Source organism: Flavobacterium sp. (assembly GCF_044339515.1).
GTDB lineage: Bacteria > Bacteroidota > Bacteroidia > Flavobacteriales > Flavobacteriaceae > Flavobacterium.
On the sequence record NZ_JBIIVK010000021.1, the window covers coordinates 1 to 51,272 of the forward strand.

Below are 51,272 nucleotides of genomic sequence, written 5' to 3' on the forward strand. Positions count from 1 at the left end.
GTTTTAGGTCGTTACTCAATAGATTTGACACAACAATAGATAGCTGGTTAGGCTTTAATTATCTAGCTTTCATAATAATTGCACTAAAAAAATTTAATAAAATAAAAGTTTAAACGACTTCATTATCTTTGTGTTATTAAACACTTCATTTTTTATGAAAAATAAATTACTACTCATTTTGAGTTTCCTTTTAATTGGTTTGTATTCCTGTTCCTCTGATGATAGTAAGTCTGATGTCAATTTTATACGTGCTAAATTCAATGGTACAGAATTGAAATTCAATATCATAAATGTTCAAATTACCCCTGAGATTACTGACCCTGATACAAATTATACTTATAAAGACATAATTGTAACCGCTACAATGAATAGCGATGCTTCAAAAACATTAATAATTTCCTCTGAATTTAATGTTACCGGTGTTGATGAAATTTGGCGTTTTAGTTATGGTAATAATGGAGCAATTTATGATTTAAATGATGAAAACTTTACTTCCGAAATTACACAAAATTCCGGGGGTAGATACACTGGAATTTTTCAAGGTAGTTTAAATGGCTCATCAGAAAATATTGTTATAACGGAAGGATCATTTGATATTATCTACCAATAAAATTTTAAAAAAATTATGAACTTAAACGTCTTACATGTAAAGACGTTTTTTTTATTTTAAAAAATTCACAACGTACTGAATTTTTACTATTGAATAACTTATTTTTGCTCCATGGGAAGAAAAAATACAGACAAAATTATTTTTAAAGAAGTTCCTGTTTTAGATGCCGGTGCAAAAGGTGTATCTGTTGCCAAAGCCGAAGACGGAAGAGTTATATTTATACCCAATGTAGTTCCGGGTGATGTAGTGGATGTGCAAACTTTCAAAAAAAGAAAATCGTATTTCGAAGGAAAAGCCATTCACTTTCATAAACTATCCGAACATCGCGTTGAACCACAGTGCAAACATTTTGGCGTTTGTGGCGGATGCAAATGGCAAAATATGAAATACAGTCAACAATTGTTTTACAAGAACAATGAGGTTTTTAATAATTTAAAACGAATTGGAAAAATAGAACTTCCTGAGTTTGAAAAAATTTTAGGCTCCGAGAAGCAGTTTTTCTACCGCAATAAAATGGAATTTTCATTTTCCGACAGTCGATGGCTTACCGAAAATGAAATTCAAAATAATGATGAAATTCAAAACAGAAATGCGTTAGGTTTTCATATCCCAAAAATGTGGGATAAGATTTTAGACATCGAAAAGTGTCATTTGCAACAAGATCCTTCTAATGCTATTCGAAACAGTATTAAAGAATTTGCTAATCAAAATGACATTCCTTTTTTCAATGCCAGAAATCACGAAGGTTTGTTGCGAACGCTGATGATTCGAACATCTTCTATTGGAGAAATTATGGTGCTGATTCAATTCTTTAAGGAAGACAAAAAACAACGTGAGCTGGTTTTGAATTTCCTTTCGGAAAAATTTCCTGAAATCACTTCTCTACTCTATGTCATTAATGGAAAGGCAAACGATACGTTATACGACCAAGATATAAAGTTATTCAAAGGCAGAGAATACATTTTGGAGGAAATGGAAGGTTTACAATTTTCAATTAACGCTAAATCGTTCTATCAAACCAATTCTGAACAAGCATACGAACTATATAAAATAACCCGAGAATTTGCCGGGTTAACAGGAAATGAGATAGTTTACGATTTATATACAGGTACCGGTACAATTGCTCAATTTGTTTCCAAAAAAGCTAAAAAAGTAATTGGTGTAGAAGCTGTGCCGGAAGCCATTGCCGATGCAAAACAAAACGCTAAGCGTAATAATATCACTAACTGCGAATTCTTTGTGGGCGATATGAAAGATGTTTTTAATGCTGATTTTATTGCGACACATGGAAAACCCGATATCATTATAACTGACCCTCCACGAGATGGTATGCATGCAGCTGTGGTAGAACAAATCATGAAAATTACACCGGAGAAAGTGGTTTATGTGAGTTGTAATTCGGCTACGCAAGCACGTGATTTAGCCTTAATGGATTCGTTGTATAAAGTAACGCGTGTTCGTCCGGTTGATATGTTCCCGCAAACGCATCACGTAGAAAATGTTGTACTTTTAGAAAAAAGATAATGAAAAATCGTTTTATAATTTTCCTTTTATTGCCTCTATCCTATTTTTTTTCAGGATGCGAAAAAGACGATATTTGTGTGGAAGGAACTCCCACCACGCCCCGACTAATCATTGAGTTTTACAGCAATGACAATTCAACGGTTCGAAAATTAGTAGCCAATTTAAAAGTACAAGGAGAAGGTGCGAATACCACGCTAGATTTTAACCAAGTAGACACAATTGAACTACCGCTTAAAACCAATGAAAATTTCACGAATTATAGTCTGAACATCAATTCCAGCTCCACAACGTCGGTGAACAATACCGATTTAATAAAATTTAATTATACTGTAAATGACATTTATGTATCAAGAGCCTGTGGTTTCAAAAGTAATTTTGTTTTAAACTTGGCCAATGGTGTAGAAAGAACAAATCCTGTTGGAGATGCTGAATTTTGGATAAAAAACGTTGAAATTGTAAAAAGTAATGTTGAAACTGAAGAAGATGTCCATATCAAAATGTATTTTTAGTTTTTTGCTGTTTGTGTTTTCTCAAACTCTTTTGTCTCAGGAAACAAAAAAAGACAGTATTGTTGCTCCTGTAAAAACGGAACGATATGGTTTACGTATTGGAATTGATGCTTTTAAATTAGCCAGAAGCTTCTATGAAGAAGATTATAGAGGTCTTGAAATTGTAGGCGATTATCGTTTAACAAAAAAATATTATTTGGCAGGAGAAATCGGTAACGAAAAAAGAACAATAGACGAAGACCGTGTTAATTTCACCACTTCGGGAACTTACTTTAAAGTAGGATTTGATTACAACACTTACGAGAATTGGTTAGATATGGAAAACCTAATCTATGTTGGTTTACGTTTTGGAGCGAGTTCGTTTAGTCAAGAATTGAATACATATCGCGTTTACAATCCAAACCCTTACTTTGGAGAATCGCCTACAGTTATTTCCGGCAGAAAATTTGAAGGTCGATCAGCACAATGGGGAGAATTTGTTGCAGGCGTTAAAGCGGAATTATTTTCAAATTTTTATGCAGGATTCAATTTTAGGATAAATTATCTTATAGGAAATAAAGAATCATCTGATTTTGAAAACTTGTACATACCCGGTTTTAATAAAAAATATGAAGGTAAATTTGGCGTAGGTTTCAATTATACTATTTCCTATTTCATTCCGATTTATAAAAAGAAAATTCAACCTACACTGAAAGAGGTAAAAAAGTAATTAGATTGAACGCACTCCTTTTAAAAAAATCCATTTCATAAATAGTTGTTCACCGTCTTTTGTTTTAGCAACCTGAAATTTAGGAGCTAAAATTAATGTGATTATAAACGCAAAAAAAGGAGGCCAAAATCGTTCAAGTGTTGTATAATAATCGATTACAAATCGAAAAGGAATAAAAAAAACGGCAAAAGAAATCAATTGAAAAAGAAAAGCTTTTGTTTTGAGACTCATAAAGTTTAATTTCAACAAAGTTACAAAATTTTACCCTCAACCTTTTATCGTTAAATTAATAACTTTTTGCGAAGATTAAAAGTTTTATTTTACTTTTACGAAACTGTTGTAATAATTTTTATACCATAAAAAACTATTCTTTTTTCGATGCACTACAAAAGCTTAAATCATAATGCTCCTGCTGTTTCTTTTGAAGAAGCTGTTATTTTAGGACTTGCCCCTGATAAAGGACTGTATTTTCCTGAAGAAATAAATCCGCTTCCACATTCATTTTTTGAAAAAATTGAAACATTAAATTATGTTGCTATCGCATTTGAAACAATCAAACAATTTGTAGGAAACGAAATCCCCGAGCATGATTTAAAACAAATTCTTAGCGAAACTTCAAATTTTGATTTTCCGCTAACCGAAGTAGAAAATGGTGTTTTTTCGCTGGAATTGTACCACGGACCTACCATGGCTTTCAAGGATGTGGGTGCTCGATTTATGGCGAGGTGTTTGGCCTATTTCAATAAAAAAAATCCTACTCAAAAAAACACTATCTTAGTTGCAACATCGGGTGATACCGGGGGAGCTGTAGCCAGTGGCTTTTTAGGTGTAAAGAATGTTGAAGTGGTTATTTTATATCCCAGTGGGAAAGTCAGTGACATTCAAGAACGACAACTTACAACATTAGGACAAAATATTACCGCCTTAGAAGTAGATGGCGTTTTTGACGATTGTCAAGACATGGTGAAAAAAGCTTTTTTGGATAAGGATTTGGCTCATAAAAATTTAACTTCCGCAAATTCAATTAATGTCGCAAGATGGTTGCCACAAATGTTTTACTTCTTTTTTGCTTACAAAGAATTAAAAAAATATAATCTGCCCATTATTGTTTCTGTTCCGAGTGGAAATTTCGGAAATATATGTGCCGGAATTTTAGCCAAAAAACTCGGTTTACCCATTGAACATTTTGTTGCTTCAACCAATGAAAATGACACAGTACCCCGTTTTATGACTACCGGAGCTTATTCGCCAAAACCTTCAAAAGCCACACTATCAAATGCAATGGACGTTGGAAATCCGAGTAATTTTATACGCATTCAGGAATTATATCAACATGATTTAACGGCTTTTAAAAATGATTTTTCCTCCTATCAATTTTCAGATGAAGAAACCGTAGCAATTATGAAAAAAATATATTCTGAACACAATTACATTGCTGAACCGCATGGTGCTATTGGATATTTAGGACTAAAGAAAGAACTAGTTAATAAATCAAATCATATCGGTGTGTTTTTAGAAACTGCTCATCCTATCAAATTTTCTGATAGTGTAGAATCTTTCTTAGAAATTAAATTACCTATTCCAAAACAAATCGAAAGTGTTTTAAATAAAGATAAAAAGAGCATTAAAATAAAATCTTATGCTGAATTGAAAGATTTTTTAACCTAATTCAAATTTCAACAACAACTAAATACCACATTTTATGATTCAAATTAAAAAAACAAAACTCATCATTACTTCAAATGTAAAAAAGAAAAAATTTTTTATATTTGAGTAATGAAAAGCAAATCAAATATCATCTCTTTTGTTTTTATCATTGCTTCGCTCTTTTTGGCTATTATCATGCATTTGATACTGCGAGGAAGTTTCAAGAATGATTTTCAAAGCTTAATTACTTTTCATTTCATTAAAGACGTAAGTTTTATCATTGCCGCCGGTTTACTACTTCGATTTGTTATTACAAGGAATGACAAAAGGAATATCTCAATTTTAGAACAACTTCAAACCATCAATACTGAGATTAAAGATTCTAATGAGCGTTATGATATTGTAGCAAAAGCAACTAGTGATACGATTTGGGATTGGAAAATTCAAGAAGATGAATTTGCATGGAATAAAGGTATTCAAGGAATTTTTGGATATAAAAAAGAAGATGTTGGCAAAACATCGAGTTGGTGGTTTGACCGAATTCATCCTGAGGATAGTTTAAAAATGTCCGTGAAATTATATTCTTTCTTAGAACAAAAAACTGAACGTTGGCAAGATGAATACCGTTTTAAATGTGCCGATGGAAGTTATAAATATGTATTTGACAGAGGATTTTTGGTAAAAGATGCAGATGGAAAAGCCATTCGTATGATTGGAGCAATTCAAGATGTCACCAAACAAAAAGAAGAGGAACAACGACTGAAACTTTTAGAAACGGTAATTACACAAACCAAAGATGCGGTTGTCATTACTGATAAAGATATTTCACAGAGCCCTATTCCTAATATCATTTTTGTTAACCAAGCTTTTACAAAAATGACAGGTTATAAACCCAAAGAAGTCATTGGAAAATCACCGGTTATGTTTGCTGGACCTAAATCAGATATGAGCGAATTGGAAAAACTTTCAACTGCTATTAAAAATTACAAAGAGTGTTTTATTGAAACCGTAAGCTACAAGAAAAACGGTGATGAATATTGGGTTAATTTTTCAATGATTCCGGTAACAAATAAAGAAGGAGAACACTCCCACTGGATTTCGATTCAACGGGATGTGACCAAAGAAAAAAATCAGGAACGTGAAAGAGAACAACTAATTCGAGAATTGACTCAAAATAATAAAGATTTAAAGCAATTTTCTTATATCACTTCGCACAACTTTAGAGCACCTTTATCAAATTTAACCGGTCTTCTCCATTTATTAGAAGATGTGCCGATTGAGAATGATGAACTTCAGGAAATACTAAACGGATTCAAACGTTCAACCCATCTTCTAAATGAAACCATTGAAGATTTGGTGAAAGTAGTTATCATTAAAGATAATCCGTCTATCTTAAAAGAAGACATTTCCATTAAAGAAATATTTGAAAATGTATTTTTCCAACTCAACAATCAAATCAATTTGTATAAGCCAACCATTAAGTTTGACATAGAAGATAGCTTAACAATACACATTAACAAAGCCTATATGGAAAGTATCATCTTGAATCTGATGTCAAATGCAATAAAATATCGTTCTCAAGACAAAACACCTAAAATTTCAATAAAGGCGGTGGAAAAGGAAAATTTCGTAAATTTGGTAATCAAAGACAACGGAGTTGGAATTGACTTGGATAAAAATGGAGACAAAATATTTGGATTGTACCAACGCTTTCATGATTATCCGGATAGTAAAGGACTAGGATTGTATCTCGTGAAATCACAAATAGAAGCCATGGGAGGTTCAATTGAAGTGGAAAGCCAAGTTGGAAAAGGAACTCAATTTACACTAACTTTTAAAAAAGAATAATGTTGAAAACAATATTGTGCGTAGATGACGACCCCATCACATTAATGCTTTGCAAAAAAGTGATTAAAAAAGCGGAATTCAGTGAAGATGTTATGTTTGCTAACAATGGCCAAGAAGCCTATGAATTATTTCAATCGTTGGTTAGTAAAAAAAATAAGTCAGAAGAATTTCAGTTGCCGCAACTCATTTTCTTAGATTTGAATATGCCGGTGATGAATGGATGGGAATTTCTTGATTTGTTTAAAAACACCATTTCGAATGAGTTTTCACAAACAAAAGTGATAATTCTGTCATCAACAATTGATCCGGCAGATTATAATAAAGCCAAACAATATGATGTTGTTTCACATTTTTTATCAAAACCAATTACGGTTGAAATGTTGGAAAACTTGAAACCTATCTATTCCTAAAACAAAAAAGCTTTCCTTACGGAAAGCTTTTTTATATTATATAACTTACTATTAATTATAACTTAGCAACGTGCTTTGTTAATTTTGATTTTAAGTTAGAAGCTTTGTTATCATGAATGATATTTTTCTTCGCTAATTTATCAATCATGGAGATAACTGCAGAAAGTTTTCCGGCTGCATCAGATTTATCAGTGGCTAAACGTAGAGCTTTAATTGCGTTACGTGTAGTTTTATGCTGATATCTGTTTAATACTCTTTTCTTTTCGTTGCTTCTTATTCTCTTTAAAGCTGACTTATGATTTGCCATTTTCTTTTTAATTTTAGATGTAATTAATAAAATACTAGTTAAAAAAGAAAAACCTCCCACAACTGCAAAAACAATCACTTTGGTTTTAACTAATAAAACAAAAACCGAGACACTGATTTTTATTTTATAAAACTAATTTACAACTAATTTTGTAGTCCGTAGGGGAATCGAACCCCTGTTACCAGGATGAAAACCTGGCGTCCTAACCCCTAGACGAACGGACCCTTGTTTTCCTCTAGTTTTAAGCTATTCAATCTGATACTTGAACTTGTAGCCCGTGGGGGAATCGAACCCCCCTTACCAGGATGAAAACCTGGCGTCCTAACCGATAGACGAACGGGCCAATTGCTAATTGCGAGTGCAAAAATACAACTATTTTTTATACTCACAATAGTTACAATTTATTTTTTTTATTTTTTTTAATATGCTTTTGCAAAAAGTACTCTTCCAACCGATGGTTTTCCTGAAAACATACATGTTCCGGTCTCTTCTACTCTATCCAAAGGAATACAGCGGATTGTTGCTTTGGTCAATTCTTTTATTTTTTCCTCCGTTTCCGCAGTACCGTCCCAATGAGCGGCAAAAAAGCCACCCTTGGAATCTAATAATTGTTTAAATTCATCAAAACTATTTACTTCTGTTATGTGATTATTTCTATATTCAAAAGCTCTATCATATAGACTCTTTTGAATGGTTTCTAACAAGTTTTGAATGTAGGTTTCAATTCCTTCTTTAGAAACAACTTCTTTCGTTAAATTATCTCTTCGGGCGATTTCATAAGTACCATTTTCCAAATCATTTGGTCCAACTGCAATCCGAACAGGAACACCTTTTAATTCATACTCGTTAAACTTAAAGCCGGGTTTGTGCGTGGTTCTATTATCAAATTTTACAGAAATACCAAGTTTTCGTAAACCAACCATTAATTTTTCAACATCTACTGAAATTGCATCCAATTGTTCATCGGATTTATAAATCGGGACAATTACCACTTGAATCGGAGCTAAATTTGGTGGCAAAACCAAACCATTGTCATCAGAGTGAGTCATGACTAATGCACCCATTAATCGTGTCGAAACACCCCATGAAGTTCCCCACACATACTCTTGTTTTCCTTCAGTATTAGCAAATTTAACATCAAAAGCTTTGGCAAAATTTTGTCCTAAAAAATGAGAAGTTCCAGCCTGCAATGCTTTTCCATCTTGCATCAACGCTTCAATGCAATAGGTTTCAACTGCTCCTGCAAATCGCTCTGACTCGGTTTTTACTCCTTTTACTACCGGAATAGACATAAAATTCTCTGCAAAATCTGCATACACATTCATCATTTTTACCGATTCTTCAATTGCTTCAGTTTGTGTTGCATGAGCAGTATGCCCCTCTTGCCATAAAAACTCGGCCGTTCGTAAAAACAAACGAGTTCTCATCTCCCAACGCACCACATTGGCCCATTGATTAATTAATAACGGTAAATCTCTATAGGATTGAATCCAATTTTTATATGTACTCCAAATAATAGCTTCACTAGTTGGACGAACGATTAGTTCTTCCTCCAATTTTGCATTTGGGTCAACCATTAATTTGCCTTTGTTGTCCGGATCATTTTTCAAACGATAATGTGTCACTATGGCACATTCTTTGGCAAAACCCTCTGCGTTTTTTTCCTCCGCTTCAAACATACTTTTGGGTACAAAAAGTGGAAAATATGCATTGGAATGTCCTGTTTCTTTAAACATTCTATCCAATTCAGCTTGCATTTTTTCCCAAATAGCATAGCCATAGGGTTTAATAACCATACAACCTCTAACACCCGAGTTTTCAGCTAAATCAGCTTTAACTACAAGTTCATTGTACCATTTTGAATAATCTTCGGATCTTTTCGTAAGGTTTTTGCTCATTTTGAATAATTTGGCATAAAAATTGTTTAACTTATTTTAACTAAATAGTTCGGCAAAACTAACTATTTTTGTAATAACAACAATAAAAATGCTACGATTATGAAAACTAATTTTTATCCCAGCAAAAATAATATAACCCGCTTAGTTTTATTCTTTTCGGGAATGTTATTCGTTTCTTGTGGTTCTTATCAAAACTCCTCTTATTATGACAATGATGGTGTTTATAGGAGCTCAGGCAGAAACAACGAAGTTGCATCGAACAATGTCGAACAAAACAATACCAATCAAGCGTATCAAAATTATTTTAAATCAAAACAATTAAATGCAGAAGAGGAAGTTTTTACAGATGTTGAAAATTACTCGTCTGTAGAAGATACAACTGTTACATCAGAGCGAAATTATGATTCTTTTGCAGCATGGGGTTCAAACCCTTCCTCTGTTACGGTTAACGTTTATGATAATAACTGGGGTTGGAATAATTGGAATAATTGGAATGCTGGTTGGGGATGGGGCTTAGGTTGGAATGCTGGCTGGGGTTGGAACAATTGGAATGGCCCAGGTTGGGGATGGGGATGGAACAGTTGGTATGGCCCAGGTTGGGGATGGGGTTGGAATAATTGGTATGGAGCAGGCTGGGGTTGGAATGGCTGGTATGGAAATGGTTGGGGTAATGGTTGGTACGGAAATAACTATGCTTACACAAGAGGAAGAAGAACCGGTGGTTATTATGGTAACAGATATTCAGAAGGAAGATATAATGGAAGAACATCCTACACAACAAGCGGAAGAACCTCTACACGGAATAACTTTGGAACGAGAACAAGAAGTTCTTCAACCCGAAGCACTCAAATTTCTCCAAGAAACTCAAGTAGCACTAGAGAATATAACAACAATAATGTAGGAACACGCAATTCTACTCGCTCAACCACACCTTCATCCAGTGTAAGAAACTCTTCATCAACACGAAGTTCTTCTTCGCCAACCTACTCAGGCTCACGATCAAGTTCTGGTAGTTCATTTGGAGGAGGAAGATCATCCGGCGGTGGCGGAGTACGTTCATCCGGTGGTGGTGGCGGACGAGGTAGAGGTTAATCAAAAAAATAATCAAAATACCTATGTTGAATCAAATTGGTTTGCATGGGTATTTTTATGAAAAAAAATAAAAAATTATGAAAAAGATTTTTATTACTTCCAGTTTTCTATTCGCTAGCTTTTTATCCTTTTCGCAAGAAATAACTCCGAATGAAGGATTGCGGTATGCCATTGATAATTTAACCGGTTCAGCCCGATTTAGAGCCATGAGCGGTGCGTTTGGTGCTGTTGGTGGAGATTTGTCTTCCATAAATGTTAATCCGGCAGGCTCAGCCATATTTAATTATAACCAAGCAACTATCTCACTCAGTAATTACAATGTTAGAAATAGTTCTTCTTATTTTGGCACACGAACAGTTGAAAGTGATCATGATTTAGATATCAACCAAGCCGGTGGAGTATTTGTTTTTAAAAACAATAACCCTTCGAGTGGTTGGAATAAATTTAGTTTAGCGTTGAATTATGAAAACAATTCAAACTTTGACAATCAGTTTAATACCCGTGGGGTGAATCCCAACAATTCTATTGATGGATATTTCTTGAGATTTGCTAATGGATTACCCAACGAGGGTGGTATTTTTTTAGATGTACTTGACACGGCTTTTTTTGATGAATTAAGTTTCATCGACCAACAAGCTCTTTTAGGCTATAATGCTTATATGTTCAATCCGGTTGATAATGAAAATCCGGATAACTCCGTTTATGTTTCTAATGTGCCAACAAATGGCAATTATTATCAGGAAAATTACACGGTTGCTTCGGGTTATAACGGAAAACTCACCGGTAACATTGCCACATCATTTAAGGATAGACTTTTTATCGGACTTAATTTGAATGCTCACTTTACTGATTTAACTAACACGATTTCCATTTATGAAAGTTATAATAACAATTCATCCACTGGACTTCGTTCTGTTCAATTTGATACAGAAACTTATACATATGGTGGTGGATTCTCCTTTGGCATTGGAGCCATAGGAAAAATAACAGAAAGTTTAAGACTTGGCTTAGCTTATGAATCGCCAACTTGGTATAATTTAACAGATGAAGTAAGACAGAGAACAATTACATATTGTGCGGACTGTGATGCAAACAACAATCCAATCGTTTTTGACCCTAATGTAATTATGGTATTTGAATCATATAAAATCCAAACACCAAGTAAATTAACCGGTAGTTTTGCTTATGTCTTCGGTGAGAAAGGATTAATTAGTATTGATTATGCCATGAAAGATTACAGTAACATTACATTCAGACCTAGAAGCGATGTTAACTTAGAATCAATTAACAACTTCATGTCGGCAAATTTTGATACCGCAGCAGAAATTAGAGTTGGTGGTGAATTCAAGCACAAACAGTGGAGTTTGAGAGGTGGTTACCGTTTTGAAGAAAGTCCTTATAAAGTTGATACTGCTATGGGAGATTTAACCGGATACTCAGGAGGAATTGGTTTTGATTTTGGAATTTCAAGACTAGATTTGGCCTATGCTTACAGCAGAAGAAAAATGAATTTTGATTTAATCAGTTCAGGATTAAATGATGCTTCTCGTTTAACGGCCATCAACAATAATGTGACCTTGAGTTACACCATAAAATTCTAATATACTTAGCATAATTTCGAAAAACCATTTACTTATTGTGAATGGTTTTTTTATTTAATTCGATTAATACCAAATAAAACCGTAATTTTGCATCCCTTTTAAGATTAAAAAAAGAGAATAAAACAATGAGAACCAAATCGTTAAAGAAAAATAAAATCAACGTTATTACCCTAGGATGTTCAAAAAATGTTTATGACAGCGAAGTGCTAATGGGGCAACTAAAAGCCAGTGGAAAAGACGTGGTTCATGAGCAAGAAGGAAATATAGTTGTAATTAACACCTGTGGCTTTATTGATAATGCAAAGGCAGAATCGGTGAATACGATTTTGGAATATGTTGAAAAGAAAGAACAAGGAATTGTAGATAAAGTATTTGTAACCGGATGTTTATCAGAACGATATAAGCCTGATTTGGAGAAAGAAATCCCTAATGTAGATCAATATTTTGGTACAACCGATTTACCAATTTTACTGAAAGCTTTGGGTGCAGATTACAAACATGAATTGCTGGGAGAACGTTTAACAACTACACCAAAAAACTTTGCTTATTTAAAAATTGCCGAAGGTTGCGACCGTCCGTGTAGTTTTTGTGCGATTCCAATCATGAGAGGAAAACACGTTTCGCAACCAATTGAAAAGTTAGTGAAAGAAGCGGAGGGCTTAGCTAAGAATGGTGTAAAAGAATTGATATTGATTGCTCAAGATTTAACCTATTACGGTTTAGATTTATATAAAAAGCGAAATTTAGCCGAACTTTTAGAAAACTTGGTTAAAGTTGAAGGTATTGAATGGATTCGATTACATTATGCCTTCCCTACCGGATTCCCTATGGATGTATTGGAATTAATGAAAAACGAACCTAAAATCTGTAATTATATTGATATTCCTTTGCAACATATTTCAGATACTATTCTGAAATCGATGCGTCGCGGAACCACACAAGAAAAAACAACAAAACTACTCAAAGAATTCAGAAAAGCTGTCCCCGGAATAGCAATCAGAACTACTTTAATTGTTGGATATCCGGGCGAGACCGAAGAAGATTTTCAAACCCTTAAAAATTGGGTGGAGGAAATGCGTTTTGAACGTTTAGGCTGTTTTGCCTATTCACATGAAGAGAATACCCATGCGTATCTTTTGGAAGATGATGTTCCTAGCGAAATAAAACAACAACGAGCTACTGAAATCATGGACATTCAATCACAAATTTCATGGGATTTGAATCAGGAAAAAATCGGTCATACTTTTAAATGTATTATTGACAGAAAAGAAGGACCTTATTTTGTGGGAAGAACCGAATTTGATAGTCCGGATGTAGACAATGAAGTATTGATTGATGCGTCTAAATTTTATTTGAAAGTTGGTGATTTTAGTAGAATAAAAATTATCGATGCCACCGAATTTGACTTATATGGTGAACCTTTAAATGAATAAAAAAATGAAAAAAAAATTTATCTCATTGATTATATTCCTGGTTTTCAATACCGTTTATGCTCAAGTTGACAGATCAGTAGGAAGAACTCCACAATATCATAGAGAGAAACCAAAAGCAGATAAAAAAGATTTCGTTGAATTAACCTTGGAATACCTAAAAGAAAAACTCTCTTTAGATTCCTTCCAAGAAGCTGCTATAAAAGTCTACCTCATAGAGAATCAAACAAATGCCGAAAAGATTCATAACAGTGACATTTCAAATGACGACAAAAAAATAAAGTTTGAAGAAGCTGTAAAAGATTTTGATGAAAAACTTTTAAAAATTTTAAATCCTGAACAAATTAAAGTTTTTGAAGAGTTAACAGATAAAAACAAAGAAAAATCTAAAAAGAAAAAGAAAAAAGAGGAGGAAAATTAGTTTCTCTTTTTTACTAACTGACAATTGTCATTAAATGTCTGCAATCTTATAAGTAATTTAGGGGTATAAATTAATAACTAAAACCTTTACTCATGATTAGCAAACATCCTTTGGTTCAAGAATTTCCTGAATTTGCAGAAAAAATTAAAGATTTATATCATCACAATGAAGAATTTCAAGTATTAATGAGTTCTTATAATTCATTAGATAATGAAATTTTTGAAATTGAAAAAGGAGAAATCCCACTCAATGATGATGAATTGACGCATAAACGAAAAGATCGCGTTTTTTTGAAAGATGAGATTTATTCATATCTTCAAAAAAATTAAAAAAAGTCAGGAAGATGTTAGTAATCTTCCTGACTTTTTTAAGCATAAATTGTAATAGTTACAATGGAATATTACCGTGTTTTCGTTTTGGCAATTCTACTTCTTTATGTTCCAGCATACTAAACGCTTTTAGTAATTTTTTTCTGGTTTCATTTGGTATAATTACCTCATCGATAAATCCACGCTGTGCTGCTCGATAAGGTGTAGCAAACTTTTCAGCGTATTCGTTTTCTTTTTCAACTAATTTGGCAGCCGGGTCTTGAGCATCTGCAATTTCTTTTTTGAAGATAATTTCGCTGGCTCCCTTGGCTCCCATTACAGCAATTTCAGCTGTTGGCCAAGCAAAATTCATATCCGCACCAATGTGTTTGGAATTCATTACATCATAAGCTCCACCATATGCTTTTCGGGTGATAACTGTTACTCTTGGCACAGTTGCTTCGCTCAAAGCATATAACAATTTGGCTCCGTGACGAATGATTCCCGTCCATTCTTGATCGGTTCCGGGTAAAAATCCTGGTACATCTACCAAAACTAAAAGAGGAATATTAAAACAATCACAAAAACGAGTAAATCGAGCGGCTTTTACTGAACTGTTTACGTCCAAAACACCTGCTAAATATAACGGTTGATTCGCCACAATTCCTATACTTCGTCCTCCTAACCGTGCAAAACCTACAATAATATTTTCAGCATAGTCTTTGTGAATTTCAAAAAACGAATCTTCGTCAATAATTCCCTGAATCACCTCATGCATATCATAAGGTTTATTAGGATTATCAGGAATTATCGTCATCAATTGTTCCTGAATTTCATCTTTCAATTCATAAGGAACTTTTGGCGTTTTTTCTTTATTACTTTGCGGAAGATAACTCAACAACTTTTTCACATCTTCTAAACACTCTACATCATTCGCTGATGTTGTATGAGCTACTCCCGATTTAGTTGAATGCGTACTCGCTCCACCCAATTCTTCCGAAGTAACAGTTTCATTTGTCACGGTTTTTACCACATTTGGACCGGTAACAAACATATAACTTGTATTTTCCACCATCATCGTAAAGTCAGTCATCGCAGGAGAATATACCGCTCCACCCGCACAAGGTCCCATAATGGCTGAAATTTGCGGAATAATTCCACTTGATTTTACATTTCGAAAGAAAATATCAGCATAACCACCCAGCGAGCGAACACCTTCCTGAATTCTGGCTCCACCTGAGTCATTTAAACCAATCATGGGTGCTCCGGTTTTGAGTGCCATGTCCATCACCTTACAAATTTTTTCGGCATGCGTTTCTGACAAAGCTCCACCAAAAACAGTGAAATCTTGAGCAAAAATAAATACTAATCTGCCGTTTACTGTTCCATATCCTGTAATAACACCATCGCCATAAAATTGTTCATTTTCCATTCCGAAATCGGTGGTTCGATGAGTGACTAAGGCATCAATTTCTTCAAACGATCCTTCGTCCATTAAATAATTGACACGTTCACGAGCTGTTAATTTTTTCTTGGCATGTTGGGTTTCAATTCGTTTTAATCCTCCTCCAAGCTTTGCTTCGGCTAATTTATCTTGTAATGCTTTTATCTTGTTTTCCATGCTTATTGAATTGGTAATCGAACCATTTTTTGATCTTCTAGGTATTGTTTTAAAGCCACCAAAGCAGCTATCTCAGCTTCTTCACTGTGCTTTGATTTTAGTTTTTCGGCATCATAATACTTCTTGACAAAATGTGTATCAAAATTTCCCGAACGAAAAGCCTCGTGTTCACACACAAATTTTCCAAATGGTAAGGTAGTTTGTACTCCTTTTACTTTGTAAGCATCAATTGCTTTACTCATCAGTTGAATGGCTTCCGAACGTGTTTTTCCATACGTAATTAACTTAGCCAACATTGGGTCATAATAAATCGGCACATCCATGCCTTGTTCAAATCCGTTATCCACACGAATTCCTTCGCCTTCAGGCAAAGTATATTCTTCTAAAAAGCCAACACTCGGAAGAAAATCGTTTAACGGATCTTCAGCATACACCCTTAGTTCTAAAGCATGACCATTGATTTGTAAATCTTCTTGTTTAACAGATAAAACTTCTCCTTGAGCCACACGAATTTGCATTTCAACCAAATCCACACCCGTAATCATTTCCGTTACCGGATGTTCCACTTGCAAACGCGTATTCATTTCGAGAAAGTAGAAATTCAAGTTTTCATCTAACAGAAATTCAACCGTTCCGGCCCCAAGATAATCACACGATTTGGCTACTAAAACAGCTGCTTCACCCATTTTTCTCCGCAATTCTGGCGTTAAAACAGATGAAGGTGCTTCTTCCACCACTTTTTGATGACGACGTTGAATGCTACATTCTCTTTCAAATAAATACAAAATATTACCATGTTCATCCGCCATCACTTGAATTTCAATATGTCTTGGCGAAGCAACATATTTTTCAATAAACACAGAACCATCTCCAAAAGCAGATGTAGCTTCACTGATGGCACGATTCATTTGAGCTTCAAAATCAGCTTCTTTTTCTACCACTCGCATTCCTTTACCACCACCACCGGCAGATGCTTTGATTAAGATGGGAAATCCGATTTGTGTCGCTACTTGTTTTGCTTTTTCAACATCAGTTATCGCTTGGTCATACCCGGGAACCATTGGAATATTATAGGCTTTCACAGCATCTTTTGCGGCTAATTTACTTCCCATGATATGAATGGCTTTTGATTTTGGTCCGATGAAAATGATGTTATTTTTTTCTGCTTCTTCGGCAAAAGCGGCATTTTCACTTAAAAATCCGTAACCGGGATGAATAGCATCCGCACCCAACGACTTGGCTACTTCAATGATTTTATTTCCCAATAAATAAGATTGATTAGAAGGTGATTCGCCTATCCAAACGGCTTCATCAGCAAATTTTACATGAGGAGCATTTCTATCAATTGTAGAATATACGGCTACCGTTTTAATTCCCATTTTCTGAGCGGTTTTCATCACTCGAATGGCAATTTCCCCTCGATTAGCAACTAGTATTTTTGTAATTTTTTTTATCATTATTATTCTCATTTTTCCATCCAGCTGAAGCTAGATGCTATTCATTTATGACGCTATTCAAACTCAATCAATAATTGTCCTTTATTTACAGAATCGCCTTTGGCAACTGCAATTGATTTAATCGTTCCCGTTCTTGGAGAAGCAAAACTATTTTCCATTTTCATCGCTTCTAAAATGAGTAGGTTGTCACCTTCGTTCACTTGTTGTCCAACCGAAACATTGATTTCGAGAATCAAGCCGGGCATTGGAGCTTTGATGGCATTGATTTGTTTGGTTTTACCCACTTCAAATCCCATTTCTTTGATTAAAATATCCAATTGATTGGCAATTTCAACGGTATAGGAATTGTGATTTACTTCAACTGTGTACGTTTTTTTGAGAAAATCAGCCGCTGTAATTTTTGCCAAAAAAGGTTTGTTCTGATGAAGTATGTGAAAGGAATCGGTAGATGTGTAAATGGCATCTAATTGGGCAATATCTTGTTCTGTTTTATCAAAGGTATCACTTTGATTGACGGTGAGTCTGTATTTTTGATTCATACATGTATTTTTGAATGTGGTAAAAATACATATTTATAACGTTTTCGTAAAGGTAAAAATGGAGAATTTCGCTAAATTAGTATAGTCTTCAAAAAAATAAATATCTATTTTTTTAAAACATTAAGAAATTAAGGTTCATTAAGATTGTAATTTATAAAACTAGTAAACCTGTATTTTGAAGCGTTTTAATTGGTTTGGAGAACCAAAACAATTCGAAATCATCAAATTGCGTTTCAAAATCTTGTTTAATTTGAGAAAAAGTCAATGTTTTGTAATTTGTTACCGAAATTTTATCCAATAATTCAATCCACCAAATTGCTTTTTCTTTTTCTAAAGAAGTTTCAACTGTTTCAATTTTGGAATGAAAAGTCAATTTCATCATTTCCCACGATTGACCTTTTTTGGATTTGGTAAATGATTCAGAGGAAGGCTTCCCTCCTATCCAAACTATTCTTGCAGATGGTTTTATGTGAAAATTATTTACTTTTTCTAAACAAGAAATGATATAATCCGGGGCAATTTTGGTTTTAGGAATTTTAAAATCGAACCACTCTTGCAACTCATAATCAAAGCAAATGCCATGCATGTAATTAAAAAGAGATTTCTTCAACCCGAAGCTAAATTTATCATGATTGATACCGGTTTTGTCTGTAAACTGAATATCGTTATTGGCAAAAGTAATTTCGTTTTGCTGCGGAATGACACCAAATTCTTCGGAAAACATACCCACCGGACTGTGAGCTGTCATCGCAAATTGATGCCAAAAACCGGATTGTAGAATTCCTAATTCAAATAATTGTCGAACCATTTCTAAACTATCTACCGTTTCCTGAATGGTTTGCGTAGGATAGCCATACATCAAGTAAGCATGCACCATAATGCCGGATTCAGTAAGATTTCGAGTGACTTGAGCTACTTGTTCGACCGTTACCCCTTTTTTAATGAGTTCTAAAAGTCGGTCGGACGCCACTTCTAATCCACCGGAAACGGCAATGCAACCGGAAGCTTTGAGCAGCTGACACAAATCGGCGGTAAAACTTTTCTCAAAGCGAATGTTTGTCCACCAACTTACCGTTAGTTTTCGTCGGAGAATTTCTAATGCAACCTCTTTCATCAAGGCCGGAGGAGCTGCTTCGTCCACAAAATGGAAACCGTTTTCGCCGGTTTGATTGATGAGTTCTTCCATTCGATCGACCAATAATTTGGCAGCGATGGGTTCATACAATTTGATATAATCCAGAGAAATATCACAAAACGTACATTTTCCCCAATAGCAACCGTGAGCCATGGTGAGTTTATTCCAACGGCCATCGCTCCAAAGACTGTGCATTGGATTGGCAATTTCGATTACAGAAATATACTTATCTAAATACAAATCGGAATAATCAGGTGTGCCGACTTCCGATTGTTTGTAGTCCGGTTGGTTGGAATTGTTTTTGTAAACGACTTGATTGTTTTCGAGAAGGAAAGTACGTTTGTATTGGTTGGAAGCCGGAAGCTGGAAGCTGGAAGCCAGAAGTTCAATAGGTAATTCTCCATCATCCAACGTAATAAAATCGAAAAATTCGAAGACGCGTTTGTCTTTTAAATCACGTAATTCGGTGTTTGGAAAACCGCCTCCCATGGCTGTTCTGATGTTAAGAAAATTGGTTTTGATTAATTGTGCACATCGAAAAGCACTGTATAAATTTCCCGGAAACGGAACCGAAAAACACACCAATTTTGGTTGAATTTCAGTAAGTTTTTGATTTAAAATGGAAAGTGTGATTTCATCAATATACGTTGGTGGTTGATTCAATTGATGATATAACTCGTCAAAGGAATTGGCACTTCGTCCTAATCGTTCGGCGTAGCGACTGAAACCAAAATTTTCATCCACACAAGCCACAATAAAATCAGACAAATCTTCAAGGTATAATGTGGCTAAATGTTTGGCTTTATCTTGCATTCCCATGGTTCCGAACGCATATTCCATATCATCTAATTGTTCAAAACGAGATGCTTCCGGTAAAAAATTTCCGGAACAAATTTGTCGGGCTAGAGTTGGATTTTTTCCTTGAAGAAAAGAAATTACAGAATCAATTGTTTGGATATAATCTTGTTTTAACGCATAAATCCTTTGACAATTCTCATCAACCTGAAACTTCAAACCTGAAACCTGAAACACTTCTTCTAATCCTTTCTTTGAAAAAATTTCCAAAATCACTTCAATACCTAAATCCATCTGAAAAGAGGAAATGTTTTTGGTATTGAGAAACCCTTTCAAATAAGCTGTTGCCGGATACGGTGTATTCAGTTGGGTGAAAGGTGGGGTGATGAGCAATAAATCTTTCAAAGGAAAAGCTTTTGGCAAAAGTAGCTTTTATCTTTTTATTATTTTTTGATACATGATGGAATTTTCTTTTGTTTTAATTTTACAAAAATAAATACCCGATTTCAAATTAGAAATATCAAGTTCTGAAACAAAAGTTACACTTTGAAGTACTTTTTTGCCAAGACTATCAAATAATTCAACGGAAATTATTTCGCTATTTTGAGCATAAATAAAGACTTTTTCATTTGCTGGATTGGGATAAATGACGAAATCATTCTTTGAAAATTGATTTACTCCTAAAGTAACCTCTAGCAGGTAAGCTCCACCGTTTGGGGCCATTATGGGGTGCACCCAATATTCACTTGAATTTCCAAATAAAACTTTATTCCCTTTTGCTAAAGTAAAATGTCCAAAATTGTCATTTGTGAAAGAGCTCATACCAGCGTAAGTATTGTTATAACTCCAATTTCCGTTATCATTAACAAAATGGAAAACTGGATTTTTTCTTTCCATCTGTAAAATATAACCTCCAACAGGTATAATAAACATGTTATTGTCTTTCACCTTCACTTTATACTCATAATAATCACCTTCTTGAAAGATAAAATCTTCAACAAAACTCCATTCCTCAGTATTATCAGACCAATTATAAATTTTTATCATTTTTTGTCCTAAAAAATCATTTTCTTCATCTGTAATATGATATAAATATAACTTTTCGTTTGAAAAACTAACTCTGTAAAAATGTGGTACATTAATATCGGGGTTGTATTCAAAATTAAAAGTAGGCATTGTAGTAGTGTTCACCAATTCCCAATTAGAATTCTCTCCATTAAAAACATGAATAAAATCGTCTGTTGAATTGGCTGAAGTTGTAACCATCATGTCATTTTCAATATCCAATAAAATTCCAAAACCTGAATTTCCGGAAGGGCCAGATATAATTTGCTGTAATGAAAAAGTATCATCTATTTGATTAAAAACATATATAGCACCATTATTTACGTTAGCATCTCCATTTTCATCATAGCCAAATGAAGTAATATACAATTGATTGTTATGTACTTTTACATTTGAACCAAAATAATCATTTTCAAATTGAGTAGATGGCTGAATTTTTAGCAAATATTGCCAAATACCATCTACTTTTTTATACACATAAACCGCACCACCATTTAATGCATTGGTACTATTTCTGTTTGCTCCAGCGAACAAATAATCATCATTCATATCAATTGCACCTCCGAAATTTTGATTGGCTTCAGGAGAATCTATTGAACCATTTGGCGTGATTCCAGATAAATTTGTATTAAAAAGATATAATTTGGGAATGCCGGTTGGTGGCATTGCATCTTGTCCAGAAATTACAATTTCTGTGTTATTGAAACTACCACTTCCACCAAATCCATAAACGGTTGAAAAATTTTCAGGTTGAATTCTAACTAAACTTTGGCTAAAAGAAATAGATGAAATTAAAATCAATAAAAAAAAATAATTTTTCATATTTGAAAGTTTTACATACAAATTTAACGATTTACTTAATATGAAGATACAAAAAAACTCCATTAATTACATTTCCTAACCATTTGTTAAACACCTTTTCATTACTTTTATATTCTTTATTTTTACAAAAAATTCAAACTATGCCAACCGACTGTATCAGCTATCAACAATCAGGTTATTTTTCAGCATTAATCTACGATTATTTGAATGAAAAACCAGCGTTGAAAGCCTTATATCATCGTTTTCCGAACTTGGAAAATTTTAAATTACAGTTGGAGGAAAAAGGCAACAATTTCAATGACAATGGCAATATCAATGACAAATTCAAAAGAGAAATTTTGGTTTCTGTTTTGGAAAAGCAATATCAATCAATTGTTGCTTCTGAGTCGACTTTAAATAATATTAAACTTTTAAATCAATCTAATACATTTACGATTACAACCGGACATCAATTAAATTTGTTTACCGGACCACTTTATTTTTTGTATAAAATTATTTCGACAATTAATTTGTGTAAGCAATTAAAAAGTGAATTTCCAGAACACAATTTTGTACCCGTTTATTGGATGGCAACGGAAGATCACGATTTTGAAGAAATCAATTATTTTACTTTTAAACATAAAAAAATCAGTTGGAACCGGGATAGTTTTGGACCGGTTGGACGATTATCAACCGAAGGATTAGAAGAAGTTTTGGCTGTTTTTGAATCGGAAATTGGTTTAGGAAAAAATGCGGAATATCTGAAGAATTTATTCAAAAAAGCATATTTAGAACATTCCAATTTAGCAGACGCAACCCGTTTTTTAGCTAATGAATTATTTGCCAAAGAAGGCTTGGTGATTATTGATGGTGATAATAGTGATTTGAAAAAATTATTTATTCCGTATATTAAAAATGAATTGTTGCAACAAACGGCTTTTGCGAAAGTAAATGAAACGACTCCTTTGTTGGAATTGTATTCAGTTCAAGTGAATCCTAGGGAAATTAATTTGTTTTATATTGAAGATGATTTGCGGGAGCGAATTGTTTTTGAAAACGGAAGTTATGCTGTTTTGAACACGAAAATGACTTTTTCGGAAGAAGAAATTTTGAAAGAGGTTGACAATCATCCTGAAAAATTTAGTCCGAATGTGTTGTTGCGACCGTTATACCAAGAAGTTATTTTACCGAATTTATGCTACATTGGCGGTGGCGGAGAATTAGCCTATTGGTTGGAATTAAAATCGTTTTTTGAAAGTCAAAATGTAACTTTTCCTATTTTATTACTACGTAATTCGGTTTTGTTGGCTACGGAAAAACAAGCCAAAAAATCAGATAAATTGCAATTGACTTGGCGAGATTTGTTTTTGAATCAGCAAGAATTATTTACTCAGAAAACGAAATTACTTTCTGATTTTACGATTGATTTTTCTGCTCAAAAAGAAGCATTGAAAAAGCAATTTGAAGATTTACATAAAATTGCTGAAGCTACCGACAAATCGTTTTTAGGAGCTGTAAAAGCTCAAGAAACAAAGCAAATCAAAGGTTTGGAAAACCTTGAAAAACGTTTGTTGAAAGCTGAAAAACGTATTCACCAAGAACAATTAAACCGCATTATCGCATTGCAAAATGAATTATTTCCTAACCAAAGTATACAGGAACGAAAATTGAATTTTTCTGAATTTTATGTGGAATTTGGAGAAGAGTTGATTAAAAAATTATTGACGGAATTGAAACCGTTAGAACAGGAATTTAAAGTGTTGGTTTTGTAGAAAAAAACTTCAAACCTGAAACTTGAAACTTCAAACTAAAATTGTACCTTTGCACCCGAATTAAAAAATATAAAAATGGCTACAAATAGAACATTTACCATGATTAAGCCTGATGCTGTTGAAAAAGGACACATCGGAGGAATATTAAATATGATTACAGAAGGTGGTTTCAAAATTGTTTCTTTGAAATTAACGCAGTTAACGGTTGCTGATGCCCAAGCATTTTATGCAGTGCACGCAGCAAGACCATTCTTTGGTGAGTTAGTTGAATTTATGACAAGAGGTCCTATCGTAGCTGCTATCTTAGAAAAAGAAAATGCAGTGGAAGATTTCAGAAAATTAATTGGAGCTACCAATCCTGCAGAAGCAGCGGAGGGAACTATCCGTAAAAAATATGCAACTTCTATTGGTGAAAACGCTGTTCACGGTTCAGATTCAGATGAAAATGCCGCTATTGAAGGAGCGTTTCATTTTGCCGGAAGAGAACAATTTTAGTTGGCAGTGATCAGTTTTTAGTGGTCAGTAAAATAGATAAAATCCCATTTCAACTTGAAGTGGGATTTTTTTATGCTGATAAACTACTTACTAAAAACTGAACACTGAGCACTATCTCAGAACCAACTCCTTCACCACATCTTTTCTTAATTCGTCGTTGAGCATGGTAATAATTTTTTGCTTTCCATGACTCAATTCCTCTCTTAAAACCGCTGAAGATAGCGTTACATACAAAGTAGAACCTTTTAATATTACCTCTTTAGTATAGGTATTCACTCCATTTCCCATCAAATCTTTCCACGCGTTCTCCACATCGATTTTATTCATGCCGGATTGCAATTTATTGTTTTCAATAAACGCTTTTAGTATTTCGGAAATCGGACTTTCGTTGCTTAATCGTTTGGCCATTATTGGATGGAAATCGGTTTAAATCGTTTGTAATGGTATTTTAAATTCTGCTTATTCTTGAGTACTAAAACACTATCGGTTAAAATTAGTATTTCTTCGCTCCATTTTGCAAAATTAGTTTTGTAATGTATTTGAAAAATACCGGAGCTATCGATAATCTGAAAGGTTTCTAACTCCTCATTGGTTAGGTACTTACCATTAAATTGGGGTTTTACTTTTTTGCGAAAACCTGTTTTTCCGTTCCATTCGATATAATCTACTGTTTCGTTGATATTATATTCTTTTTCCTGATCGTCAGGCAATTCCACTTTTTGAATTTCCCAATAACCATTTATTTTTGAAATGGAATCGGGCGAGACTTTTTCTTGACATGAAATCAATACAACCGAAAAAAGAAGGGAATAAAAAAGTAGTTTCATCGTTTTAAAATAAAGTTTAAAATTACAATTATTTTGAGTGAATAAAAAGTAAATTTGATTAAACCTTTTGATAAAACCTGAGTCTAAGTTTACATAAAATTCAACAACATGAAAAAGTTAATCCCGCTAGTTTTGTTATCTATTTTACTTTTAAATTGCTCTTCTGATGCTGATTCAACCGAAGAAATTCCGGAAGATTCTATGTATTTTCCGCCGATTTCAGGCAATACTTGGGAAACCAAATCGATGAGTGAATTAGGCTGGAATGAAAGTGAAGTACAACCTTTACTAAACTTTTTAGAAGAAAAACACACCAAAGGTTTCATGATTTTAGTGAATGGAAGAATTGTGATGGAAAATTATTTCAATGGTCATACGGCAACTTCTCCCTGGTATTGGGCAAGTGCCGGAAAAACATTGACTACAGCTACAATTGGAATTGCTCAACTAGAAGGTTTGCTTGACATTGATGATAAGGTTTCGGATTATTTGGGAACGGGTTGGACTTCGGCTCCGTTAGGAAAAGAAAATTTAATCACGAATAAACATTTACTTTCGATGACTTCGGGTTTAGATGATGAAATGGGAAATGGAAACACACCTGCAGAGCTGCAGTACTTAGCTGATGCAGGAACGCGTTGGGCTTATCATAATGTTTTTGAAAAATTGCAAGATGTGATTGCTGAAGCAACTAATCAAACTTTTGATGCTTATTTTACTTCTAAACTTAAAAGTAAAATTGGCATGACCGGAGCTTGGCTTGAGTCAGATGAATTTAATGTATATTGGAGTACAACGCGAAGTACGGCTCGTTTTGGACTTTTATCTTTAAATAAAGGAAAGTGGAATTCTGAAATTATTGTTCCCGAAGCTTATATGATGGAAGCCATTTCACCTTCACAAAGTCTTAATAATGCTTACGGCTACTTGTGGTGGTTGAATGGCAAAGCTAATTATCGTTTACCACAAACACAATTGCAATTTCCCGGTAGTCTGATTCCGAATGCTCCAGCCGATATGGTTTGTGGTTTGGGAAAAAATGACCAGAAAATTTATGTTATCCCAAGTAAAAAAATGGTTGTGATTCGTTTAGGAGAAGTTGCTGATGGCGAAAATTTTGCTTTATCAGATTTTGATAATCAACTGTGGGCAAAAATTAGTGCGGTGATTGATTAATTTAAGATTTGCTAACCGCGATTGGTTTGTTATTTCTACTCCATTCGCTCCATGAACCTACATACAATTTTGGAATTTCAAATCCGGCACAAACCATGGCTAAAAGTGTATGACATGCTGTTACACCAGAGCCACAATGGACTATAATGTCATTTGACGCATTATTTTTGAAGATATTTTTATATTTCTCTCTTAACATTTCAGGAGAAAGAAAAAGTCCATTCTCATCCAAATTTGTAGAAAACGGAACATTGATTGCATTTGGAATATGACCGGAAACTAAATCTATTGGTTCAAATTCGCCATTAAATCTAGCACTTTCGCCAACATCAATGATTAAATTTGATTTATCGTTTGAAGCGTCTTCCACTTCAGTTAAATTTGCTACTGGTAATTTCCAACTTTCAATTATATATTCTTCTGTTGGTATAGGAGTTACATAATTTGAATTTATTGGAAATTTTTGTTTTTCTGCTTCTTGAAAACCACCATTAAGCACTTGAACTTTTTCGTGTCCGACAGATTTTAACATCCACCACATTCGAGCTGCAGCATTTGCACCACTTTTATCGTCGTAAAGAATAATGTGTGTTTTTGAAGTAATTCCTAAAGTTGAAAGTAGTTTCGAAAAATTTTCGATGGTTGTTAACGGATGCCTTCCTCCCTTTGACAAATCCTCTTTAATGTCAGCAAGTTGTGTATTCAAATCAACAAAAATGGCTCCGTCTAGATGTTTTTGATTGTAATTTGATTGAGCATTTTCTCCATTGCTCACATCAAAAATAAGTAAATCATTAGCTTTGTAGAGTGCTTTTAATTCAGAAACTGAGATAATTGGATTAATATCATTATTCATTTTTGAAATAACAACTTTCTAATTTAATTTCCATATTTATTCTGTAAAAAGTAAACCAAATCTACTTCATAATAGCGAACTGCAATGATAAGCACAACTGTAATGATGGTGATTATCCAAGAATATTTTTTGTAAAGAACTGTATAAGCCGTCAAAATCCCCATAATTATGAATGGAATAGCCAGGATGACATTAGGAATCATCCAAGCTCCTCTAAAAATGGCAATTGATTTGAGTAATACAAAAAAGAAGCAGTAAACCGAAACAATTTTGGTTAACGAAACTAAGTACTTATTAAAAACTTTTGGTTCTTCCATTATTTAAAAAACGAATCTACAAATTCATATTTATTGAAAACTTGTAAGTCTTCGATTCCTTCGCCAACGCCAATATATTTTACAGGTATTTGAAACTGATCTGAAATTCCGATAACTACGCCGCCTTTTGCAGTTCCGTCTAATTTGGTTACGGCTAAACAAGAAACTTCTGTAGCTGCTGTAAACTCTCTGGCTTGTTCAAATGCGTTTTGTCCGGTTGAACCATCTAAAACTAATAATACATCGTGAGGAGCATCGCCAACGACTTTTTGCATCACGCGTTTTACTTTGGTTAGCTCGTTCATCAAATTAACTTTGTTGTGTAAACGTCCGGCAGTATCAATAATGACTACATCAGCACCTTGCGTTACGGCACTTTGCAATGTATCAAAGGCTACGGAGGCAGGATCACTTCCCATTTGTTGTTTTACGATGGGTACACCCACTCGATCTGCCCAAATTTGTAATTGGTCTATAGCAGCGGCTCTAAAAGTATCGGCAGCTCCTAATACCACTTTATGTCCGGCTTTTTTAAATTGATAAGCTAACTTCCCGATGGTTGTTGTTTTTCCCACGCCATTTACCCCTACTACCATTATCACATAGGGCTTTTTGTTGGCTGGAACTTCAAACTCGGTGGCTTCTCCGGTATTGGTTTCCGATAAAAGTCCGGCAATTTCTTCACGAAGAATTCTGTTGAGTTCGTCGGTTCCTAAGTACTTATCTTTAGCAACTCGGTCTTCAATTCGATCTATGATTTTTAGAGTGGTTTTTACGCCAACATCAGATGATACTAACACTTCTTCTAAATTATCCAAAACATCTTCGTCAACTGTTGATTTTCCGGCAACGGCTTTGGTTAATTTTGCGAAAAAGGATGTTTTAGTTTGTTCTAAACCTTTGTCTAACGTTTCTTTTTTTTCGGATGAAAATATTCGTTTGAAAAAACTCATATGATTATTTTTAATCTAAAATTAAATATTTAAAACCAATATTTAAATTTGAAAACTCTGCTGATAAAGCTGGGTTATCACTATAATTTGTGTTAAAAGTATATCTTGCTTCCAAAGTGTATCTTTTTAAATAGGTATAGCTTGTTCCTATACTGAATCCAAACACAACTCCTCTTACTCTATAACTAAAATCTGCTTCACCAATTTCAGTACCACCAACAAGTCGATTTCTATAAACAAAACGTGTATTGATAGGAATAGAAGAATTAAGACCAAAATCAACACCAAAATTACTCTTATTTATATCTGACAAACTATTAAAATTATACTTGTAACCTATCAAAAAACCTATAACTGAGGATTCAAATTCAATGTTTTCTTCAAAAGAGGTTACTCCCATAAATGTGTTAGTAATATCACTTTGAAAGAATTTAATGGTGCTATAATCTACTCTTGTAAAAATTTCTGCTCTTCTATTTCTATTAACAATATAAGAAAATTCTGCACCAAAATTAGGACTTATATAATCGTCTTTAAAAGAATTATTAGAAATAAAACCACCGTACTCTATATTTCCACTTATCAATTTTATACCTCCAAAAGCTGAAAGTCTAAATTTATTTTTATTATCAGAGATATTATTTAATACCGTTGAGGTGCCATTAACACAAATATTATGTTCATTTACAACTTTTATTAAATCTTTTTCATCGTAATCAATATATCGATAAGAATTAGTTATATTGTTGTTACAATTTACATTTTTTAATAATGCTATTCTAAATTGAACATTTAATTTAATTTCATTATCCTTGAATTTGTAATTATAGTATTCTAAATACTCTAAATTAGATTCATTACTTTTACTGTAAAAATACAAAAACCTATCATCAATATTGGTTTGATATAAATTAATATCACCCTCAACTAGAGTTTTTAATAAAACATGTTTCGATTCCCTTAACTTTAAATCAGTTATTTTTGAATCGTTTATTTGATTAAGAGTTAGTAGCCTATTAGGATGAAAATTAACGATTTTTGAAATATATCGTTCCTTATCATCAATTAATAAATTTTCAATATCCTTAATATTAATTTTTTTTTCTTGATCACTTTCCTTAAAAAAAATAAATTCATCATCAGTTTCAAAATTATTTTTTATTAAACCATTTAGACTTTGACCGTTATTTAATTTACAAACGGCATTAATATAACTTTGAGCAGTTAAAAAATTAGTAGTCAATAAAAAAAAGAGTAATAATTTTGGAATAGTAAAGTTCTTCATATTTAGTATTTTTTTACAAATATAAACAAAGAAAGCCACTTTCAAACAAAAGTGGCTTTTCTATAAAATTGTATTTTTAAATTATTTCTTTGTTAAGAAATTATCTACTAACTCAGGAGCCATTACAGATTCAACAAAAGTATAAGCTCCGGTTTTTGGAGATTTTACCATTTTTATGGCTTTAGTTAATCTTTTTGACGCTGTTTGTAACGTTGCTACGGTTTTCTTTGCCATTTCTTATCTTATTTAATTTCTTTATGAACTGTTACTTTTTTCAAGATTGGATTAAATTTTTTAATCTCTAATCTATCTGGAGTATTTTTTTTGTTTTTAGTAGTGATGTAACGAGACGTTCCAGGAACACCTGAAGTCTTATGCTCTGTACACTCTAAAATTACTTGGATTCTATTGCCTTTCTTTGCCATTTCTCTGTATATTTATGAAGGTTAGAATTTACGAAATAAATCCATTAGCTTTTGCATCTTTCAACACAGCAGCCAATCCTTTTTTGTTAATTGTTTTAATAGTAGACGCTGCTACTCTAAGCGAAATCCATCTGTCTTCTTCAGCAAGATAGAAACGTTTTTTAACTAAGTTTACAGAAAACTTTCTCTTAGTTTTGTTCATCGCGTGAGAAACATTGTTTCCTACCATCGCTCTTTTACCTGTAAGGTCACAAACTCTTGACATTATGCTTATCTTTTATCGTTATTCAAAATCAGGGTGCAAAGAAACAAAAAACTAATGTATTACACAAACAAATTTTAGTAGTTTTTTAAAATTTCTTTCAAAAGTAGCTCAAGTGCTTTGTTTGCTGCTCTGTCTATCACTTTTTGACGCGGTTGACCAAAATTAAACTCTTCTGAAAAAACTCCTTTTGGAGTAGCAATTGCAAAACAAACGGTTCCAACTGTGGCATCTGCTTCGCCTTTGGAGGGACCGGCATTACCTGTGGTTGCAATGGCGAAATCGGTTTGAAGTAACTTCTGAGCTCCTAAAGCCATTTCTTCGGCTACCTCTTTGCTTACAACCGAATAGTTCTCAATAGTTGATTGATTTACTTTTAAAATTTCAATTTTTGTATCGGTTGCGTAGGTTACAACGCCTCCTCTAAAAAAAGAGGACGAACCAATTGTAGCTGTTATTGTTTCTGCTATTTTTCCTCCGGTGCAACTTTCGGCGGTGGAAAGGGTTAATTTCTTTTGGGTTAATAATTTTCCCAAAACAAATTCGATGCTTTCCTCTTCTTCAAAACCAACAATGATGTCGCTGATGATTTCTTGCAATTGAACGACCAATTCGTTTATTGTGGTTTGCAAAAATTGTTCGTCTAAACCACGAGCCGATAGTCGCAAACGCACTCGACCAGGACTTGGCAAATAGGCTAATTTTACAAATGTTGGTAAATTATTTTCCCATTCCTCGATGCGTTCTGCCACGATACTTTCACCTTGTCCGTAGGTCAAAATGGTTTTGTGTAAAATGTAAGGTCGTTTGTATTCGTTTACTATTTTGGGAATTAATTCGTCAGTTACGATGGCTTTCATTTCATAGGGAACGCCGGGTAACGAAACAAAAACTGTATTTTCTTTTTGCATCCACATTCCGGGAGCGGTTCCGAAATTATTTTGCAACACAATGCATTTGGATGGAACCAACGCTTGATCACGATTGACTTGTGAAACCACAAAATTCATTTTGGTAAAAAGTTCGACGATGTGGTTTTCAACGGTTTGATTTCGTTGTAACGTATCTTCAAAATAATCGCAAAAAGTGATTTTGGTGATATCGTCTTTGGTTGGTCCTAAACCGCCGGTAATAATGACAAATTCTACTTGATTTTGGACTTTGGCGAAAGTTTCTAAAATATGGGTTTTATCATCGCTGATGGAAATCATTTCGTGTACATCAACACCAATTTTGTTGAATGCTTTGGCAATGAAACCGGAATTGGTATCGGTGATTTGTCCGATGAGAATTTCGTCGCCAATGGTGATGATGGTTGCTTTCATTCTTTTGAGGTGCTGAGTGACTGAGTGGCTGAGATGCTGAGATTTTTATTTTGCTAAATCACTTAGCTAATTAGTAACTCAGTGTCTCAGCTAGTCTTCTAGCCCGGATAGTAGCGGAAAGCCCGGAACTAAAAAAACTAATTTTTCTTGGCAAAAAAGAGCGACCAACGGAAGCTCCTTTTTTGACTTAGAAAAATAGTTTTTTTTGTGAGGACTTCCAGCGGATAGCCGGAATAGCTTCTTATAATTCGAAATCTTTATTAATTTCTTTAACTGCTTTTTCTACTTGTTCTTCGATGCTTTTGAAAATCTCTTTGATTTCTTTTCGTTTTCCCTCGCGTTTGGTCCACGCTTCTACTTGAAGAATTTCTTCATAGGCCACGTTCATTCCTAATAAATCAAGTGTAGGTTTTATTTTGTGAGCATAGCTGTAAGCCAATTTGTGATTTTTTTCTTCAATGCCTTGCTTGACGAACTTTAAATCTTCCGGAATTTCGCTCACAAACAGCGTAATAATTTGGAGAACGAACTCAGGATCGTTATCAGAAAGTGCATAGACTTTGGCTAAGTTATAATTTAATGCCATGTTTTTATTTTACTTGAATTCGGAATAGTTTTTTGTTTTCAATGAAACCTTCAAGAATATCGTTCGGGTTTACTTTTGCCACCCCTTCGGGTGTTCCGGTAAAAATAATATCGCCAATTTTGAGTGTAAAGTATTGAGAAACATAAGCAATAAGTTCGTCAATCTTCCACAACATGTGGCTGGTGTTGCCCTTTTGAACGGTATTTCCGTTGGATTTCAGTTCAAAATTAATATTTTCTGTGGAACTAAAATCTTTTTTCGATAAAAAGTTCCCAATAACCGCTGAACCGTCAAAAGCCTTGGCTTTTTCCCATGGCAAACCTTTGTCTTTGAGTTTTGATTGCAAATCACGAGCGGTGAAGTCAATCCCAAGTCCGATTTCATCATAATAATTATTAGCGAACTTGACATCAATATATTTACCTACTTTATTGATTCGAACTAAAATTTCAACCTCATGATGAATGTCATCGCTAAATTCCGGAATCACAAATGGATGTTGCTTGAGTAAAACTGCACTATCCGGTTTCAGAAAAACGACCGGTTCTTCGGGTCGCTCGTTGTGAAGCTCTTCGATATGTTTGGTGTAGTTTCTTCCGATGCAGATTATTTTCATGGCTTAGTTGCTGAGATTCTGAGATGCTGAGTTGCTGAGTTGCTGAGTTGCTGAGAATCTAAGTTAATTTATTGTTTAATTTTCTGAGTTTGATGGCGGTTAGGACTTTTTTGGTGTAAAGCGGAAAATCTGCATTTTGAATCCAACCGAAATAACCTGGTTCTTCTTCTAAGACTTTTTCGACTAAAACGCCTTTGTGCTTTCCGAAGGAAAAAATTTCTTCGCCTTTGTCATTCAACGCAATAAAACCTGCAAAGTCGACGGATTTTTTTCGGGTGGTGAATTCGGAAAGCGATTTCATATCGTTTTCTAATTCGGGATAACGTTCTAGTTGAGCTTTTAGAATTTCGTAAGTTGCCATTGTATCGGCTTCGGCAGAGTGAGCGTTTTCTAGTGATTGTCCGCAATAAAATTTAAAAGCAGCACTCAAGGTTCGTTCTTCCATTTTGTGGAAAATGGTTTGTACATCGACTGAAACTCTGTTTTTCATATCGAAATCTACTCCGGCACGCAATAATTCTTCGGCCAACAAAGGAATATCAAATCGGTCGGAATTAAATCCGGCTAAATCGGAATCTTTAATCATATTGTAAATCTGACCGGACAATTCTTTAAAAGGAGGTTCATTAGCTACTTTTTCATCAGTTATTCCGTGCACTTGAGTAGACAAAAACGGTATTTTCATTTCCGGATTGACCAACCACGTTTTACTTTCTTTGTTTCCGTTGGGATATACTTTGAAAATTGAGATTTCCACAATTCGGTCTTTTGCCACATCTACTCCGGTTGTTTCAAGGTCGAAAAAGCAAATTGGGCGGTTTAATTTGAGTTCCATTTTAAATTTTTAGTAAAGCAAAGATAAGAGTTTGAAATAACCTTTTAACGATGAAAGTGGTTTTTTTAGTAGTATTTTAAGGTTTGGTGTTGAGATAAAATTAAGCTCTATTAACCTTTTTAAATTTAATAAAAATTATTATTTCTGCAATGATTAAATTAAAAATCCATCCAGACCAAGCCGCAATTCTATAGGCATCCATGGGAAATGGTTCAAAAAAAATAACCATTAAATACTTAAACAAACGAAGAGAAATTGCTGATAATGTTAATGCAAAACTTCTAATAGCAAACTTTTGATGCTTTTTGACATTTCCTTTTATTATGAAAAAGAAAGAAAAGAAAGTAAAAAGCATCCATAAAATTGATAAAACTATAAAAGAGATTTGTACCAAAAATCCACCATTTGCATAAAAAGCCATAATTAAACCGCTTGGGGCAGATATAAACAACAAAATATAAAAATAAAATTTACCCGAAAAGCGATGCAGTTTTACATATTTTCTTCGCAAAAAATCTGAAAATTGCAATGCTCCAAATAACATTAAAAAAATACTTGAATAAACATGTGTAAAAAAAGCTACTTCATAATGCGTATTACTAATTGCATCTTGTTTAATGCGTAAAAAAGCGACATCTGTATTATAAGGAATATATTGGATTGTTATTAGAAAAAGTAAATAACAAAAATATAAATAAACACCCCAAACGAGCAGTTTACCATATTTAAAAACACTATCTCCCAAATGTATCATAATATTCCATTGCGTTTTGCTCGTAACGAAGTAACAAATCGATGTTTATTTTTTCTATATTAGTTAGCTCACCTTTAACATCGCCAAAAACCGGCATATACCAGTTATAACTTTCAAAATACATTCGCAGTTGTTTATCTCTAAATGCAAATCCATGTCTAGCAAAAATTGAATTTCTGAGAATAAATATATCTGCTTTTGTAAGATTTGAAACAAAATCAGAACTCAATAAATCAACTGATGGATTTTTTAAAAATAGTTTATCTGTTGTAGAATAGAACTCTACATCTTCAAAAACCTCAATTTCACTACCAATTGTGTCGGTAAGTTCTATTGAATTAAATTTTTCAGAATTCATAAAAGTAATTTCTAATTTTGAGTTTTTATCGTAAACAAAAAGCCTCTTATTTAAATTAAATTTTCGATTAGCAATCTTAACTTTTTGAGGATGATATGCCTTCCAATTCCCTTTTAAAACAGAATCGGATTTTGCAATATGTACGCTAAATTTACCGTCAGAATTTGTTTTATTAAATTCATCTGCTTCTATAGTAAAAAATGAATTATCCTCTTTTAATGTTCCTTTGAAAGGACTAATATTTCCAGCAACAATTGAATGCCCAAGAATTGTATTATCAATTATTTCATCTATTGAAAAAGTTATTTTTCTGTACAAAATACTTTCTGCATCTGAAATCGAATCGTATAAAGTATTTTCTTCTTCTTGTGTAATGTTGGCTTGAAAATTTCCAACCCAATAACCAAGTAAATCATCTTTAGAATTTACAGTAAGACTATTGGTTATTTTTGGTTTAACAAATGAAATCTCATCAAAGCCCTGAATTTCTGCAAATTCAACTTCATTTTTAATCATTTCTTTACATGATAGAACCAAAAAAGAAATTGCAACAACTAAATAAAAATGTTTCATTAAAAATTATTTTAAATTCAAATGTAGCGATATATGAGAAATTATCTAACAAAAAACCCTTTCACATTTTCTAATGAAAGGGTTGAAATTTTATCTTTTTATTTTTAGAATTCTCTATTCTCGCTGAAACCTTCTAAATAATCGGCTACACGTTTTACGAATTGTCCTCCCAACGAACCATCTACCACTCGGTGATCATAACTGTGAGACAAGAACATTTTGTGACGTATTCCGATGTAATCTCCGGTTGGAGCTTCGATAACAGCCGGAACTTTTCTGATGGCTCCTAATGCTAAAATGGCTACTTGTGGTTGGTTGATAATCGGTGTTCCGAAAACGCTACCGAAAGTTCCCACATTGGTAACGGTGTATGTTCCGCCTTGAATTTCGTCCGGTTTCAATTGGTTGTTACGGGCTCTGTTGGCTAAATCGTTTACCGTTTTGGTCAATCCAACTAAATTGAGCATATCAGCATTTTTAATGACCGGAACAATTAAGTTACCGTTTGGTAACGCCGCAGCCATTCCTAAATTGATATTTTTCTTCTTTATGATATAATCGCCTTCAACCGAAATATTAATCATCGGGAAGTCTTTAATGGCTTTTGCAACAGCTTCCATGAATATAGGTGTAAAAGTTAATTTTTCACCTTCTCTTTTTTCAAAAGCATCTTTTACTTTGTTTCTCCAATTGACGATGTTGGTTACATCTACTTCAATGAACGACTGCACGTGTGCCGAAGTTTGTTTGGAGGCCACCATATAACCTGAAATCAGTTTTCGCATACGATCCATTTCAATGATTTCGTCTTGACCGTTTACGGAAACCGGGATTTTTTTCTCCGGTGTTAATTCTGCTTTTGGAGCTTCTACTTTTGGAGTTTCAACTTTCACTTCCGCTTTTGGAGTTTCTACTGCAACGGGGTCTACTTTAGGAGCTGGAGAAACAACTGGTTTATTGGCACGTTCTTTTACATAAGCAATGATATCGTCTTTGGTTACACGACCTTCTTTACCTGAACCTTTTATATTTTCTAATTCTGAGATAGAAACCCCTTCTTCTTTGGCAATATTTTTTACTAATGGCGAAAAGAATTTTTCAGATGCAGAGAAATCAACTTCAACAGGAGCGGCTGCTTGAACGGTTTCTTTAACTATTTCAATTGCTTTCTCAATTTCAGCTACAGCAGCAACTACTTCTTCTTTTGGAGATTCTATAGAAGCACTTCCGCCTTCAGTATCAATAATAGCAATGGTTTGACCCACTTTGACCACATCATCCACTTGAAATAAAGTTTCAACTAAAGTCCCAGAAACTTCAGATGGCACTTCGCTATCTACTTTATCGGTAGCAATTTCCAAGACTGCTTCATCTGCTTCAATTTTGTCGCCTACTTTTTTAAGCCAGTTGGTAATGGTTGCCTCTGCAACGCTTTCTCCCATTTTGGGCAATTTCAATTCAAATTTTGCCATATCGTTAACCTAAAGGTTTATTTTTTATTTCAGTTTGCGAATTTACTAAAAAAAGGAATGTTTTTAATAATTATCAATAAAATTTCAATGTCAAATTCAAAAATCAATGTCAAATTCAAAAACAAAAGTCAATTAAAAATTCAAAAATTAACAATTAAAATTCTTTAATCTTCAATTAAAACAACTTTTCCTCTGTCATTACTGCTGTTGCTTCCAATCATAAAATTACTTTGATTGGGAATGATTTTGAAGGTTACTTTTTCATTTTTATATAATTCCATTACTGAAATGATAGTTGAAAATGTTAACTCGTTTTGATCAAAAATAATTTCAATGTTTGAGTTTATTCCTTTAGATAGCGAAGGTAATTCATTTTTAAAATCGATGAAAAGTCGATTCACATTTTTTCCTAACAATTTTTCGAGTTTTTCTTTTAATAACTCGTTTTGGGAAATTAAAATATAATTATCAATATTTCTATTGGAAACTACCGTTTTATTTTTCTTTAAAAAGGCGAAAAGATAACTACCCGACTTCATAAACAAACTAAAAAAAGCTGATTTTTTGAAATGTTTACTGTAAAAATATTCCATTGCTTCTTGAAAACGTTTCATATATGTACCGTCTTTCACTGTACTTTCGCCTTTGTAATGAATGACGGTGGTTTGTGAAAAATAATAATTTGTTTTACCATTTTGCAATGCTCGATAGCTTAAATCAATATCATCAGAATACATAAAACAATTCTCATCAAATCCTCCTAACTGATTATATAACTCACGTTTTAGAAACATAAAAGCTCCTACTAAAACATCAACCTCTCCCGTTTGATGTTCGGATAGATTTTGAACATAATATCGATTGAATAATTGAATTCTCGGAAATATTTTATACAAACCAAAAATCTTTGTAAATGCTACCCAAGGTGTTGGAATACCTCTTTTACTTTCTGGGAGGAATTTTCCGGTGCCGTCAATTAACTTGCAACCGATTATTCCGAGTTGCGGGTTGCGAGTTGAGAGTTGCGGGTTCAAAAGTTTTGTAAATGTATCCTCTGCGACAACAGTGTCGGGATTGAGAATGCATATATATTCGCCTTTTGCTTCAGCTACTCCAATATTATTACCTTTAGGGAAACCGGAATTTTCTTTATTCTCAATGAGTTTGATATTAGGAAAACGGGTTTTCATCATTTGACAACTTTCGTCAGAAGAATTGTTATCTACAACAATTATCTCGCTATCAATATTTTGTAATGAAGCTTGCACACTAAGTACACATTGTTCGAGGAAATAACGAACGTTGTAATTAAGGATAATGACGGATAGTTGCATAGGGAAAGTAATTTAATCTTTATTTTTTTTATTCTTCAATTTCGAAAATTCTTCCTCAATACTCTTGTATTTCTCCCTAATTTTTAATATATCTGTCTCATTAAGTTTCTCGAATGTTAATTGATTATCTAATTTTACATTACTCAAATTTATAATTTGTGAATTATTACAATCTTTACCTATTCTTTCTTCTAATTTATCAACAAGCACTGGGTAATCAAACATAAAACTTGTATCAAGTATACCACAACCATTAAAATTGATTTCCATTGACATTGTGTTTATGGAAAAATTATAAAAGTAACAACCTTGAAAATTATTTTTAGAAAATAATTTAGTTGAAGAAAAATCTACATTTTTAAAACTTGAAAAAGAGAAATCATTTGATATAATATTTGATTGTATATGTGTTGTATTATTAAAAAAACAACAAATAAATTTAGCATTCGAAAAATCACAATTATTAAAATTAACATCTTTAAATGAAGTTGAAAGAAAATTAGTTGCAAGAATACTTGCTTCTTCGAAAGAACTATTTCTAATTTCTGAAAAATGAAAATAAGTGCTATGCAAATTTGTATTAGAAAAATCACAATTATTTATTCTCGATAATGAAAACTGAGCCTTACTTAAATTTGAATCAGAAAAATCAACATCATTAATATACATCGGAAATAACGTAAATGAAAGATTAAATCCAACAAAATCTACACTATCTATATTTATGGAATTTAAATTACTTGCACTTAAATTTCCTGTAAACCCCAAAAATGGATAATTATTTTTAGACTTAGATTTAAATAAATAATTTATGATTGTTTGAATTATTGTTACACTAAAATCATCAGCCTTTTTTTTATGAATATTTGTACTAGTCCTGATGTAACTTGTTAAAATATTGAAAACAATTTCAGCATATTCATTTGAATTTTCTATTGCAATTTGATACAATTCAGCAACTCCACCTAATATTATTGGTTCTTTATCACTTCCCAAATGCTCAACAGCATTTTTGAACCTTTCATCAATTTGAGATTTTCTAGATAGTTCTAATTGTTCAGATTGTTTGTCAATAGCTAAACCTTGAAGCCTAATACCATTTTCCATTGCTTTAGATTTTTTAAAACCTAAATATAAACTGAAAAGCACTCCTAAACCTCCAATGACAGTTAATAAAATTTTAAACAATTCTGCATTTCTATTTTCATTATTTGGATACAACCAAAGTGCAAACTCTTCAAAGTAAATATTAAATTCAATTTTAATCATTAAAAAAATTAATACTAAAAAAATTAGAATAAATATTTGAATTTTTAAAATCTTATTTAGCTTCATATATTTTTTAAATATTTTAATTTTCAAAATTACTTTATTTATAGATATTAATTATGATAAAAATTAAAATTGTAAAGTAAGTTTAATGATTTACTTTTGCACTTTTAAAATCATTGACTAATTGGCAAATTGCCACATTTACACATTAAATGAACTACCTTTCAGTAGAAAATATATCCAAATCCTTTGGCGAACGCGTATTGTTTGACAACATTTCGTTTGGCATTAACAAAGACCAGAAAATTGCTTTTATTGCTAAAAATGGTTCAGGAAAAACGACCATTATGAACATTATTAATGGTTTTGATGAACCGGATACGGGTCAGGTTGTGATTCGAAAAAATATCCGAATGGCATTTTTGTCACAGAAACCGAATTTGCAAGATGAATTGACAATTGAGGAAAGCATTTTTGCCAGTGATAACGAAACGCTTAAAGTGATTGAGCAATATGAAAAAGCTCTCGAAAACCCTGAAAATGAAGAAGCTTATCAAAAAGCGTTTGATTTGATGGACCAACATAACGCCTGGGATTTTGAAACGCAATTCAAGCAAATCTTGTTTAAATTAAAGTTGGAAGATTTCAAATTGAAAGTTAAAAGTCTTTCGGGCGGACAGAAAAAACGGCTTTCATTGGCGATAATTTTGATTAATCGTCCGGATTTGTTGATTTTGGATGAGCCTACGAACCACTTGGATTTGGAGATGATTGAATGGCTAGAAAGTTATTTTGCCAAAGAAAACATCACGTTGTTTATGGTGACGCACGACCGTTTCTTTTTAGAACGGGTTTGCAACGAAATCATTGAATTGGACAACGGAAAATTATACCAATACAAAGGAAATTATTCCTATTATTTGCAAAAAAAGGAAGAACGAATTGCTTCTGAAAATGCAAGTATCGACAAAGCTCAGAATCTATTTGTGAAAGAATTGGCTTGGATGCGTCGCCAACCGAAGGCAAGAACGACTAAATCGAAATCGCGTCAAGATGATTTTTATGTGATTAAAGAAAAAGCCGAAAGTCGTCGTAAAGAGAATGTGGTGGAGCTTGAAATCAATATGGAACGCATGGGAAGCAAGATTATTGAGCTTCACAAGTTGTATAAAAAGTTCAAAGACCGGGTAATTTTGGATAATTTCTCCTATGATTTTCAACGTGGCGAACGCATTGGAATTATCGGTAAAAACGGAACCGGAAAATCAACTTTTTTAAATATTTTGACCAAAACGATGTTGCCTGATGCCGGAAAAGTAGTGATTGGCGAAACGATTAAAGTGGGTTATTATACGCAAAGCGGCATCAACCCAAAACCGGGTCAGAAAGTGATTGATATAATTAAAGAATACGGCGAATATATTCCGCTTACGAAAGGAAAAATTATTTCGGCTTCGCAATTGTTGGAACGTTTTCTTTTTGATGCAAAAAAACAGTATGATTTTGTAGAAAAATTAAGTGGTGGCGAATTGAAACGTTTGTATTTATGTACAGTTTTGATTCAGAATCCGAACTTTTTGATTTTGGATGAGCCCACTAACGATTTGGATATTGTGACGTTGAATGTGTTGGAAAGCTTTTTATTAGATTTTCCGGGATGTTTGTTAGTGGTTTCACACGATAGATATTTCATGGATAAAATTGTAGACCACTTATTTGTTTTTCGTGGCCAAGGAGAAATTGAAGATTTTCCGGGTAATTATTCTGATTTCAGAGCCTATGAAGATAGTGCAGAACCTAAAAGTCTATCCAGTGTTAGCACTGAAAAAGTGAATTGGAAACAACAAAATACAACCAGCGGACTTTCTTTTAACGAACAAAAAGAATTCAACAAAATTGAACGTGAAATCAAAGATTTGGAATTTGAGAAAAAACAAATCGAACTATTGTTTGCGGATGGAAAAGTAGCGGATGATGCTATTGAAAAAAAAGCGAATGAGTTGCAAGTGATAATAAAGAAATTGGAAGAAAAGGAAGAACGTTGGTTTGAACTTTCTTCGAAAATTGAGTAATTTAGCTCGCAAAGACGCAGAGTCGCCAAGAAAAACTGCGTCTTTGCGACTTTGCGAGAAATGATACAAATTATAAAATCATACCTGAATTTCCTATGGAACTCCAAAAACCAACACGGAGTTCATTCACCATTCGTATTTGATTTGGTGACAAAATGCTTTTATGATAAAACGAATTATCCAGAATACGAAGTTTTAAAAAACTACCGAAATTCACTTTTAACAAACGAAACTATAATTGAAGTAACCGATTTTGGTGCCGGTTCAAGAGTTTTTAAATCCAATCAAAGAAAAATTTCAGCAATTGCAAAAAATGCCGGAATTTCTCCAAAAAGAGCTGAATTGTTATTTAGAATCACGAACTATTTTCAACCGGAAAGTATTTTAGAAATTGGAACTTCGTTGGGATTGGCTACAATTGCTCTTTCGTTGGGAAATAAAAATTCGAAAATAATTACGTTAGAAGGTTGCTCACAAACAATGGCAATTGCAAAAAAGCAATGTCAATTACAAAATTTAAATAATGTTGAATTTGTAAACACAAAATTTGAAGACTTTTTGACAACTGACAACCGACAACCGACAACTTACAACTTTATTTACTTCGACGGAAATCATTCTAAAAAAGCAACCTTAGACTACTTTGAACTTTTATTACCAACCATTTCAAACGATTCCATTTGGATATTCGATGACATTCACTGGTCAAAAGACATGGAAGAAGTATGGAAAATCATTAAAAATCATCCAAAAGTAACCGTTACGATTGATACCTTTCAATGGGGAATTGTATTTTTTAGAACAGAACAAGAGAAAGAACATTTTGTTATTCGCATCTGATTTTAAAATTACTGTAACATTTAATGTATTTTTACTACTTATACACTGAGAATTGTAAATCAAAAACCTGCAATCGTTAATCAAAAATCTGCAATCCAATGGCTAATCCATTAATTAAAATAACCAATCTAAAACGAGACTTTGTTTTGGGTAGTGAAACCATTTATGTTTTGAAAGGAATCGATTTAGAAATTAATAAAGGGGAATATGTGGCTTTGATGGGACCATCCGGTTCAGGAAAATCAACATTAATGAATATTTTGGGCTGTTTAGATTCTTCCACTTCGGGAACTTATATTTTGAATGGAAAAGATGTGAGTAAAATGCACGATGACGAATTGGCGGAAATCCGAAACAAAGAAATCGGATTCGTATTTCAAACGTTCAATTTAATGCCCAGAACGACGGCTTTGGATAATGTGGCTTTACCGATGGTATATGCAGGCTATTCCAAATCGGAACGCAATGAAAGAGCAACAGAAGTTCTAACACAAGTGAATTTGGCCGACAGAATGGATCACAAACCTAATGAACTTTCGGGTGGTCAACGTCAACGTGTGGCAATTGCCAGAGCTTTGGTCAACAAACCTTCCATCATTTTAGCAGATGAACCAACAGGAAACTTAGATTCCAAAACTTCAGAAGAAATCATGGGACTTTTCAATGACATTCATAAAAACGGAAACACCGTCATTTTAGTCACCCACGAGGAAGATATTGCTGCTTATGCTCACCGAATTATTCGATTGAGAGACGGAATTATCGAAAAAGACGAACGAGTAAAATAAACAATTTGTAACTTTGTTATATCAAGTTTATCTACTATGAAAACCCTTATTATAGTCATGGTAATTCTTTTTGTCGCTGTCATTATTGTAACCAGAATGGCCAACAAACAAAGAGGAAATCGCCGTAATCGCAGCTTCAAAACCAATTATTATTCCAAAAAGAAACAATAATCAGATGAAAATTGGAATACTCACGTGTGCCCGATTACCTGAACTTTTAGAATCGGATCAAAAATTAATTTCGCTTTTTACGAAGGAAAATATTTCAGCAAAAGCCGTAATTTGGGATGATGAATCTGTTGATTGGAGGCAATTTGATTATCTCATTTTCAGAAATACGTGGGATTATTATCAAAAAGAAAACGCTTTTAATTCATGGTTACATAAAATTGAATTGTTGGGAATTAAAACGTTTAACCCGATTTCAGTTATCCAAAAAAACAAACATAAATTTTATTTAAAAGATTTAGAAAAAGAAGGAATTACAATTTTGCCAACTATTTTTTTGGGGAAAAATTCAATTTCAAATTTACACGATTTAATTCCGAAAAGTTGGGATAAAATGGTCATCAAACCAGCATTTTCTGCCGGAAGTTATTTGACTAAATTAATTGACCGAACTGAAATTGAATCTATCCAAAATGAATTCAAAGAACATTTTTCAACAAAAGATTTTCTCTTGCAAGAATTTCGTCCGGAGATAAAAGAATTGGGCGAAACATCATTTATCTTTTTTGATGGAAAATTTTCACACGCTGTCAACAAAAAACCGGTTGAAAATGACTTTAGGGTTCAAATTCAATACGGTGGAAAATATACATTAATTGAACCCAATATAGAACTGTTGGAGCAAGCCAAATTAGTACTTTCAAAAATTCCTGAAAAATTGCTTTATGCTCGAGTGGATGGAATTGTCATCGAAAACAAACTTCACTTAATGGAAATTGAACTCATTGAACCTGATTTGTATTTTGATTTGGCTGATGGAGCAAGAGAAAGATTTGTGGAAAGTTTTTTGAAGGTACTAAGAAGCTAAGATTCTAAGGCACTGAGGTTATTCCGTATCATCTTAAAACTACGATTTAATTCAACCCAATTAAAAAAACTTAGTACCTTAGCACCACAGAACCTTAGCATCTTAAAAATGAAAATATACACCAAAACCGGCGATAGCGGAACCACAGCACTTTTTGGCGGAACACGCGTTCCCAAACACCACATTCGAATTGAAAGTTACGGAACGGTGGACGAATTGAATTCGCATATCGGGTTAATTCGCGACCAGAACATTAATGAGTTATATAAAAATGTACTAATTGAAGTGCAAGACCGCCTTTTTACCGTTGGAGCCATTTTAGCTACTCCACCTGAAAAAGAAGTTTTAAAAAATGGTCAACCGCGTTTAAACATAAATCGAATTTCAGAAGCAGATATTCAATTGCTAGAAAATGAAATTGACACAATGAACGATTCGTTGCCTCCGATGACGCATTTCGTTCTTCCGGGCGGACATACAACCGTGTCATATTGTCATATTGCCCGATGTGTATGCCGAAGAGCCGAACGCCTATCGGTGCACCTTCATGAATTAGAACCGACAGATGAGCAGGTTTTAAAATACTTAAACCGACTTTCTGACTACCTTTTTGTGTTGGCACGAAAGTTGTCATTTGACCTTCAAGCGGATGAAGTAAAATGGATTCCGAGGAAGGAGTAAGCAGTTGGCAGTTTTCAGTAATCAGTATAATCTGAACACTAAAAACTGAATACCGATTACTTTCTTAAACACGTTCTTACCTTTTGAAAAGTATGAAAAAATACTTTTTGGTAAAATAAATCACTTTTTACTTGACTATTTCAGTAGAAAATTTATTTTTGCATAAAATTAAATCGATAGAAGATGTATTGGACATTAGAATTAGCATCCTATTTAAGTGATGCACCGTGGCCAGCCACCAAAGATGAGCTTATTGACTATGCTATCAGAACGGGTGCTCCCCTCGAAGTAGTGGAAAACCTTCAATCTATTGAAGATGAAGGAGAAATCTACGAATCGATGGAAGAAATTTGGCCGGATTATCCTACAGACGAAGATTATCTTTGGAACGAGGACGAATATTAAAACAAAAATAAAAAACACCAAAAAGAAGTCTCACACGAGGCTTTTTTTTTGTGTAAATTTGCATCCCGAATCATCGGGATTTTATAACATTATAAATCAAAATAAAATGAGTTTCATTAATAGTATTCTGAAAGCATTTGTGGGCGACAAATCCGAAAAAGATGTCAAAGCAATACAACCTCTTATTACGAAAATAAAAACATTTGAAAGCAGTCTTTCTTCTCTTTCACATGATGAATTACGTGCCAAAACTGTTTATTTCAAAGAAAAAATAAAACAGGCTCGTGCAGAAAAAGATGCCAAAATTGCATCGCTAAAAGCTGAAGTAGATCAAATTACTGATATTGATAAAAGAGAAGATATTTATCTTTCTATTGATGCATTGGAAAAAGAAGCTTATGAGATTTCGGAAAAAACGCTTAATGAAATTCTTCCTGAAGCTTTTGCCGTGGTAAAAGAAACAGCAAAACGATTTAAGGACAATACCAACATTACCGTAAAAGCTACTCCAAAAGACATTGAACTTTCGGCTATAAAATCATATATTTCAATTGAAGGTGATGATGCAGTTTGGGCCAATTCATGGAACGCAGCAGGAAAAGAAATCACTTGGGATATGATTCACTATGACGTTCAGTTGATTGGTGGAGTTGTATTGCATCAAGGAAAAATTGCTGAGATGCAAACCGGTGAAGGAAAAACGTTGGTGGCTACTCTTCCACTCTATTTGAATGCTTTAACCGGAAACGGTGTGCATTTGGTTACCGTGAATGATTATTTAGCCAAACGTGACAGCACTTGGAAAGCTCCTTTATTTGAATTTCACGGAATAACTGTTGATTGTATTGATAATCATCAACCAAACACCGATGCGAGAAGAAAAGCGTACGAAGCAGATATTACATATGGTACAAATAACGAATTTGGTTTCGATTATTTGAGAGATAATATGGCTCATTCACCAAACGACTTAGTACAACGCAAGCATAATTTTGCTATTGTGGATGAGGTCGATTCGGTTTTGATTGACGATGCCAGAACCCCTTTAATTATTTCAGGTCCGGTTCCGCAAGGTGACCGACACGAATTTAATGAATTGAAACCCAAAGTTGATAATTTGGTTTCTTTACAACGCAATTTAGCTACCGGATTTTTAACCGAAGCCAAACGTTTAATCAAAGAAGGAAACACCAAAGACGGTGGTTTTCAATTGTTGAGAGCCTATCGTTCGATGCCGAAAAACAAAGCATTGATTAAATTTTTGAGTGAGGAAGGTATCAAACAATTACTTCAAAAAACGGAGAATCAATACATGCAAGATAACAACCGCGAAATGCCAAAAGTGGACGAAGCGTTGTATTTTGTTATTGAAGAAAAAAATAATCAAGTCGAATTAACCGATAATGGTGTAAAATTTTTATCGCAAGATACCGACGAGAATTTCTTCGTATTACCGGATATTGGAACTGAAATTGCCCGAATTGAAAAAATGAATTTGGCAAAAGATGCTGAAGCTGAAGAAAAAGAAAAATTATTTCAAGATTTTTCGATTAAATCGGAACGCATTCATACGCTAACGCAGTTATTAAAAGCCTATACTCTTTTTGAAAAAGATGTTGAATATGTAATCATGGAAGATAAAATCATGATTGTAGACGAGCAAACCGGTCGTATTATGGATGGTCGTCGTTATTCTGATGGTTTACACCAAGCGATTGAAGCCAAAGAAAATGTAAAAATTGAAGCGGCAACACAAACTTTTGCAACGGTTACACTTCAGAATTATTTCCGTATGTACAGCAAATTAGCCGGTATGACGGGAACTGCTGTCACTGAAGCGGGTGAACTTTGGCAAATTTATAAATTGGATGTGGTGGAAATTCCAACCAACCGTCCGATGGCAAGAAAAGATCAGGAAGATTTAATTTATAAAACGACTCGCGAAAAATTCAATGCTGTCATTGAAGATGTGACCAAACTTTCTCAAGCCGGAAGACCGGTTTTGATTGGAACCACTTCGGTTGAAATTTCAGAATTATTGAGTAGAATGTTGAAAATGCGAAACATTCCGCACAACGTTTTGAATGCAAAAATGCACAAAAAAGAAGCTGAAATTGTAGCTGAAGCGGGTAAAGCAGGAATTGTTACGATTGCAACCAATATGGCCGGTCGTGGAACGGATATTAAATTGACTCCGGAAGTAAAAGCAGCCGGCGGTTTGGCCATTATCGGAACAGAACGTCACGATTCGCGTCGTGTGGACAGACAGTTGCGTGGTCGTGCAGGTCGTCAAGGAGATCCGGGAAGTTCGCAGTTTTATGTTTCGTTAGAAGATAATTTAATGCGTTTATTTGGTTCTGAACGAGTAGCCAAAGTAATGGACAGAATGGGCTTGAAAGAAGGCGAAGTGATCCAGCATTCGATGATGACCAAATCGATTGAAAGAGCTCAGAAAAAAGTGGAAGAAAATAACTTTGGTGTGCGTAAACGTTTGTTAGAATATGATGACGTGATGAATTCGCAACGTGAAGTGGTTTACAAACGTAGAAGACACGCTTTACATGGCGAACGTTTGAAAGTGGATATCGCAAACATGATGTATGACACGTGTGAAAATATAACCAATGAAAACAAAGCAGCATCAACTTTCAAAAATTTTGAATTTGAATTGATAAGATATTTTTCAATTACTTCTCCGATTACAGAAAGCGAGTTTAACAAACTTTCTGAAATGGAAATCACCGGAAAAATCTACAAAGCAGCTTTGGCTTATTACGAAGAAAAAAATGCTCGTGACGCACGAGAAGCTTTCCCGATTATAAAAGATGTTTTTGAAAATCCAAATAATCAATACGAGCGAATTGTAGTTCCGTTCAGCGATGGTCAAAAGACTTTGAATGTGGTTACGAACCTTAAAAAAGCATACGAAACAGAAGGAAAACAATTGGTCGCCGATTTTGAAAAAAACATCACCTTAGCCATTGTGGATGAAGCATGGAAGAAACACCTTCGCAAGATGGATGAATTGAAACAATCGGTTCAATTGGCTGTTCACGAACAAAAAGATCCGTTGCTGATTTATAAATTTGAAGCGTTCAATTTGTTTAGAACGATGTTGGATAAAGTAAATAAAGAGGTCATTTCGTTCTTATTTAAAGGTGATTTACCAAATCAAGGTAATGCGGCTATTCAAGAAGCAAAACAAATTCGTCAGAAAGAAAATTATACTGAATCAAAAGCTTCAACGGAAATAAACGATGGTGCAAAAGCCAACAGAGAAGCCGGCGAAATGGCAAGTCAGCGACCAGCGGTAACTGAAACGATTGTACGTGAAATGCCGAAAATCAACCGAAACGATACCGTCACCATTAAACATGTGATGAGTGGAAAAACGGAAACCAAGAAATACAAAAAAGCTGAAAGTATGATTGCCGGTGGTGAATGGGTTTTGGTTTAAACTAAAAAAAATCATTTTTTAAAAATCCCTGGCACATTAATTGTCAGGGATTTTTATATTTGTTAGAAATTTCATTCGTATGAAAAAAATGTTCGCTGTATTTCTACTTGTAGTTGTAAATATACAAGCACAAACCTTGGATCAGTTGAAATTAGAAACTAAAAATTTCTACGACGCACACTACAATATGAACTTTGAAGGAATTACTTCACAGTATCACCCCAACTATTTTGAAAAATATACTTATGAAACAATCGTTTCTAATTTAGATGAATGGTTTCAAAATGATGTTTTAGGCAATCGAATTGTATTTCCAACAATGACTTTTATATATGGTCCAATTTTGGAAATTGAGAATGCAAAGTATTGTGTGATTACATTTAAAAATTCCTTTCGAATTAATTTGGAAAATAAAGTTACTGATGACCAAATTAAGAGAGATTTAGCCACTTATAAGGAGATACCGCATTATAAATCAGTAAAATATGAATTGAATCGAAATAGCTATTTTGTAGAAGAAAACACAACTTGGATTGCTGTTGCCTCAGCTTCTACCAACTATAAATGGAAATTCATTGAACGTAACCCGAAATTTCATTCTTTTGATGAATTGCTACCACTTTCTATTCAAAAACAACTGGGATTGTAATTATTTATAAAATAAGCACTATCTTTACTAAGATGCTTCTAATGGCATTACCAAAAAATTATGGCAAAGAGTCAGGATGCAAAGAAAAACGTGAAGAAAGAGCCTTTAAAAACAGCGAAAGAGAAGAAAGAAGAGAAACGCGAGAAGAAAAACAAAAGGGATTAATATTTTAATCCCTTTTTTATTTTTATTGCTTCACAAACTTCGAAACCCCTACTCCTTTATCTGAATACACTTTTACAAAATACGTTCCGGTTTGTAAGTTTGAAACATCTATACTGAGTTGGTTATTATCATTTGGAATCGCTTGTACTAATTGGCCCAAACTATTAAAAATTTCAATTGATTTTAAATTGAGAGTTTGGCTTTCAATCGTTATGGTTGCACTTGCGGGATTAGGATATAATTTTACAAAATTGGAAAACTCAAAATCGGGATTGCTTAATGCTTCAATTGAAGTGGTAGCCGGTTCGGTGATAATCGGGAAATTATAATCAAAATAAATACTTGCAAAATTGGAAAACGTATCACCAACGGTTAAATTATTTTTCAATTTGATTTTGAAGGCAATATAACCATGTCTTTCTTCTGATGGTGGAAAGGGTAATTGAATATTTTCAAAAATAAATTCTACTTTGTTGCCGTTGATTCTGGTCCATTGTTGGTGACTGGTACTTAAGACAATCAAGGTGTTCAAATCAAATTTGGATACATCAATTTCGTCTTTTACCACAACATTTTGAGCGAAGAATGTTCCCGTGTTTTCAAAACGAATGACATAGTGAACGTATTGACCAATTAATTCTGTACTCACTACTGAACCTTCCAAACACGTTTTATCATTCGGATCAAATGAGTTTACCACTAGTTGATTTAAAGTTGATGTATTATCGGATGGCATTTCATCTCCGGAAAGAGGATCAATAATTGCAATGAATTCTAAAATTTCACCATCATTTAAAGCCGGTGTTTCTTGAGGTGAATTCATATTAAATGTTACAACAATTTCTCTGGTTTCGAATGGCAGTAAATTGGTGTAATTCCAATTTAAAATATTGGGTTCTACCATCGATTGAACTGGTGTTGAAGAAAGAAAATCTATCACATCATCCATAAAAGTAAACGAAATAGAACCGGAAACCGTTATGTTGCCTTTGTTTTTGTAGACTAATTTATAACTCACATCAAAACCGGGAATTGCGGTTTCTAAAGGAACTATTACTACTTCAACATCTGGATGCGTACCATTAGGAGTTATACAGAAATTTTGCGAAAACGGACTAGTTTCAGTTGGAAAACTGACAGAAAAATTTGAAGGACTTACATTAAAATAAGATGGGTTTTCAAAAACGGGTGTTACCGTATGTGTTCCTTCCTGAACCGGAATGGAATAATCTCCGCTAGTATTTGAAATTATATTTCCTGAAATTGTACCATTAGTAATGTTGAATTTCATATTTGGAAAATCGATGTCATTTTCATCGCAACCATTGTCAATTATATCAAATTTAGAATTTCCTTGAATTGAGTAAAAAATGCCTCCTGGTGTAAACGAACAATAGGAATTGACATTTACTCCTGTATTATTACCTAAACTATTGATGATGACATCTAAAAGAGTTTCAACATCCCATTCATTTGCACAAATATATTCTAAATTAGGAGCATCAATAATTTCAAAATAATTTGTACTATCTGAGCCATTTTTCAAGTTCAAGTAATTTAGTGAATTATTACTCAATAAATCCAAAATAAAAAATTTAGTTGTACTTAAATCTATTATTTCAGCATTTGTACCAGTTATTGCTAACCCCCCCATTTCACAATTGACAAAATTTAAATTGACAATGGGATTAGAACGTATATCAAATGAAAGTACTGATCCATATAGGTCGATTAAATCCTAAATTAATTAGTGAACTATTATTTTTAATAACCCGTTGGGTGTAATTATTTTAAGAAAATAAAAGGATTAGATATTGTCCAAGATACTGAATTTCAGTATCTTGGTGTCGCCAAACAAAACAATATCTATGACAAATATAGTTAAAAATTATTTTAAAGTATTAGAAGTTATAAGTTCTTTGAATTGTGAATTAATGTATAAATCAGGTGTTGGAAGAA

At 33.5% G+C, this 51,272-nt stretch carries 52 protein-coding genes, 2 tRNA genes and 1 pseudogene; 26 read left to right on the plus strand and 29 right to left on the minus strand.

From position 1 onward, the window contains the following. The 5 genes and pseudogenes from ACIQ0M_RS07440 to ACIQ0M_RS07460 form a co-directional block, all read left to right on the plus strand. Nucleotides 1–113: pseudogene (locus ACIQ0M_RS07440) on the plus strand (IS5 family transposase); the annotation flags it as partial. A 41-nt stretch (nucleotides 114–154) separates the two neighbouring features. Beyond that, complete coding sequence (locus ACIQ0M_RS07445; RefSeq protein WP_396151224.1) at nucleotides 155–610, plus strand: hypothetical protein; 456 nt, start codon at nucleotides 155–157, stop codon at nucleotides 608–610. 111 nt (nucleotides 611–721) lie between these two features. After that, a complete protein-coding gene (rlmD, locus tag ACIQ0M_RS07450) occupies nucleotides 722–2,134 on the plus strand; it encodes a 23S rRNA (uracil(1939)-C(5))-methyltransferase RlmD (protein ID WP_396151225.1) in 1,413 nt (470 codons plus the stop codon). Next, the gene (locus tag ACIQ0M_RS07455; RefSeq protein WP_396151226.1) at nucleotides 2,134–2,643 is read left to right on the plus strand and encodes a DUF6452 family protein; all 510 of its coding nucleotides are present in this window, start codon (nucleotides 2,134–2,136) and stop codon (nucleotides 2,641–2,643) included. Before rlmD ends, ACIQ0M_RS07455 begins: the two co-directional genes overlap by 1 nt. Further along, a complete protein-coding gene (locus ACIQ0M_RS07460) occupies nucleotides 2,618–3,352 on the plus strand; it encodes a DUF6048 family protein (RefSeq protein ID WP_396151227.1) in 735 nt (244 codons plus the stop codon). Before ACIQ0M_RS07455 ends, ACIQ0M_RS07460 begins: the two co-directional genes overlap by 26 nt. Here the strand turns inward: ACIQ0M_RS07460 and ACIQ0M_RS07465 are convergent, their stop codons facing one another. Further along, nucleotides 3,353–3,583: a hypothetical protein gene (locus ACIQ0M_RS07465; protein ID WP_396151228.1), complete on the minus strand. Its 231-nt coding sequence runs from the start codon at nucleotides 3,581–3,583 to the stop codon at nucleotides 3,353–3,355. It abuts the gene before it with no gap. A gap of 147 nt (nucleotides 3,584–3,730) precedes the next feature. Between ACIQ0M_RS07465 and thrC the strand changes: the two genes are divergently transcribed. The 3 genes from thrC to ACIQ0M_RS07480 all read left to right on the plus strand — a co-directional run bounded on the left by thrC (nucleotide 3,731) and on the right by ACIQ0M_RS07480 (nucleotide 7,257). Further along, nucleotides 3,731–5,020: a threonine synthase gene (gene thrC, locus ACIQ0M_RS07470; RefSeq protein ID WP_396151229.1), complete on the plus strand. Its 1,290-nt coding sequence runs from the start codon at nucleotides 3,731–3,733 to the stop codon at nucleotides 5,018–5,020. Between the two features lie 108 nt (nucleotides 5,021–5,128). Then, nucleotides 5,129–6,847 carry a PAS domain S-box protein gene (locus tag ACIQ0M_RS07475; RefSeq protein ID WP_396151230.1) on the plus strand — a complete coding sequence of 573 codons (1,719 nt, stop codon included), beginning with the start codon at nucleotides 5,129–5,131 and terminating at the stop codon, nucleotides 6,845–6,847. Then, nucleotides 6,847–7,257 (plus strand): response regulator, encoded by a 411-nt coding sequence (locus ACIQ0M_RS07480; protein ID WP_396151231.1) that lies wholly within the window; start codon nucleotides 6,847–6,849, stop codon nucleotides 7,255–7,257. The genes ACIQ0M_RS07475 and ACIQ0M_RS07480 overlap by 1 nt, the downstream gene beginning before the upstream one ends. A gap of 55 nt (nucleotides 7,258–7,312) precedes the next feature. Here the strand turns inward: ACIQ0M_RS07480 and rpsT are convergent, their stop codons facing one another. From rpsT to proS, 4 genes are all read right to left on the minus strand, one after another. Next, a complete protein-coding gene (gene rpsT, locus ACIQ0M_RS07485; protein ID WP_129464994.1) occupies nucleotides 7,313–7,564 on the minus strand; it encodes a 30S ribosomal protein S20 in 252 nt (83 codons plus the stop codon). A 152-nt stretch (nucleotides 7,565–7,716) separates the two neighbouring features. Beyond that, nucleotides 7,717–7,788 (minus strand) — tRNA-Glu (locus ACIQ0M_RS07490). Nucleotides 7,789–7,835: 47 nt separating this feature from the next. Continuing rightward, nucleotides 7,836–7,907: transfer RNA gene (locus ACIQ0M_RS07495), tRNA-Glu, on the minus strand. Nucleotides 7,908–7,983: 76 nt separating this feature from the next. Then, nucleotides 7,984–9,462: a proline--tRNA ligase gene (proS, locus tag ACIQ0M_RS07500; protein WP_396151232.1), complete on the minus strand. Its 1,479-nt coding sequence runs from the start codon at nucleotides 9,460–9,462 to the stop codon at nucleotides 7,984–7,986. A gap of 99 nt (nucleotides 9,463–9,561) precedes the next feature. Between proS and ACIQ0M_RS07505 the strand changes: the two genes are divergently transcribed. From ACIQ0M_RS07505 to ACIQ0M_RS07525, 5 genes are all read left to right on the plus strand, one after another. Continuing rightward, a complete protein-coding gene (locus ACIQ0M_RS07505; RefSeq protein ID WP_396151233.1) occupies nucleotides 9,562–10,554 on the plus strand; it encodes a hypothetical protein in 993 nt (330 codons plus the stop codon). 77 nt (nucleotides 10,555–10,631) lie between these two features. Further along, nucleotides 10,632–12,155 carry an OmpP1/FadL family transporter gene (locus ACIQ0M_RS07510; RefSeq protein ID WP_396151234.1) on the plus strand — a complete coding sequence of 508 codons (1,524 nt, stop codon included), beginning with the start codon at nucleotides 10,632–10,634 and terminating at the stop codon, nucleotides 12,153–12,155. 125 nt (nucleotides 12,156–12,280) lie between these two features. After that, the gene (gene rimO / locus ACIQ0M_RS07515) at nucleotides 12,281–13,588 is read left to right on the plus strand and encodes a 30S ribosomal protein S12 methylthiotransferase RimO (RefSeq protein ID WP_396151235.1); all 1,308 of its coding nucleotides are present in this window, start codon (nucleotides 12,281–12,283) and stop codon (nucleotides 13,586–13,588) included. Nucleotides 13,589–13,592: 4 nt separating this feature from the next. Further along, on the plus strand, nucleotides 13,593–14,006 hold the full coding sequence (locus tag ACIQ0M_RS07520) for a hypothetical protein (protein ID WP_396151236.1): 414 nt from the start codon (nucleotides 13,593–13,595) through the stop codon (nucleotides 14,004–14,006). Between the two features lie 92 nt (nucleotides 14,007–14,098). After that, nucleotides 14,099–14,335, plus strand: coding sequence for a YdcH family protein (locus ACIQ0M_RS07525; RefSeq protein WP_396151237.1), 237 nt, complete (start codon nucleotides 14,099–14,101; stop codon nucleotides 14,333–14,335). Between the two features lie 58 nt (nucleotides 14,336–14,393). Here the strand turns inward: ACIQ0M_RS07525 and ACIQ0M_RS07530 are convergent, their stop codons facing one another. From ACIQ0M_RS07530 to ACIQ0M_RS07550, 5 genes are all read right to left on the minus strand, one after another. Further along, entirely contained in the window at nucleotides 14,394–15,935 is a 1,542-nt protein-coding gene (locus ACIQ0M_RS07530; RefSeq protein ID WP_396151238.1) for an acyl-CoA carboxylase subunit beta, read from the minus strand. 2 nt (nucleotides 15,936–15,937) lie between these two features. Then, nucleotides 15,938–17,380, minus strand: coding sequence for an acetyl-CoA carboxylase biotin carboxylase subunit (gene accC / locus ACIQ0M_RS07535; RefSeq protein WP_396151269.1), 1,443 nt, complete (start codon nucleotides 17,378–17,380; stop codon nucleotides 15,938–15,940). 65 nt (nucleotides 17,381–17,445) lie between these two features. Next, a complete protein-coding gene (locus ACIQ0M_RS07540) occupies nucleotides 17,446–17,931 on the minus strand; it encodes an acetyl-CoA carboxylase biotin carboxyl carrier protein subunit (RefSeq protein WP_396151239.1) in 486 nt (161 codons plus the stop codon). 151 nt (nucleotides 17,932–18,082) lie between these two features. Further along, the gene (locus tag ACIQ0M_RS07545; RefSeq protein WP_396151270.1) at nucleotides 18,083–20,266 is read right to left on the minus strand and encodes a B12-binding domain-containing radical SAM protein; all 2,184 of its coding nucleotides are present in this window, start codon (nucleotides 20,264–20,266) and stop codon (nucleotides 18,083–18,085) included. 27 nt (nucleotides 20,267–20,293) lie between these two features. Beyond that, nucleotides 20,294–21,748 (minus strand): T9SS type A sorting domain-containing protein, encoded by a 1,455-nt coding sequence (locus ACIQ0M_RS07550; RefSeq protein ID WP_396151240.1) that lies wholly within the window; start codon nucleotides 21,746–21,748, stop codon nucleotides 20,294–20,296. A gap of 140 nt (nucleotides 21,749–21,888) precedes the next feature. Between ACIQ0M_RS07550 and bshC the strand changes: the two genes are divergently transcribed. After that, nucleotides 21,889–23,499 carry a bacillithiol biosynthesis cysteine-adding enzyme BshC gene (bshC, locus tag ACIQ0M_RS07555; RefSeq protein WP_396151241.1) on the plus strand — a complete coding sequence of 537 codons (1,611 nt, stop codon included), beginning with the start codon at nucleotides 21,889–21,891 and terminating at the stop codon, nucleotides 23,497–23,499. A gap of 75 nt (nucleotides 23,500–23,574) precedes the next feature. After that, on the plus strand, nucleotides 23,575–23,994 hold the full coding sequence (locus ACIQ0M_RS07560; RefSeq protein WP_396151242.1) for a nucleoside-diphosphate kinase: 420 nt from the start codon (nucleotides 23,575–23,577) through the stop codon (nucleotides 23,992–23,994). A gap of 111 nt (nucleotides 23,995–24,105) precedes the next feature. Here ACIQ0M_RS07560 and ACIQ0M_RS07565 read toward each other — a convergent pair whose 3' ends face one another. Then, nucleotides 24,106–24,402, minus strand: coding sequence for a DUF721 domain-containing protein (locus ACIQ0M_RS07565; RefSeq protein WP_396151243.1), 297 nt, complete (start codon nucleotides 24,400–24,402; stop codon nucleotides 24,106–24,108). Beyond that, the gene (locus ACIQ0M_RS07570; RefSeq protein WP_396151244.1) at nucleotides 24,402–24,821 is read right to left on the minus strand and encodes a lipocalin family protein; all 420 of its coding nucleotides are present in this window, start codon (nucleotides 24,819–24,821) and stop codon (nucleotides 24,402–24,404) included. Before ACIQ0M_RS07570 ends, ACIQ0M_RS07565 begins: the two co-directional genes overlap by 1 nt. A 108-nt stretch (nucleotides 24,822–24,929) precedes the next feature. Here ACIQ0M_RS07570 and ACIQ0M_RS07575 point away from each other — a divergent pair, with 108 nt between their 5' ends. After that, the gene (locus ACIQ0M_RS07575) at nucleotides 24,930–25,997 is read left to right on the plus strand and encodes a serine hydrolase domain-containing protein (protein ID WP_396151245.1); all 1,068 of its coding nucleotides are present in this window, start codon (nucleotides 24,930–24,932) and stop codon (nucleotides 25,995–25,997) included. 1 nt (nucleotide 25,998) lies between these two features. On the opposite strand, the gene ACIQ0M_RS07580 is transcribed toward ACIQ0M_RS07575, so the two are convergent. The 16 genes from ACIQ0M_RS07580 to ACIQ0M_RS07655 all read right to left on the minus strand — a co-directional run bounded on the left by ACIQ0M_RS07580 (nucleotide 25,999) and on the right by ACIQ0M_RS07655 (nucleotide 39,283). After that, the gene (locus tag ACIQ0M_RS07580; protein ID WP_396151246.1) at nucleotides 25,999–26,853 is read right to left on the minus strand and encodes a sulfurtransferase; all 855 of its coding nucleotides are present in this window, start codon (nucleotides 26,851–26,853) and stop codon (nucleotides 25,999–26,001) included. Nucleotides 26,854–26,876: 23 nt separating this feature from the next. Beyond that, entirely contained in the window at nucleotides 26,877–27,170 is a 294-nt protein-coding gene (locus ACIQ0M_RS07585) for a hypothetical protein (RefSeq protein WP_396151247.1), read from the minus strand. Further along, nucleotides 27,170–28,123: a signal recognition particle-docking protein FtsY gene (ftsY, locus tag ACIQ0M_RS07590; protein WP_396151248.1), complete on the minus strand. Its 954-nt coding sequence runs from the start codon at nucleotides 28,121–28,123 to the stop codon at nucleotides 27,170–27,172. Before ftsY ends, ACIQ0M_RS07585 begins: the two co-directional genes overlap by 1 nt. Before the next feature lie 10 nt (nucleotides 28,124–28,133). Next, nucleotides 28,134–29,408, minus strand: coding sequence for a hypothetical protein (locus tag ACIQ0M_RS07595; protein WP_396151249.1), 1,275 nt, complete (start codon nucleotides 29,406–29,408; stop codon nucleotides 28,134–28,136). An 81-nt stretch (nucleotides 29,409–29,489) separates the two neighbouring features. Then, the gene (locus ACIQ0M_RS07600; protein ID WP_112087261.1) at nucleotides 29,490–29,642 is read right to left on the minus strand and encodes a DUF4295 domain-containing protein; all 153 of its coding nucleotides are present in this window, start codon (nucleotides 29,640–29,642) and stop codon (nucleotides 29,490–29,492) included. 8 nt (nucleotides 29,643–29,650) lie between these two features. Continuing rightward, complete coding sequence (gene rpmG / locus ACIQ0M_RS07605) at nucleotides 29,651–29,833, minus strand: 50S ribosomal protein L33 (protein ID WP_112087260.1); 183 nt, start codon at nucleotides 29,831–29,833, stop codon at nucleotides 29,651–29,653. Nucleotides 29,834–29,861: 28 nt separating this feature from the next. Then, complete coding sequence (gene rpmB, locus ACIQ0M_RS07610) at nucleotides 29,862–30,098, minus strand: 50S ribosomal protein L28 (protein WP_396151250.1); 237 nt, start codon at nucleotides 30,096–30,098, stop codon at nucleotides 29,862–29,864. Nucleotides 30,099–30,172: 74 nt separating this feature from the next. Beyond that, the gene (locus ACIQ0M_RS07615) at nucleotides 30,173–31,420 is read right to left on the minus strand and encodes a CinA family nicotinamide mononucleotide deamidase-related protein (RefSeq protein WP_396151251.1); all 1,248 of its coding nucleotides are present in this window, start codon (nucleotides 31,418–31,420) and stop codon (nucleotides 30,173–30,175) included. A gap of 241 nt (nucleotides 31,421–31,661) precedes the next feature. Further along, nucleotides 31,662–32,006 carry an Hpt domain-containing protein gene (locus ACIQ0M_RS07620; protein WP_129464971.1) on the minus strand — a complete coding sequence of 115 codons (345 nt, stop codon included), beginning with the start codon at nucleotides 32,004–32,006 and terminating at the stop codon, nucleotides 31,662–31,664. 4 nt (nucleotides 32,007–32,010) lie between these two features. Next, nucleotides 32,011–32,622 (minus strand): fumarylacetoacetate hydrolase family protein, encoded by a 612-nt coding sequence (locus ACIQ0M_RS07625; RefSeq protein ID WP_396151252.1) that lies wholly within the window; start codon nucleotides 32,620–32,622, stop codon nucleotides 32,011–32,013. Between the two features lie 58 nt (nucleotides 32,623–32,680). Further along, nucleotides 32,681–33,457 (minus strand): exonuclease domain-containing protein, encoded by a 777-nt coding sequence (locus ACIQ0M_RS07630; RefSeq protein ID WP_396151253.1) that lies wholly within the window; start codon nucleotides 33,455–33,457, stop codon nucleotides 32,681–32,683. Between the two features lie 100 nt (nucleotides 33,458–33,557). Beyond that, nucleotides 33,558–34,211 carry a DUF2306 domain-containing protein gene (locus ACIQ0M_RS07635; protein WP_396151254.1) on the minus strand — a complete coding sequence of 218 codons (654 nt, stop codon included), beginning with the start codon at nucleotides 34,209–34,211 and terminating at the stop codon, nucleotides 33,558–33,560. After that, nucleotides 34,192–35,142 (minus strand): YARHG domain-containing protein, encoded by a 951-nt coding sequence (locus ACIQ0M_RS07640; RefSeq protein ID WP_396151255.1) that lies wholly within the window; start codon nucleotides 35,140–35,142, stop codon nucleotides 34,192–34,194. Before ACIQ0M_RS07640 ends, ACIQ0M_RS07635 begins: the two co-directional genes overlap by 20 nt. Nucleotides 35,143–35,246: 104 nt before the next feature. Next, nucleotides 35,247–36,614: a dihydrolipoamide acetyltransferase family protein gene (locus ACIQ0M_RS07645; RefSeq protein WP_396151256.1), complete on the minus strand. Its 1,368-nt coding sequence runs from the start codon at nucleotides 36,612–36,614 to the stop codon at nucleotides 35,247–35,249. 164 nt (nucleotides 36,615–36,778) lie between these two features. After that, nucleotides 36,779–37,948 carry a glycosyltransferase family 2 protein gene (locus ACIQ0M_RS07650; RefSeq protein WP_396151257.1) on the minus strand — a complete coding sequence of 390 codons (1,170 nt, stop codon included), beginning with the start codon at nucleotides 37,946–37,948 and terminating at the stop codon, nucleotides 36,779–36,781. Nucleotides 37,949–37,960: 12 nt separating this feature from the next. Further along, nucleotides 37,961–39,283 (minus strand): pentapeptide repeat-containing protein, encoded by a 1,323-nt coding sequence (locus tag ACIQ0M_RS07655; protein WP_396151258.1) that lies wholly within the window; start codon nucleotides 39,281–39,283, stop codon nucleotides 37,961–37,963. A 149-nt stretch (nucleotides 39,284–39,432) separates the two neighbouring features. Here ACIQ0M_RS07655 and ACIQ0M_RS07660 point away from each other — a divergent pair, with 149 nt between their 5' ends. The 10 genes from ACIQ0M_RS07660 (at nucleotide 39,433) to ACIQ0M_RS07705 (ending at nucleotide 49,321) form a co-directional block, all read left to right on the plus strand. Next, nucleotides 39,433–41,292 (plus strand): ABC-F family ATP-binding cassette domain-containing protein, encoded by a 1,860-nt coding sequence (locus ACIQ0M_RS07660; RefSeq protein WP_396151259.1) that lies wholly within the window; start codon nucleotides 39,433–39,435, stop codon nucleotides 41,290–41,292. 60 nt (nucleotides 41,293–41,352) lie between these two features. Beyond that, complete coding sequence (locus tag ACIQ0M_RS07665) at nucleotides 41,353–42,132, plus strand: O-methyltransferase (protein WP_396151260.1); 780 nt, start codon at nucleotides 41,353–41,355, stop codon at nucleotides 42,130–42,132. A 98-nt stretch (nucleotides 42,133–42,230) separates the two neighbouring features. Then, entirely contained in the window at nucleotides 42,231–42,920 is a 690-nt protein-coding gene (locus ACIQ0M_RS07670; protein WP_396151261.1) for an ABC transporter ATP-binding protein, read from the plus strand. Between the two features lie 36 nt (nucleotides 42,921–42,956). Beyond that, the gene (locus ACIQ0M_RS07675) at nucleotides 42,957–43,091 is read left to right on the plus strand and encodes a hypothetical protein (RefSeq protein WP_396151262.1); all 135 of its coding nucleotides are present in this window, start codon (nucleotides 42,957–42,959) and stop codon (nucleotides 43,089–43,091) included. A 4-nt stretch (nucleotides 43,092–43,095) separates the two neighbouring features. Next, nucleotides 43,096–43,956, plus strand: coding sequence for a RimK family alpha-L-glutamate ligase (locus ACIQ0M_RS07680; RefSeq protein ID WP_396151263.1), 861 nt, complete (start codon nucleotides 43,096–43,098; stop codon nucleotides 43,954–43,956). A gap of 108 nt (nucleotides 43,957–44,064) precedes the next feature. Next, nucleotides 44,065–44,637 (plus strand): cob(I)yrinic acid a,c-diamide adenosyltransferase, encoded by a 573-nt coding sequence (locus ACIQ0M_RS07685; RefSeq protein WP_396151264.1) that lies wholly within the window; start codon nucleotides 44,065–44,067, stop codon nucleotides 44,635–44,637. A 183-nt stretch (nucleotides 44,638–44,820) separates the two neighbouring features. Further along, nucleotides 44,821–45,042, plus strand: a complete 222-nt coding sequence (locus tag ACIQ0M_RS07690) for a DUF2795 domain-containing protein (RefSeq protein ID WP_002986941.1) — start codon at nucleotides 44,821–44,823, stop codon at nucleotides 45,040–45,042. A 106-nt stretch (nucleotides 45,043–45,148) separates the two neighbouring features. Continuing rightward, entirely contained in the window at nucleotides 45,149–48,499 is a 3,351-nt protein-coding gene (gene secA / locus ACIQ0M_RS07695; protein WP_396151265.1) for a preprotein translocase subunit SecA, read from the plus strand. Nucleotides 48,500–48,578: 79 nt separating this feature from the next. Beyond that, complete coding sequence (locus tag ACIQ0M_RS07700) at nucleotides 48,579–49,148, plus strand: hypothetical protein (RefSeq protein WP_396151266.1); 570 nt, start codon at nucleotides 48,579–48,581, stop codon at nucleotides 49,146–49,148. Between the two features lie 41 nt (nucleotides 49,149–49,189). Further along, nucleotides 49,190–49,321: a hypothetical protein gene (locus tag ACIQ0M_RS07705; protein ID WP_396151267.1), complete on the plus strand. Its 132-nt coding sequence runs from the start codon at nucleotides 49,190–49,192 to the stop codon at nucleotides 49,319–49,321. 14 nt (nucleotides 49,322–49,335) lie between these two features. Here ACIQ0M_RS07705 and ACIQ0M_RS07710 read toward each other — a convergent pair whose 3' ends face one another. Then, nucleotides 49,336–50,967 (minus strand): T9SS type A sorting domain-containing protein, encoded by a 1,632-nt coding sequence (locus tag ACIQ0M_RS07710; protein ID WP_396151268.1) that lies wholly within the window; start codon nucleotides 50,965–50,967, stop codon nucleotides 49,336–49,338. Nucleotides 50,968–51,272 lie beyond the last annotated feature (305 nt).

Coding starts and splice junctions, on each gene's coding strand:
- proS (WP_396151232.1), bottom strand. CDS start 9,462: ATGAGCAAAAACCTTACGAAAAGATCCGAAGATTATTCAAAATGGTAC.
- ACIQ0M_RS07625 (WP_396151252.1), bottom strand. CDS start 32,622: ATGAAAATAATCTGCATCGGAAGAAACTACACCAAACATATCGAAGAG.
- ACIQ0M_RS07680 (WP_396151263.1), top strand. CDS start 43,096: ATGAAAATTGGAATACTCACGTGTGCCCGATTACCTGAACTTTTAGAA.
- ACIQ0M_RS07705 (WP_396151267.1), top strand. CDS start 49,190: ATGGCATTACCAAAAAATTATGGCAAAGAGTCAGGATGCAAAGAAAAA.
- rpmG (WP_112087260.1), bottom strand. CDS start 29,833: ATGGCAAAGAAAGGCAATAGAATCCAAGTAATTTTAGAGTGTACAGAG.
- ACIQ0M_RS07460 (WP_396151227.1), top strand. CDS start 2,618: ATGTCCATATCAAAATGTATTTTTAGTTTTTTGCTGTTTGTGTTTTCT.
- ACIQ0M_RS07455 (WP_396151226.1), top strand. CDS start 2,134: ATGAAAAATCGTTTTATAATTTTCCTTTTATTGCCTCTATCCTATTTT.
- ACIQ0M_RS07475 (WP_396151230.1), top strand. CDS start 5,129: ATGAAAAGCAAATCAAATATCATCTCTTTTGTTTTTATCATTGCTTCG.
- ACIQ0M_RS07570 (WP_396151244.1), bottom strand. CDS start 24,821: ATGAAACTACTTTTTTATTCCCTTCTTTTTTCGGTTGTATTGATTTCA.
- ACIQ0M_RS07665 (WP_396151260.1), top strand. CDS start 41,353: ATGATACAAATTATAAAATCATACCTGAATTTCCTATGGAACTCCAAA.
- ACIQ0M_RS07530 (WP_396151238.1), bottom strand. CDS start 15,935: ATGGAAAACAAGATAAAAGCATTACAAGATAAATTAGCCGAAGCAAAG.
- ftsY (WP_396151248.1), bottom strand. CDS start 28,123: ATGAGTTTTTTCAAACGAATATTTTCATCCGAAAAAAAAGAAACGTTA.
- ACIQ0M_RS07480 (WP_396151231.1), top strand. CDS start 6,847: ATGTTGAAAACAATATTGTGCGTAGATGACGACCCCATCACATTAATG.
- ACIQ0M_RS07645 (WP_396151256.1), bottom strand. CDS start 36,614: ATGGCAAAATTTGAATTGAAATTGCCCAAAATGGGAGAAAGCGTTGCA.
- ACIQ0M_RS07505 (WP_396151233.1), top strand. CDS start 9,562: ATGAAAACTAATTTTTATCCCAGCAAAAATAATATAACCCGCTTAGTT.
- ACIQ0M_RS07710 (WP_396151268.1), bottom strand. CDS start 50,967: ATGGGGGGGTTAGCAATAACTGGTACAAATGCTGAAATAATAGATTTA.
- ACIQ0M_RS07510 (WP_396151234.1), top strand. CDS start 10,632: ATGAAAAAGATTTTTATTACTTCCAGTTTTCTATTCGCTAGCTTTTTA.
- thrC (WP_396151229.1), top strand. CDS start 3,731: ATGCACTACAAAAGCTTAAATCATAATGCTCCTGCTGTTTCTTTTGAA.
- rpsT (WP_129464994.1), bottom strand. CDS start 7,564: ATGGCAAATCATAAGTCAGCTTTAAAGAGAATAAGAAGCAACGAAAAG.
- rpmB (WP_396151250.1), bottom strand. CDS start 30,098: ATGTCAAGAGTTTGTGACCTTACAGGTAAAAGAGCGATGGTAGGAAAC.
- ACIQ0M_RS07655 (WP_396151258.1), bottom strand. CDS start 39,283: ATGAAGCTAAATAAGATTTTAAAAATTCAAATATTTATTCTAATTTTT.
- ACIQ0M_RS07565 (WP_396151243.1), bottom strand. CDS start 24,402: ATGGCCAAACGATTAAGCAACGAAAGTCCGATTTCCGAAATACTAAAA.
- rlmD (WP_396151225.1), top strand. CDS start 722: ATGGGAAGAAAAAATACAGACAAAATTATTTTTAAAGAAGTTCCTGTT.
- ACIQ0M_RS07580 (WP_396151246.1), bottom strand. CDS start 26,853: ATGAATAATGATATTAATCCAATTATCTCAGTTTCTGAATTAAAAGCA.
- ACIQ0M_RS07630 (WP_396151253.1), bottom strand. CDS start 33,457: ATGGAACTCAAATTAAACCGCCCAATTTGCTTTTTCGACCTTGAAACA.
- ACIQ0M_RS07700 (WP_396151266.1), top strand. CDS start 48,579: ATGAAAAAAATGTTCGCTGTATTTCTACTTGTAGTTGTAAATATACAA.
- ACIQ0M_RS07540 (WP_396151239.1), bottom strand. CDS start 17,931: ATGAATCAAAAATACAGACTCACCGTCAATCAAAGTGATACCTTTGAT.
- secA (WP_396151265.1), top strand. CDS start 45,149: ATGAGTTTCATTAATAGTATTCTGAAAGCATTTGTGGGCGACAAATCC.
- ACIQ0M_RS07620 (WP_129464971.1), bottom strand. CDS start 32,006: ATGGCATTAAATTATAACTTAGCCAAAGTCTATGCACTTTCTGATAAC.
- ACIQ0M_RS07595 (WP_396151249.1), bottom strand. CDS start 29,408: ATGAAGAACTTTACTATTCCAAAATTATTACTCTTTTTTTTATTGACT.
- bshC (WP_396151241.1), top strand. CDS start 21,889: ATGCCAACCGACTGTATCAGCTATCAACAATCAGGTTATTTTTCAGCA.
- ACIQ0M_RS07465 (WP_396151228.1), bottom strand. CDS start 3,583: ATGAGTCTCAAAACAAAAGCTTTTCTTTTTCAATTGATTTCTTTTGCC.
- ACIQ0M_RS07670 (WP_396151261.1), top strand. CDS start 42,231: ATGGCTAATCCATTAATTAAAATAACCAATCTAAAACGAGACTTTGTT.
- ACIQ0M_RS07585 (WP_396151247.1), bottom strand. CDS start 27,170: ATGGAAGAACCAAAAGTTTTTAATAAGTACTTAGTTTCGTTAACCAAA.
- ACIQ0M_RS07600 (WP_112087261.1), bottom strand. CDS start 29,642: ATGGCAAAGAAAACCGTAGCAACGTTACAAACAGCGTCAAAAAGATTA.
- ACIQ0M_RS07640 (WP_396151255.1), bottom strand. CDS start 35,142: ATGAAACATTTTTATTTAGTTGTTGCAATTTCTTTTTTGGTTCTATCA.
- ACIQ0M_RS07525 (WP_396151237.1), top strand. CDS start 14,099: ATGATTAGCAAACATCCTTTGGTTCAAGAATTTCCTGAATTTGCAGAA.
- ACIQ0M_RS07690 (WP_002986941.1), top strand. CDS start 44,821: ATGTATTGGACATTAGAATTAGCATCCTATTTAAGTGATGCACCGTGG.
- ACIQ0M_RS07660 (WP_396151259.1), top strand. CDS start 39,433: ATGAACTACCTTTCAGTAGAAAATATATCCAAATCCTTTGGCGAACGC.
- ACIQ0M_RS07520 (WP_396151236.1), top strand. CDS start 13,593: ATGAAAAAAAAATTTATCTCATTGATTATATTCCTGGTTTTCAATACC.
- ACIQ0M_RS07650 (WP_396151257.1), bottom strand. CDS start 37,948: ATGCAACTATCCGTCATTATCCTTAATTACAACGTTCGTTATTTCCTC.
- ACIQ0M_RS07635 (WP_396151254.1), bottom strand. CDS start 34,211: ATGATACATTTGGGAGATAGTGTTTTTAAATATGGTAAACTGCTCGTT.
- rimO (WP_396151235.1), top strand. CDS start 12,281: ATGAGAACCAAATCGTTAAAGAAAAATAAAATCAACGTTATTACCCTA.
- ACIQ0M_RS07445 (WP_396151224.1), top strand. CDS start 155: ATGAAAAATAAATTACTACTCATTTTGAGTTTCCTTTTAATTGGTTTG.
- ACIQ0M_RS07575 (WP_396151245.1), top strand. CDS start 24,930: ATGAAAAAGTTAATCCCGCTAGTTTTGTTATCTATTTTACTTTTAAAT.
- ACIQ0M_RS07675 (WP_396151262.1), top strand. CDS start 42,957: ATGAAAACCCTTATTATAGTCATGGTAATTCTTTTTGTCGCTGTCATT.
- ACIQ0M_RS07560 (WP_396151242.1), top strand. CDS start 23,575: ATGGCTACAAATAGAACATTTACCATGATTAAGCCTGATGCTGTTGAA.
- ACIQ0M_RS07615 (WP_396151251.1), bottom strand. CDS start 31,420: ATGAAAGCAACCATCATCACCATTGGCGACGAAATTCTCATCGGACAA.
- ACIQ0M_RS07550 (WP_396151240.1), bottom strand. CDS start 21,748: ATGAAAAATTATTTTTTTTTATTGATTTTAATTTCATCTATTTCTTTT.
- ACIQ0M_RS07685 (WP_396151264.1), top strand. CDS start 44,065: ATGAAAATATACACCAAAACCGGCGATAGCGGAACCACAGCACTTTTT.